The organism is Corynebacterium ciconiae DSM 44920 (assembly GCF_030440575.1).
Lineage (GTDB): Bacteria > Actinomycetota > Actinomycetes > Mycobacteriales > Mycobacteriaceae > Corynebacterium > Corynebacterium ciconiae.
Window position 1 is genome coordinate 2416730 of the sequence record NZ_CP047189.1, and the last position, 56413, is coordinate 2473142.

The 56413-nt window shown below is 62.4% G+C and carries 56 protein-coding genes, 2 tRNA genes and 1 other RNA gene (1 of these 59 only partly in view); 24 read left to right on the plus strand and 35 right to left on the minus strand.

Annotated features, from left to right (window positions below; all coding sequences use genetic code 11):
* Positions 1-392: 392 nt before the first annotated feature.
* The 7 genes from CCICO_RS10595 to CCICO_RS10625 all read left to right on the plus strand — a co-directional run bounded on the left by CCICO_RS10595 (position 393) and on the right by CCICO_RS10625 (position 10082).
* Positions 393-1418, plus strand: a complete 1026-nt coding sequence (locus tag CCICO_RS10595) for a P-loop NTPase family protein (RefSeq protein WP_018019541.1) — start codon at positions 393-395, stop codon at positions 1416-1418.
* Positions 1419-3482: a YhgE/Pip domain-containing protein gene (locus CCICO_RS10600; RefSeq protein WP_018019542.1), complete on the plus strand. Its 2064-nt coding sequence runs from the start codon at positions 1419-1421 to the stop codon at positions 3480-3482. It abuts the gene before it with no gap.
* A gap of 189 nt (positions 3483-3671) precedes the next feature.
* Positions 3672-5822: a prolyl oligopeptidase family serine peptidase gene (locus CCICO_RS10605; RefSeq protein ID WP_018019543.1), complete on the plus strand. Its 2151-nt coding sequence runs from the start codon at positions 3672-3674 to the stop codon at positions 5820-5822.
* 41 nt (positions 5823-5863) lie between these two features.
* Positions 5864-7237 (plus strand): M1 family metallopeptidase, encoded by a 1374-nt coding sequence (locus CCICO_RS10610; protein WP_018019544.1) that lies wholly within the window; start codon positions 5864-5866, stop codon positions 7235-7237.
* Positions 7238-7247: 10 nt separating this feature from the next.
* The gene (locus CCICO_RS10615; protein ID WP_018019545.1) at positions 7248-8480 is read left to right on the plus strand and encodes a hypothetical protein; all 1233 of its coding nucleotides are present in this window, start codon (positions 7248-7250) and stop codon (positions 8478-8480) included.
* 70 nt (positions 8481-8550) lie between these two features.
* Complete coding sequence (locus tag CCICO_RS10620; protein WP_018019546.1) at positions 8551-9138, plus strand: DoxX family protein; 588 nt, start codon at positions 8551-8553, stop codon at positions 9136-9138.
* 179 nt (positions 9139-9317) lie between these two features.
* Positions 9318-10082 carry an IclR family transcriptional regulator gene (locus tag CCICO_RS10625; RefSeq protein ID WP_018019547.1) on the plus strand — a complete coding sequence of 255 codons (765 nt, stop codon included), beginning with the start codon at positions 9318-9320 and terminating at the stop codon, positions 10080-10082.
* A gap of 13 nt (positions 10083-10095) precedes the next feature.
* Here the strand turns inward: CCICO_RS10625 and CCICO_RS10630 are convergent, their stop codons facing one another.
* Positions 10096-11145, minus strand: coding sequence for an NAD(P)-dependent alcohol dehydrogenase (locus CCICO_RS10630; protein ID WP_026161414.1), 1050 nt, complete (start codon positions 11143-11145; stop codon positions 10096-10098).
* A 124-nt stretch (positions 11146-11269) separates the two neighbouring features.
* On the opposite strand from CCICO_RS10630, the gene CCICO_RS10635 reads away from it, so the two are divergent.
* The 6 genes from CCICO_RS10635 (at position 11270) to CCICO_RS10660 (ending at position 16588) form a co-directional block, all read left to right on the plus strand.
* A complete protein-coding gene (locus CCICO_RS10635; RefSeq protein WP_018019549.1) occupies positions 11270-12463 on the plus strand; it encodes a CbrC family protein in 1194 nt (397 codons plus the stop codon).
* Between the two features lie 65 nt (positions 12464-12528).
* Positions 12529-13368 (plus strand): glycosyltransferase, encoded by an 840-nt coding sequence (locus CCICO_RS10640; protein ID WP_018019550.1) that lies wholly within the window; start codon positions 12529-12531, stop codon positions 13366-13368.
* Between the two features lie 116 nt (positions 13369-13484).
* Positions 13485-14228: a polyprenyl-phospho-N-acetylgalactosaminyl synthase PpgS gene (gene ppgS / locus CCICO_RS10645; protein ID WP_018019551.1), complete on the plus strand. Its 744-nt coding sequence runs from the start codon at positions 13485-13487 to the stop codon at positions 14226-14228.
* Entirely contained in the window at positions 14225-14629 is a 405-nt protein-coding gene (locus CCICO_RS10650; protein ID WP_018019552.1) for a DUF2304 domain-containing protein, read from the plus strand. Before ppgS ends, CCICO_RS10650 begins: the two co-directional genes overlap by 4 nt.
* A 229-nt stretch (positions 14630-14858) precedes the next feature.
* Positions 14859-15755: a DsbA family protein gene (locus CCICO_RS10655; protein WP_026161417.1), complete on the plus strand. Its 897-nt coding sequence runs from the start codon at positions 14859-14861 to the stop codon at positions 15753-15755.
* A complete protein-coding gene (locus CCICO_RS10660; protein WP_018019554.1) occupies positions 15752-16588 on the plus strand; it encodes a cytochrome c biogenesis CcdA family protein in 837 nt (278 codons plus the stop codon). Before CCICO_RS10655 ends, CCICO_RS10660 begins: the two co-directional genes overlap by 4 nt.
* Positions 16589-16671: 83 nt before the next feature.
* On the opposite strand, the gene CCICO_RS10665 is transcribed toward CCICO_RS10660, so the two are convergent.
* Positions 16672-17607, minus strand: a complete 936-nt coding sequence (locus CCICO_RS10665) for a GDP-mannose 4,6-dehydratase (RefSeq protein ID WP_018019555.1) — start codon at positions 17605-17607, stop codon at positions 16672-16674.
* Between the two features lie 196 nt (positions 17608-17803).
* Here CCICO_RS10665 and CCICO_RS10670 point away from each other — a divergent pair, with 196 nt between their 5' ends.
* The gene (locus tag CCICO_RS10670; RefSeq protein ID WP_244263991.1) at positions 17804-18442 is read left to right on the plus strand and encodes a DedA family protein; all 639 of its coding nucleotides are present in this window, start codon (positions 17804-17806) and stop codon (positions 18440-18442) included.
* On the opposite strand, the gene gluQRS is transcribed toward CCICO_RS10670, so the two are convergent.
* From gluQRS to CCICO_RS10690, 4 genes are all read right to left on the minus strand, one after another.
* Positions 18426-19361 carry a tRNA glutamyl-Q(34) synthetase GluQRS gene (gluQRS, locus tag CCICO_RS10675; protein WP_018019557.1) on the minus strand — a complete coding sequence of 312 codons (936 nt, stop codon included), beginning with the start codon at positions 19359-19361 and terminating at the stop codon, positions 18426-18428. The two genes, CCICO_RS10670 and gluQRS, sit on opposite strands and share 17 nt — an antisense overlap.
* Positions 19339-19929, minus strand: a complete 591-nt coding sequence (locus tag CCICO_RS10680; protein WP_018019558.1) for a suppressor of fused domain protein — start codon at positions 19927-19929, stop codon at positions 19339-19341. Before CCICO_RS10680 ends, gluQRS begins: the two co-directional genes overlap by 23 nt.
* A 126-nt stretch (positions 19930-20055) precedes the next feature.
* On the minus strand, positions 20056-21327 hold the full coding sequence (locus CCICO_RS10685) for an aspartate aminotransferase type Ic (protein WP_018019559.1): 1272 nt from the start codon (positions 21325-21327) through the stop codon (positions 20056-20058).
* 393 nt (positions 21328-21720) lie between these two features.
* Positions 21721-21809 (minus strand) — tRNA-Ser (locus CCICO_RS10690).
* A 191-nt stretch (positions 21810-22000) separates the two neighbouring features.
* Here CCICO_RS10690 and ffs point away from each other — a divergent pair.
* Positions 22001-22095: signal recognition particle sRNA small type (gene ffs, locus CCICO_RS10695), an RNA gene on the plus strand.
* Positions 22096-22145: 50 nt separating this feature from the next.
* Here the strand turns inward: ffs and CCICO_RS10700 are convergent.
* The 6 genes from CCICO_RS10700 to CCICO_RS10725 all read right to left on the minus strand — a co-directional run bounded on the left by CCICO_RS10700 (position 22146) and on the right by CCICO_RS10725 (position 28052).
* On the minus strand, positions 22146-24056 hold the full coding sequence (locus CCICO_RS10700; protein WP_018019560.1) for an acyltransferase family protein: 1911 nt from the start codon (positions 24054-24056) through the stop codon (positions 22146-22148).
* A 51-nt stretch (positions 24057-24107) separates the two neighbouring features.
* On the minus strand, positions 24108-24947 hold the full coding sequence (locus tag CCICO_RS10705; RefSeq protein WP_018019561.1) for a uracil-DNA glycosylase: 840 nt from the start codon (positions 24945-24947) through the stop codon (positions 24108-24110).
* 7 nt (positions 24948-24954) lie between these two features.
* Positions 24955-26175, minus strand: a complete 1221-nt coding sequence (locus tag CCICO_RS10710) for an FAD-dependent oxidoreductase (RefSeq protein WP_018019562.1) — start codon at positions 26173-26175, stop codon at positions 24955-24957.
* 47 nt (positions 26176-26222) lie between these two features.
* Entirely contained in the window at positions 26223-26738 is a 516-nt protein-coding gene (locus CCICO_RS10715) for a pyridoxamine 5'-phosphate oxidase family protein (RefSeq protein WP_018019563.1), read from the minus strand.
* 282 nt (positions 26739-27020) lie between these two features.
* On the minus strand, positions 27021-27722 hold the full coding sequence (locus tag CCICO_RS10720; RefSeq protein WP_018019565.1) for a DUF5808 domain-containing protein: 702 nt from the start codon (positions 27720-27722) through the stop codon (positions 27021-27023).
* 9 nt (positions 27723-27731) lie between these two features.
* The gene (locus CCICO_RS10725; protein WP_018019566.1) at positions 27732-28052 is read right to left on the minus strand and encodes a PadR family transcriptional regulator; all 321 of its coding nucleotides are present in this window, start codon (positions 28050-28052) and stop codon (positions 27732-27734) included.
* 303 nt (positions 28053-28355) lie between these two features.
* On the opposite strand from CCICO_RS10725, the gene CCICO_RS10730 reads away from it, so the two are divergent.
* Positions 28356-30026, plus strand: coding sequence for an ATP-binding cassette domain-containing protein (locus CCICO_RS10730; protein WP_018019567.1), 1671 nt, complete (start codon positions 28356-28358; stop codon positions 30024-30026).
* 527 nt (positions 30027-30553) lie between these two features.
* Here the strand turns inward: CCICO_RS10730 and CCICO_RS10735 are convergent.
* Both CCICO_RS10735 and CCICO_RS10740 read right to left on the minus strand, forming a co-directional pair.
* A tRNA-Thr gene (locus CCICO_RS10735) sits at positions 30554-30629 on the minus strand.
* Between the two features lie 83 nt (positions 30630-30712).
* Positions 30713-31897: a DNA polymerase III subunit delta' gene (locus CCICO_RS10740; protein WP_018019568.1), complete on the minus strand. Its 1185-nt coding sequence runs from the start codon at positions 31895-31897 to the stop codon at positions 30713-30715.
* 53 nt (positions 31898-31950) lie between these two features.
* Here CCICO_RS10740 and CCICO_RS10745 point away from each other — a divergent pair, with 53 nt between their 5' ends.
* A complete protein-coding gene (locus CCICO_RS10745; RefSeq protein WP_018019569.1) occupies positions 31951-33477 on the plus strand; it encodes an adenylate/guanylate cyclase domain-containing protein in 1527 nt (508 codons plus the stop codon).
* On the opposite strand, the gene CCICO_RS10750 is transcribed toward CCICO_RS10745, so the two are convergent.
* The 3 genes from CCICO_RS10750 to CCICO_RS10760 form a co-directional block, all read right to left on the minus strand.
* The gene (locus tag CCICO_RS10750; RefSeq protein ID WP_018019570.1) at positions 33474-33896 is read right to left on the minus strand and encodes an NUDIX hydrolase; all 423 of its coding nucleotides are present in this window, start codon (positions 33894-33896) and stop codon (positions 33474-33476) included. The two genes, CCICO_RS10745 and CCICO_RS10750, sit on opposite strands and share 4 nt — an antisense overlap.
* Positions 33896-36871, minus strand: coding sequence for a type I DNA topoisomerase (gene topA / locus CCICO_RS10755; protein ID WP_026161421.1), 2976 nt, complete (start codon positions 36869-36871; stop codon positions 33896-33898). The genes CCICO_RS10750 and topA overlap by 1 nt, the downstream gene beginning before the upstream one ends.
* A 583-nt stretch (positions 36872-37454) precedes the next feature.
* On the minus strand, positions 37455-37658 hold the full coding sequence (locus tag CCICO_RS10760; RefSeq protein ID WP_018019572.1) for a cold-shock protein: 204 nt from the start codon (positions 37656-37658) through the stop codon (positions 37455-37457).
* Positions 37659-37996: 338 nt separating this feature from the next.
* Here CCICO_RS10760 and CCICO_RS10765 point away from each other — a divergent pair, with 338 nt between their 5' ends.
* Positions 37997-40330, plus strand: a complete 2334-nt coding sequence (locus CCICO_RS10765) for a DEAD/DEAH box helicase (RefSeq protein ID WP_018019573.1) — start codon at positions 37997-37999, stop codon at positions 40328-40330.
* 77 nt (positions 40331-40407) lie between these two features.
* Here the strand turns inward: CCICO_RS10765 and CCICO_RS10770 are convergent, their stop codons facing one another.
* From CCICO_RS10770 to CCICO_RS10810, 9 genes are all read right to left on the minus strand, one after another.
* On the minus strand, positions 40408-40722 hold the full coding sequence (locus tag CCICO_RS10770) for an Rv3654c family TadE-like protein (RefSeq protein ID WP_018019574.1): 315 nt from the start codon (positions 40720-40722) through the stop codon (positions 40408-40410).
* Positions 40722-41072, minus strand: a complete 351-nt coding sequence (locus CCICO_RS10775; RefSeq protein WP_018019575.1) for a hypothetical protein — start codon at positions 41070-41072, stop codon at positions 40722-40724. Before CCICO_RS10775 ends, CCICO_RS10770 begins: the two co-directional genes overlap by 1 nt.
* On the minus strand, positions 41047-41250 hold the full coding sequence (locus tag CCICO_RS10780) for a DUF4244 domain-containing protein (protein ID WP_018019576.1): 204 nt from the start codon (positions 41248-41250) through the stop codon (positions 41047-41049). Before CCICO_RS10780 ends, CCICO_RS10775 begins: the two co-directional genes overlap by 26 nt.
* A gap of 30 nt (positions 41251-41280) precedes the next feature.
* Positions 41281-41829 carry a type II secretion system F family protein gene (locus CCICO_RS10785; RefSeq protein ID WP_018019577.1) on the minus strand — a complete coding sequence of 183 codons (549 nt, stop codon included), beginning with the start codon at positions 41827-41829 and terminating at the stop codon, positions 41281-41283.
* Entirely contained in the window at positions 41826-42623 is a 798-nt protein-coding gene (locus CCICO_RS10790; protein ID WP_018019578.1) for a type II secretion system F family protein, read from the minus strand. The genes CCICO_RS10785 and CCICO_RS10790 overlap by 4 nt, the downstream gene beginning before the upstream one ends.
* The gene (locus CCICO_RS10795; RefSeq protein ID WP_018019579.1) at positions 42620-43756 is read right to left on the minus strand and encodes a TadA family conjugal transfer-associated ATPase; all 1137 of its coding nucleotides are present in this window, start codon (positions 43754-43756) and stop codon (positions 42620-42622) included. Before CCICO_RS10795 ends, CCICO_RS10790 begins: the two co-directional genes overlap by 4 nt.
* A gap of 7 nt (positions 43757-43763) precedes the next feature.
* A complete protein-coding gene (gene ssd / locus CCICO_RS10800) occupies positions 43764-44837 on the minus strand; it encodes a septum site-determining protein Ssd (RefSeq protein ID WP_018019580.1) in 1074 nt (357 codons plus the stop codon).
* Positions 44838-44994: 157 nt separating this feature from the next.
* Positions 44995-45351, minus strand: a complete 357-nt coding sequence (locus tag CCICO_RS10805) for a DoxX family protein (protein WP_018019581.1) — start codon at positions 45349-45351, stop codon at positions 44995-44997.
* Positions 45352-45362: 11 nt separating this feature from the next.
* Positions 45363-45941 carry a TetR/AcrR family transcriptional regulator gene (locus CCICO_RS10810; RefSeq protein ID WP_018019582.1) on the minus strand — a complete coding sequence of 193 codons (579 nt, stop codon included), beginning with the start codon at positions 45939-45941 and terminating at the stop codon, positions 45363-45365.
* Between the two features lie 341 nt (positions 45942-46282).
* On the opposite strand from CCICO_RS10810, the gene CCICO_RS10815 reads away from it, so the two are divergent.
* A complete protein-coding gene (locus CCICO_RS10815; RefSeq protein WP_018019583.1) occupies positions 46283-47095 on the plus strand; it encodes an HAD family hydrolase in 813 nt (270 codons plus the stop codon).
* A gap of 49 nt (positions 47096-47144) precedes the next feature.
* On the opposite strand, the gene CCICO_RS10820 is transcribed toward CCICO_RS10815, so the two are convergent.
* Positions 47145-47762: a hypothetical protein gene (locus CCICO_RS10820; RefSeq protein ID WP_018019584.1), complete on the minus strand. Its 618-nt coding sequence runs from the start codon at positions 47760-47762 to the stop codon at positions 47145-47147.
* A gap of 129 nt (positions 47763-47891) precedes the next feature.
* On the opposite strand from CCICO_RS10820, the gene CCICO_RS10825 reads away from it, so the two are divergent.
* Together CCICO_RS10825 and CCICO_RS10830 are read left to right on the plus strand one after the other, a co-directional pair.
* Positions 47892-48383 carry a phage holin family protein gene (locus CCICO_RS10825; protein ID WP_018019585.1) on the plus strand — a complete coding sequence of 164 codons (492 nt, stop codon included), beginning with the start codon at positions 47892-47894 and terminating at the stop codon, positions 48381-48383.
* Between the two features lie 111 nt (positions 48384-48494).
* Positions 48495-49469 (plus strand): alpha/beta fold hydrolase, encoded by a 975-nt coding sequence (locus CCICO_RS10830; protein WP_018019586.1) that lies wholly within the window; start codon positions 48495-48497, stop codon positions 49467-49469.
* A 42-nt stretch (positions 49470-49511) separates the two neighbouring features.
* Here CCICO_RS10830 and CCICO_RS10835 read toward each other — a convergent pair whose 3' ends face one another.
* The 4 genes from CCICO_RS10835 to nth are packed head-to-tail and all read right to left on the minus strand — an operon-like array spanning position 49512 to position 52800.
* Positions 49512-50702, minus strand: a complete 1191-nt coding sequence (locus tag CCICO_RS10835; RefSeq protein ID WP_018019587.1) for a MarP family serine protease — start codon at positions 50700-50702, stop codon at positions 49512-49514.
* A 47-nt stretch (positions 50703-50749) separates the two neighbouring features.
* The gene (locus tag CCICO_RS10840) at positions 50750-51475 is read right to left on the minus strand and encodes an NUDIX hydrolase (protein ID WP_018019588.1); all 726 of its coding nucleotides are present in this window, start codon (positions 51473-51475) and stop codon (positions 50750-50752) included.
* The gene (locus CCICO_RS10845) at positions 51475-52044 is read right to left on the minus strand and encodes a TlpA family protein disulfide reductase (protein ID WP_018019589.1); all 570 of its coding nucleotides are present in this window, start codon (positions 52042-52044) and stop codon (positions 51475-51477) included. Before CCICO_RS10845 ends, CCICO_RS10840 begins: the two co-directional genes overlap by 1 nt.
* Positions 52045-52800, minus strand: a complete 756-nt coding sequence (nth, locus tag CCICO_RS10850; protein ID WP_018019590.1) for an endonuclease III — start codon at positions 52798-52800, stop codon at positions 52045-52047.
* A 61-nt stretch (positions 52801-52861) separates the two neighbouring features.
* Between nth and CCICO_RS10855 the strand changes: the two genes are divergently transcribed.
* Together CCICO_RS10855 and glxR are read left to right on the plus strand one after the other, a co-directional pair.
* Positions 52862-53053 (plus strand): hypothetical protein, encoded by a 192-nt coding sequence (locus tag CCICO_RS10855; protein ID WP_018019591.1) that lies wholly within the window; start codon positions 52862-52864, stop codon positions 53051-53053.
* Between the two features lie 392 nt (positions 53054-53445).
* The gene (gene glxR, locus CCICO_RS10860) at positions 53446-54129 is read left to right on the plus strand and encodes a CRP-like cAMP-activated global transcriptional regulator GlxR (RefSeq protein WP_018019592.1); all 684 of its coding nucleotides are present in this window, start codon (positions 53446-53448) and stop codon (positions 54127-54129) included.
* Between the two features lie 157 nt (positions 54130-54286).
* Here the strand turns inward: glxR and CCICO_RS10865 are convergent, their stop codons facing one another.
* The 4 genes from CCICO_RS10865 to CCICO_RS10880 form a co-directional block, all read right to left on the minus strand.
* Entirely contained in the window at positions 54287-55108 is an 822-nt protein-coding gene (locus tag CCICO_RS10865) for an MBL fold metallo-hydrolase (RefSeq protein WP_026161425.1), read from the minus strand.
* A gap of 41 nt (positions 55109-55149) precedes the next feature.
* A complete protein-coding gene (locus CCICO_RS10870; protein ID WP_018019594.1) occupies positions 55150-55611 on the minus strand; it encodes a RidA family protein in 462 nt (153 codons plus the stop codon).
* Entirely contained in the window at positions 55604-55762 is a 159-nt protein-coding gene (gene sp36, locus CCICO_RS10875; RefSeq protein WP_018019595.1) for a Sp36 family protein, read from the minus strand. Before sp36 ends, CCICO_RS10870 begins: the two co-directional genes overlap by 8 nt.
* Before the next feature lie 154 nt (positions 55763-55916).
* Positions 55917-56216 carry a WhiB family transcriptional regulator gene (locus CCICO_RS10880; protein ID WP_018019596.1) on the minus strand — a complete coding sequence of 100 codons (300 nt, stop codon included), beginning with the start codon at positions 56214-56216 and terminating at the stop codon, positions 55917-55919.
* 183 nt (positions 56217-56399) lie between these two features.
* Between CCICO_RS10880 and CCICO_RS10885 the strand changes: the two genes are divergently transcribed.
* Positions 56400-56413: the beginning of a transglycosylase domain-containing protein gene (locus CCICO_RS10885; protein ID WP_018019597.1), read on the plus strand. The gene runs 2359 nt beyond the window's last position; the window shows 14 of its 2373 coding nt (coding positions 1-14); it begins with the start codon at positions 56400-56402; its stop codon lies off the right edge, out of view.

Genomic DNA, 56413 nt, shown 5'->3' on the forward strand with positions numbered 1-56413 from the left:
GGCTAGAATCAAAGACTCGTTAAGGAACTAGAGCTACACCCGTTGCGTTCAACATTATGGATGCTGCGGTGCGAACACCCGCCATGGACGCACCGAGACGAATGGAGTGCCCATCCGATCTCGGCGGGGCCTGGAAGACCCCATGCGGCACATCGTGACGGCTCGCACCGTCGCAACCCTGTACATACCTAGTGTGTACAGGCAGAATTGAAGATAACCACCACGACGAGGCAGATCCTCCTCCGAGGGCACTGCAGCCGAGGCCATGCGCCTGAGTGCCACCGCCAGAGAATGTCGAGCCTCGCCGTGAATGATTTCTCACCCACCCCAGTGCCGGACGCGGGGACGATGGCGACATGGCCAGTCGGGGATAACAGTGCTGAGGAGAGAGCATGTCAGACAGGGACACCACGAACCGAAGCGAGGAGGCCACAGAGGCCACCCGCGAATTCAGTGCTGCACCTACGGGCGCTGCTGAAGAATCTGCCGCTGAGGACACTGCCTTTGCCGCAGACTCAGCAGCTAAGCAGCAGTCCTCGGAATTCAGCACCCCCAGCGAGGAGCAAAGCGCAGCCACCGACTCGGGAGACTATGTGCTCGTCGCCGATGGGCTTTCCGTTGTCGGCGAGGAAGGGCCGGTGTTCGGCCCGATCGATCTGCGCGTGCCAGATAAGACCCTTGTGTTCCTCTCCGGACGTGGCGGCTCCGGCCGCACCGCCTTGGCCCTCACCCTGGCGGGACGGATGAAGCCCACCGATGGCACCCTTACCGTCTTCGGCTACGACAAGCTCAAGGACATTCGCGACACCGTGGCCATCGCCGGGGTGGACGCCATCGATGCCCTCGACCGCGACGTCAAGGTGCGCGATGTGCTCACCGATCACCGTGCTTGGTGCTACGGCTGGTTCGGGTGGGTTTCCAAGGCCAACGAGGACTATCGCGACGAGATTCTGGCGAAGGTCTACGGCACCCGCTCGCTTCCGGATCTCAACCAATACGTGAGCCAAATTCCGGCGCTGGACCGCATCCTCATCCGCATCGGTATGGCGCTGCACCCCGCTCATCAGGAAAGGATCCGCCTGTTGATCCTGGACGATCTCGAGCAGGTGCGTGAGCTGAGCGACCGAGCCATTTTGCTCAGCGTGCTCAACCGCCTCTCTGAGGAGATGACGGTGCTCGTGAACTCGGTGAACCCGCCGAGCTCGGAGATGCTGCCGGGCTCGAAGGTGATTGAGCTCTTCACGGACCGCGGTCACGTCGCCCCCGAACGCGCTGGGGTGACAGAGAAACACCTCGAGGATCTCCTCGTGCGCTGGACCACGATGCGCCGTGGCAATGAGTCACAGCCACGCCACGCCAAGATCGACCCCGAGCCCACCACAGCCACCCACTCCACCACTACGAAGGAGGAGCAGTAAATGCTTGCCACACTGCATATCGGCAGCGAACTTCGCCGCTTCGGACGCGCCAAGCTGGGCAAGATCGCCATCGTGGCCATCTGTCTGCTTCCCCTGCTCTACTCCACCCTGTATCTCTGGAGCTTCTGGGATCCCTTCGGCCGCCTCGACCGCATGCCCGTGGCCCTCGTTAACGAGGACAAGGGCGCCGAGGTGGATGGGCAGCAGCTCAACGCCGGTGAACAGATTGAGCAGGGCCTCCTTGAAGATCAGTCCTTGGACTGGATCACCGTCACGGAGCAAGACGCCCTCGAGGGCGTGAAAACCGGCGAATACTATTTTGCGGTGACTCTGCCGGAGAACTTCTCTCAAGCGGTGGCATCGCCGACCTCCGAAAACCCGGAGAAGGCCCGCATTGTGGCCCACTACAATGACGCCAACGGCTGGCTCTCCTCGCTCATCGGCCAAAACGCTATGCGCCAAGTACTGGGCGTGGTCTCCGACAAGATCGGCGCCCAGGCCGTGGACAAGCTGCTGGTGGGAGTGGTCAACGCCGGCGAGGGCATTCAGCGGGCCGCCGACGGCGCAGCCCAATTGGATGAAGGCGCCACCACCCTCGACTCCGGCTTGGGCGAGATCCAAAAGGGCGCCGGCGACCTTGTTAATGGTCTCGAGCGCAATAAGGAAGGCACCACCCAGCTGGTGGACGGCACCGGGCGGCTCCGCGATGGTGTGTCCCAGCTGCAGACCGGCTCTGGGGATCTAGCCAACGGCACCGAGCAGCTGGTCGATGGCACCGACCGCCTCAGCAGCGGCCTCGATCAAGCCATCGCTAAGCTGCAGAGCCTCACCGGAGAGGTCCACCACTACCACGCCACCGCCTCGGAGGCCTCCCAGGTCCAGGGCAACGTGGCTAATGATCTGCGCGATATCGCCAACGCCATCCGCATGATCCCCGACCCGTTGGCGCAGCACGCCGCGGGCCAGGTGGATCACATCGCCCACCGGGTAGACACCGAGGGCGTGGGCCCGCACTCGCCGCTGAAGCAGGATCTTGACCGCATCAACGGCATCGCCGCGGACATTGATAATGGAAACCTCCCCGGCAAGCTCGGCGAACTCGTCGGCGGCGTGAACCAGCTCAACGACGGCGCCCATCGCCTCAACGACGGCGCTCACCGCCTCAATGAGGGCATTGGTGAGCTGGGCAATGGTGTCACCCAGCTGGATGATGGCGCCAACCAGCTCAACGATGGTGCCACGCAGCTGCTCGAGGGCGGCCACAAACTCGATGGCGCGCTCAGCAAGGCCAAGGATGGCTCCAGCAAGCTTTCCGAGGGCAGCACCGAGCTAGCCACCAAGCTCGGCCAGGCGGCCGAGGAGGCACCCGAGTGGTCGCCGGATCACCGCAAGACCATGGCAGAGACCATTGGTGGTCCGGTGGAGATCAACCAATCCAACTCTGGCGGCGATAACACCTTCGGCGCTGGCCTTGCCCCCTTCTTCTTCTCGCTATCGCTGTATATCGGTAGCCTCGTGAGCTTCCTGCTGCTGCGCCCGCTGCAGGCCCGCGCCGTGGCAGCCGGCATCTCTCCGATGCGGGCCGCCATCGACGGCCTCGCCCCGGCCGGATTGATCGCCATGATCCAAGCGATCGTGGTCTCCAGCGCTACTGTGCTGGCCGTGCCGCTGGACCCGGCCACCTTCTTTGGGCTAACCGTGTTCATGATGCTCACCGCGCTTGTCTTCGCCGCGATGAACCAGGTGCTGATTGTCTTACTTGGCTCAGGCCCTGGCCGCGTGGCCAGTATGGCGCTCCTGATGGTGCAGCTTTTGGGCTCGGGTGGTCTCTACCCCGTGGAGACGGAACCGGATTTCTGGAGTTGGATCCACCCCTTCCTGCCCATGACCTACACCGTCAACGGCTTCCGCCAGACGCTCTACGGAGATTTCGATGGCCGTATGTTGCAGGCCGTGATTGCGCTCTTCGTCTTCCTCGCGCTCTTCCTGGTGGGCACCGCCCTCGGTGCCCGGCGCGACAGAACATGGACCATGAAGAAGCTCCACCCACCCATCGATTTCTAGCCGCCAGTCTCTCCCACCGCCGCTGCAGCCCCGCTGTGGCGGCGGTGGTGTGTGCAGGGAGATGGCGTCGATAAGCGTGAGGCGTGGCGTGGGGAAGAACTTTATTGCCTGCCACCAGCGAGCACGACCTGGGTGAGCTGCACTAACACTGGTGGGGTGTGGGGTGGATTACGTATAATCGGCGGAATTATGAGCATCACTGCACCAGCTTCTACGCCGTCGGCGAGCGAGCTCGCCATCATTGAGTCCCCTACGGCCCTCGCGTGGGCGCAGGAATGGACCACCTCCACTATCGAGCAGATCGACAGCCGAGCGGGCGGCCGCAGCGCACTACAACGCAAGCTGCGCGCCGCTCTCGATACCGATGCCCGCGTGCCGTATGTGACTCGGCGCGGGGAGTACCTCTACAACTTTTGGCGCGATAGCGATCATCCGCGCGGGCTGTGGCGGCGCACCAGCTATGAGTCCTATCTCAGTGAGGCACCGGAGTGGGAGATTCTGCTCGATGTGGATGCCCTCGCCGCCGAGGATGGGCACAGCTGGGTGTGGAAGGGTGCCCATGTGCGGGAACCGGAATGCGACCGAGCCCTCGTGCGGCTATCGCGCGGCGGCGGGGACGCCACCGTGATCCGCGAGTTCGATATCACCACCGCCAGCTTCGTTGAGGACCGCCCCTTCGAGTTGCCAGAGGATAAGTCTGATGTGTCGTGGGAGAGCCTAGACACCGTGATCCTGGGAACCAATGTGGGCGAGGGTTCGCTCACCGAGTCCGGCTATCCGGCGCGGGTGTATCGCTGGCACCGCGGCACCGATCCGCGTGAGGCCGAGCTGCTCTTTAGTGGCGAGCGCAGCGATATCGCCTCTGGCGGCTGGGCGGATCGCACCCCTGGTTTCGAACGCGTGCTCATCGAGCGCCGGTTGGATATGTTCACCGCGGAGAATTACCTGCTGCGCGAGTCGACGCCGGTACGCATCGACGTGCCCATCGATTGCGAGATCATCGTGCACCGCTCCCAGATCTTCCTGCTGCCGCGCACCGAGTTTCACGGCGTACCTGCCGGCGGAGTGGGAGTGGCTGATTTCGACAGCTATATGCAGGATCCCGCAGCCGCCCACGTGCAGGTGATCTTTAGCCCCACCGAGCACCAGTCGCTGGAAACAGTGCACTTTACCCGCAGCTATGGGCTGATTCAGGTATTGGACAATGTCAGCACCACTCTCTACCGCGTGCGGCTCGACGCGCCCGAGGACTGTGTGCGGTTAAAGATTCCGGAGCTGGCCAGCACGAGCGTGGTGGCCACCTCCCCGATGTCAGAGGATCCGGACATCGGCGAGGAGGTGTGGCTGTACTCCTCCAGCTTCACCACTCCTGATTCGCTGCTGCGGGCCGACGCCCGCTACCCCGACACCTTCTCCACCGTGGTCAAACGCGCCCCCGAGCAGTTCGACACTTCCGAGATGAGCACCCGGCAATACTGGGCCACCTCGGCCGATGGCACCCGCATCCCCTACTTTGTTACCGGCCGCCTCGACGAGGAAGCAGACCCCAGTCCCAAGCCCTGCATGGTCCACGCTTATGGCGGTTTCGAGGTGGCACTGGTGCCTTCCTATTCGGCAGTCACCGGCATCGCTTGGCTGGCCAAGGGGCATCTATTTGTGCAAGCGAACCTCCGCGGCGGCAGCGAGTTCGGGCCGCAGTGGCACTCCCAAGCCACGAAGCTGCAGCGCCGTAAGGTCTTCGAGGATCACCAGGCCGTGCTCCGCGACCTCGTGGATCGCGGCCTGACCACCCGCGAGCAGCTGGCAGTGCGCGGCGGATCCAATGGCGGGCTCCTCACCGCAGTAGCCCTCACCAGCTATCCCGAGCTCGTGGGCGCCGTGGTGAGCGAGGTGCCCTTGATCGACATGCTGCGCTATCACACCCTGCTGGCAGGAGCCTCCTGGGTGGCGGAATACGGCCACCCTGATATCCCCGAGGAGCGCGCCGTGATCGAAAGTTACTCGCCGCTGCAGCGAGTCGTGCCGAACGATGAGACGGCCTATCCCCCGGCGCTGGTTACCACCTCCACCCGCGATGATCGAGTGCATCCCGCGCACGCCCGCTGGTTTGCTGCTGCGCTCGCCGCCGCCGGCCAGCCGGTGGACTATGTGGAAAACTCTGAGGGCGGCCACGCCGGAGCAGCGGATAATGATCAGATCGCGTGGAAGCAGGCCATCGTCTATTCCTGGTTGGAGCAGCAGCTGGGCTGTGCGGAAGCGGCTGGCACCGCAGACACCGATGCGGCTGGCGCCTCCAACGCTGCCCGTCACGCTGCCCGCGACGCCGCCACGGACAGCTAGCTGCGCCGATACCGCCGGTGCGCGGACTAGACTGAGCCGCGATGAGTTCCTTCACACGCCTGCGCACCACCGACATCCCCGGCACAAGGGATCGCTACACGGGTGTGGACTTCAACCTTGGATTCCACATCCGTCACTACGGCCTCGACCTCACCTACCGGGTCATGCCCAATCACCTCTCCGGCACGGCCACGTTGGATGTGCTCAGCTATCTTCCATTGACGCAGCTCACCGTGGACTGTGCCCGCACCTTGAATGTGCGGCGGGTGAGCGCCCAGGCCGCCGGCGGGGCGCAGGTGAAGGTAAGGAAGTTCCGCCACCGCGGAGATAACAAGCTGGTAATCATCTTCGATCGTGAGGTGCCTGAAGACACCGAATTCAGCCTCGTCATCAGCTACTCCGGCAATCCCCAACCCATCCGTTCCCGCTGGGGCGAAATCGGGTGGGAGGAAACCGAAGCTGGGGCATTAGTGGCCAGCCAACCGCACGGCGCCCCCAGCTGGTTTCCCTGCGATGACACCCCAGATGAAAAGGCCCTCTACGACATCCGCGTAAGCGCCGATAACCCCTTCAGCGTGATCTGCACCGGCCAGCTGGTGGAGACCGTGCGCAAAAACTCCACCACAACCTGGCATTACCGCGTTGCCGAACCGATGGCCACCTATCTCGCCTCGGTACAGATTGGCGAGTTCAGCACCATCGAGCTGGGCCGCGCGGGCACCGTGCCCGTACGCGCCTATGCCCCGGCGTCGCTGCGCGAACGGGTACTGCACGACTTCGCCGATCAGGCCCGCATGGTGCAGCTGTACACCGAGCTCTTCGGCCCCTACCCCTTCCCCGACTACCGGGTAGTCATCACCGCCGACCAGCTGGAAATCCCCCTAGAGGCGCACGGGCTATCAATCTTCGGCGCCAACCACGCCGACGGGGCCCGCACCTGGGAGCGGCTCATCGCCCACGAGCTCTCCCACCAATGGTTCGGCAACTCCCTCGGGGTGGCGCAGTGGGACGATATCTGGCTCAACGAAGGCTTTGCCTGCTACTGCGAATGGCTCTGGTTCGAGCACTCCACCGGCACCCCCGCCGAACACTACGCCCGCGAGCACTACCAAAGACTCCAGGAAAAGCCACAGGATCTGCTCCTCGCCGATCCTGGGCCGGCCGATATGTTCGATGATCGCCTCTACAAACGCGGCGCGCTGTTCGTGCACGCCCTGCGGCTGCTGCTCGGCGACACCGCCTTCTTTACAGCGCTGCGTTCCTACGCCACCCGCGACCGCCACGGCGTGGTGGAGCCGGTGGATCTGTTCCACGCCCTGCGCGCCCACCTCGCCCCCGAGCGCCACCCCGAGCTCGAGCAGCTGCGCTCCGCCTGGCTGCTGTCCCTGCCGCTTCCGCCCTTCCCCACCGCCTAGGATCACTCACATGCGCGCGCTGTCTCTCGCCACCATCTTCGCGGCCCTCTCGGGATTCGTGGTGGTCATCGTGGCCTCTTGGGCCCTGCCCGAGGCCACCAACGCCGACTTCCAAGCATATTGGGGGCTTTTCTTCGCCCTCGCAGGGCTTATCGACGGCATCACGCAGGAAACCACCCGCGCCACCTCCGCGGTGCGCGCTGGGGCACATCCCCGCTCGGCACGCCCCGTCCGGCTCGCCGGAGTGGTGGCCATCATCGCCGGTATCACGATCCTCGCCACCGGCGGGGTGTGGATGGGATTTTTGCTACACCACGCCCACCCGGCCGCGATCGCCCTCTTCGCTATTGGCCTGTCCTCCTATGTGTTCCAAGCATTGCTCTCCGGTGTGCTCTCCGGGCTCAAGCAGTGGGGGGCATACGCCTGGTTGGTGACTATCGACTCGGGTGTGCGCATGCTGGCCGCCGGTGTGGCGTGGTGGCGCGGCTGGGGAATCGGCGCCTTCTTACTCATCACCGTCCTAGGCGCCACCACTTGGCTGCTCATCATTGCGCTCGCGCCGCAGGCCCGCGCCGCATTAGCCGCACCGGTGGATGTCACCTCGGCTGCGTATCGGCGGGGCGTCTTCTCCGCCATGGCGGCCACTGGGGCCTCCGCCGCCCTGATTACCGGCTTCCCGCCACTGGTGCGCATCACCCACGGCACCGGCGATACCACCGCGGACGGGGTGAGCGTGGCGGCCATCATCATGGCGGTGCTGCTCACCCGCGCTCCCATCCTCGTTCCCACCCAGCGCTTCCAATCCGCCCTAGTGGTGTACTTCGTGGATCGCCGGGAGCGGCTGCTGCCTGCCTTGGTGACACCACTGGCTGCCGTGGCGGGGATCGGGCTTCTCGGCGCGGCTCTGGCCTGGCTGCTCGGGCCGTGGATACTGGGCTTGTTCCTCCCGGCCAGCTATGTGCTGCCCGGCTGGCTCCTAGCCGTGCTCACCTTTGCCTCCGCCTGCACCGGCTCGCTCATGATCACCGGCTGCGCCGCGTTGAGCCACGAACGCCACAGTGTCTATGTGCTCGGCTGGATTGTCGCCACCGCGAGTGCCTTCGCGGTACTTGCGCTGCCGCTACCCCTGAGCACCGCAGTGTGCGCGGCGTTGATCCTCGGCCCTCTCATCGGGGTGGCGGTGCACATCATCTCTTTGTTGGGCGGCCACGTCCGGCGGGTAGGGAAGAATGCACGGGTCTGAGTAAGCCCCAAGAAAATGGTGTTCACTTCCATGTTTTGCTTAAGGGAACCTTTATGTAGGCTGTGTAGTCGTGACTGTTTTTAAGGATATTTTCCAGCTCATCGCCCGTATTATTCTTGGCACCGTGCTTATTGCGCACGGTTGGCAGAAGATCAATGATTGGACTGTCTCTGGGGTAACCGAGAAGTTCACCGACATGGGTGTGCCCAATCCCGAGCTCGCCGCACAATTCGCCTCCTACTTCGAGTTTGCCGGCGGCATCGCCATTGTTCTGGGCCTTTTGGTTCGCTTCGTGGGGCCTGTGCTCTTCGTGCTCATGGCTGGCGCCGCGTGGTTCGCGCACCGCGACGCGGGCATTTTCGTCTCCGATGGCGGCTGGGAGCTCGTGGGCGTAATCGGCGCCGCTGGGCTGCTGCTCGCCGCTGCTGGGGCCGGCCGCGTGTCCTTGGATCACCTCTTGGTGCGCCCCTTCCGTAACGGCAAGGATAAGGACACCGAGTTCGACTCCACCGCTGGCTACACCCCGGCCGCAAGTACTACCGCGGCTACCACCCCTGCCACCGCACCGGCCACTAACGAGACCACCAGCTTCGATACCGAGACCACGGCATTCGATAGCTCGGATATCAACACCACCGGCTGGGATGAGAAGCGCTAAAGCCTAGACTCACCGCCACTTTTCACCGCCTCGCAGCCCTCAGCGCTCGAGGCGGTGTGTGCTATCTGGCGGCCGCGCGCTAAGCTACCGAACCGTTAGTTCCTCGGTATAGTGAGAGGCGTCCGCAAGCGCGCGGCCGACGAGTGCTACACCCTGAGCAGAAGGAGGACGTGAGAGAAGTGAGCGAGCACACCCGACGACACTCATCGCGGGTCCCAGCAGCCACCAACGTCCTTCGCATCCTAACGCTGCTGACCAGTATCGATGTCCCCGTCTCCGCCGCCCGCATCTACACCGAACTAGAGCTGCCGCGCTCCACGGTGTACCACCTGCTCACAGTCATGGAAGACGCCGGCTATGTGGTGCGCCTGCCCGAGGAAAAAACCTATGGTTTGGGCGTGGCGGCCTACGCGATGGCCTCGGCCTACACTACGCAGCAGCCGCTGGTGCGCGTGGGCGCCCGTCATGCGAAGTTCCTCGCCGAGCTCATCGGCGGCAGCGCCCACATTTCCAAGCTCTCAGGCAGCGATGTCCTCTATATCTTGGAGGAGCGCAGCAAAAATGCCGCTAGCTTGCTTTTCGACGCTGGGGTGCGCATCCCGGCGTTCATCACCGCATCCGGCATGGCTATGCTGTCGCTGCGCTCGGAGCAGCAAGTAAAAGCCACCTATTCCACCTCGCCAGTGCCGAACCAGATGAGCTTCCGCGACATCATGGAACAGCTGGCGATCATCCGCGAGCGCGGCTGGGCAGAGGAGAACGAACGCATCGACCGCGCTCACCGCTCCTTTTCTGCCCCTATCTTGGATCACCTAGGCCAGCCGGCCGCCGCGCTCGCGGTGTCCTTCCACATTGATTGCCCCGTCGATCCACGAGAGATCCTCGGCGAGGTTCGCACCCGCGCCGAGCTCATCTCCCACACCGTGTTCGGCCACGAGCACTAGCCGATCCGGCAGGCTAGTTCTCGAAGCTGGCGGTGTCGATAACGCACCTAAACTGCACCTCGCCTGCAACAACACGCTCGTAGGCGGCGTCCACCTCATGCACGGATACCTTCTCTATACGAGCCCCGATGCCATGGGCGGCACAAAAGTCCAGCATCTCTTGGGTCTGCTGGATGCCACCGATATTGGAGCCGGCGAGCACCTTAGCCCCACCCACCACGGAGCCGAAATGGAGCGGCTGCTGGCTCGGCGGCAGGCCCACCACCACCATCACGCCGTGCGGCTTGAGCAGCCCTAAGTAGGCATCCACATCGATGTCGGCGCTGATGGTGTTGAGAATAAAGTCGAACTCGCCGCGGTGCTGCTCAAAGAATCCCTCCTCGGTGGTAGCGAGGGTGCGCTCCGCCCCGAGCTCACGAGCCTGTTCCTCCTTGCGGAGACTCCGCGAAAGCACCGTTACTTTGGCACCTTTGGCAGCGGCGATCTGGACAGCCATGTGCCCCAGCCCGCCGAGGCCCAGCACAGCCACGGTATCGCCTTCTCCCACGCCCCAGCGATCGATGGGCGCGTAGGTGGTGATCCCGGCACACAGCAGCGGCGCAGCCTGGTCTAGCTCGATACCCTCCGGGATGCGGCAGACGAAGTTCTTATTCACCACCACTTTTTGGGAGTAGCCGCCCTGGGTGATGCTGCCGTCGACGTCCGTGGAGTTATAGGTGCCCACTGCCCCGTTGAGGCAGTCCTGCTCTTGGTTGTTGCGGCATTGCTCACACTCACCGCAGGAGTTGACCATGCAGCCCACACCCACGCGTTCGCCGATGGCAAAGTCCGTGGCTTCGGAACCAACCTCGGTGACAACCCCAGCGATCTCGTGGCCCACGGTGAGCGGGAAGTGCGCCTCGCCCCACTCGTTGCGGATGGTGTGGATATCGCTGTGGCAAATACCCGCCGCCTTGATCTCGATCACCACATCGTCGGGCCGCGGATCACGGCGGGTGATCTCGGCGATCTCAAAGGGGGAGTCGGGGGACGTCTTCTGCACAGCTTTTACGCGAAATGTCATGCCGCCCACGCTACAAAATAACAGCTAGCGGTGCTGTTTTTCATTATCGCCAGCTAGTGATAACGCCTCCGCGGGGGCACAGAAGCCACTGCACACGCCTGCGATTTTTCTTAAGATAGTCCTTATGTTTGATTCCTCAGTCACCCTAGAAGGCAGCGTCATCAGCCTGACGCCGCTGAGCACCGACCACGCAGAGATCCTCGGCAGCGCCGCAGTGGATCTGCACAAACAATACTGGTCGGGGGTGCCTAAGCCGGAGGATATGCCCAGCTATTTGGAGCGGCTCTGCGCCACCGCCAATAGTGGCCGTTCCCTGCCCCTCTTGGTGCGCTTGAACACCGACACCCGTGCCGTGGGTGTGACTGGGCTACAGGTAGACAACCCAGATGTTCCCACTGTCACGCTGAGCCACACGTGGGTCACCCGTGGCGCCCAGTCCACCCGCGTCTTCCCTGAGATTTTGGCGCTACTGATCAAGTACAGCTTCGACAGCCTCGGCGCCCAGCGTTTTTCCATGGTGGTACCCCGCACCAATATCCAGGCCCGCCGCGCCGCTGAGAAGGCGGATCTGCGCTACGAGGGCACCTTGCGCAGCGCCTCTCGTTTGGGTGACGGCAATGTGGACGATGCGCTGGTGTACTCGGTGCTACCGCACGAGTTCCCCTCTCTCATGGCGGGGCTGCAGTACCGCATTGATCGCCCCATCCTTCCCGACGTGGCCACCGTGAGCACCCCGATCACCGAGGCTGCCGCGCGCCCCGCAAAGGCGGAGCCCGCCCACGATGAGCTCCCCAGCTTCCGCTATCACCCGGATCCGGTGATCACCGGCGCGATCGTGCGTAACGAGGACGCCGAATGCCCCTGTTGTGGCCGCAAGACGGGGTGGGCCTATATGTATCGGCCCTATGCGCTCGAGCGGGTAGAGAATCTCTGCCCGTGGTGCATCGCTTCTGGTGCTGCCGCAGAGAAGTACGACGCCACCTTCGTTCCCACCGCCCCCGAGGGGATGTTGCCGGAGCGCGCCGAGGAATTGATGAAGCGCACTCCTTCTTTTGCTTCTTTCCAGGAGGAACAGTGGCAGTTCGCCGATGGTGATGCCTGCCAGTTCCTCGGTGTGGCCACCGCCGCTCAGCTGGAAAGCCTCAGCCCCGAGGAACGGGAGGAATCCGGCTTGGATGCGTCCTTCTTTAAGGAGGACTATCTCACTTGGCTGCGCGCCCAGCCGCGCGAGGAACTGCGGGCTCACGCCGATCCGTGTGTGTTCGCTTTCTCCTCCCTCAGCTCGGACAAGCTGAAGTTCTGGATGGATTTCAGCTAGCTCTCAGCCGGGCCTACTAGGCTGTGAGGCCGTGAGATGTCCGCTAGGTGAAAGGTGTATTCACGGTGACTGATCCAAGCCTGACGGTGTTGATGACGGTGTACCACGGGACGACCGCCCCGCACGTACGCCAGGCGTTGGACAGTCTCTACGCCCAAACCCGCCCCGCCGAGGAGATCCTGCTGGTGCAGGACGGCCCCGTAGGCGAGGATGTGGCTGAGATCCTCGCTGAGGCCGAGGCCACCCGGGACGAGGTACGGGTGCTACGGCGCGAAAACAACGAGGGTAATGCGGTGGCTTCGGCGGCTGCAATGGCCACGCTCCGCACGGAGTTCTACGCCCGCCAAGACAGCGACGATATCTCCTATCCCGAGCGCTTCGAGCGCCAGCTTGCTTTCCTCGCCGAGCACCCTGGGGTGGATCTGGTGGGCAGCGCCATGACAGAGTTTGTGGACTTCCCCGAGCAACCCACCGGGGTGCGGGCTCTGCCGGAAAGCCCCGCAGAGATCAACCGGTATCTCACCATCAATAACCCCATCAACCATCCCACGGTCATGGCCCGCGTTGAGGCCATTCGCGCCGTGGGCGGGTATCAGCCGGTGCATTTGATGGAAGACTATGACCTCATGGCGCGGCTGGTGGCCGACGGCAAGGTGCTGGCGAACATGACGGAAGAACTGGTGTATTTCCGAGTGGGCGATGCGCAACTTTCGCGCCGCACCGGCCTCGACATGATCCACGCCGAGCTCACCATGCAGCGCCACCTTGTGGATTATGGCCTTGTTACCGCATTCCGCGCGGTGGGTAATTTCCTCCTGCGGTCGACCTATCGCCTTCTGCCTAAGCAGCTGCTCACGCGGGTCTATCGGGTGCTCTTTCACCGCCGAATCCACGCCGAGAGGTGATGGGGATGAGGGCGGCGTCGACACGCATCCCCTGTGAGCTGGCGCGGAGATTCATTCACACCGCAGCGCGCGTGGCTGCCCCCAAACGCGGCTAGGAAATCACTAGCATGGCATGCATGTCCGTTGTTGATTCTTCCCGCAGCGCCGATGACGCCCGCCGTCAGCCCGGCGACTATGCGGATACATGGTTGGTGATCCCCTGTTTTAATGAGGGGCCTGTGATCGGCGATGTGATCCGGCACGCCCGCCAGACCTTCCCCAATATCGTGGCGGTCAACGACGGCTCCAAGGATGACTCGGCCGCGGCCATCCACGCCGCGGGTGCGCATCTGGTGAACCATCCTGTGAACCTCGGCCAGGGAGCCGCTATTCAAACCGGCGTGGAATACGCCCGCGCCCAGCCCGGCGCGCAGAACTTTGTCACCTTCGACGCCGATGGCCAACACCAGGTCAAAGACGTGGTGGCCATGATCAATCGGCTGCGCACGGAGGATGTGGACATTATCGTCGGCACCCGTTTTGGTCGGCCGCGCGCCGCTGATGACCAAGTGCCGCTGATTAAGCGCATCGTGTTAAAGACCGTGGTGCTGCTCTCGCGCCGCACCCGCAAGTTGGGTTTGACTGACGCCCACAATGGTCTGCGTGTGTTCAACCGCACCGTGGCCGAGCAGCTCAACCTGCGCATGAACGGCATGAGTCACGCCAGCGAGTTTGTCACCCTCATGGACACCAACAAGTGGCGGGTGAGCGAACAGCCCGTGGATATTCTCTACACCGAGTATTCAATGAGCAAGGGCCAATCGCTGTTCAACGGAGTCAACATTTTGGCCGACGGATTTATCGCAAGGAACCTGTCATGAGTTCGGGACAAATCATTATGCAAATTGTTCTGCTGCTTGCCACGATCGGCCTAGCAGTCTTTTTTGTGAGCCAGCGCAAAAAGGCCCGCGCTAAGGCCGGGGTGAAGCTCGGCTTTCTGGTGTTCTTGATCTCATGCATCTGGGCGATCGTGCGCCCCGATGACCTCACCGTGGTGGCTAATTGGCTCGGTGTTTCCCGAGGTACAGACCTTTTGCTCTACCTGCTGGTGGTGGCGTTCATGTTCACCACGATCTCTAGCTACATTCGTTTTCGCGAACAGGAACTGCGCTACGCTAGGCTAGCTCGCGCCGTCGCCCTGCAGACGGCGGTGCGCCCCGAAGCACACGATCCATCCCTCGATGGCACCGACCCCAAGGCCACCGGCCTTGAAGAAAAGTGAGACGACACCTTTTATGCCTAAGGCCCCGAACAACGGACCGGACCACACCCCTACCCCTGAGGACGCCGAGGACCTCACACCCAATAAGGATGCAGAGGCCGGCACCGAGCCCAACGCCACCACCTCTCCCGCCGAGGAAACCGGCACCGCCGACACGGGCGCGACCGGCGAGAGCGACGAAACGGGCGCAGCCACTGAGGCCGCTACCGAAAACGCCCCCGCCTCCCCTATCTCCCAGGTACCCGCCGTCGTGTGGGCCCTTTTCGGCGTGCTGCTGTTGATCGCTGGGCTCGGCGGCTATGTGGTGGGGACGAAAGCCACGGAAGACACCGCTGCTCAGGCCGCGCCGTCTGCCGCGCAGCAGGACTCTGACGCTGCCGCCCCGCCGGAGGATTCCGAGGTGGAGAAGATGAGCAAGGAGGAGATCGCCGAGCTGGTCTCCCAAGTCGAGCCCGGCTCGGGCTCACTTGAGCCCGAGGCCAAGGATGGCGCATTTGATGCCACAATCTATGGGCCCAGCGGCGAGATTCAGTCCATGGCGGACATCCTCAAGGTTGCTCGCCGCGACGCGAGCGATCCCTTCGCCTACGGCGCGGTGGATGCGCCGGTGGTGATTTCGGAATTCTCTGATTTCGAGTGCCCCTACTGCTCTCGCTATGCCAACACCACCGAGCCGGAGCTCATTGACCAGTACGTGAAAGATGGTCTGGTGCGTATCGAGTGGAATGATTACGCCATTAACGGCCCCCATGCTGTTTCTGCCGCGCAGGCAGGCCGCGCCGCTGCTGCCCAAGGCAAGTTCTTCGCCTTCAAGCACGAGCTCTACACCGCCTCTAAGGACGTCAACGGCCACCCCGAGTTCGGCCGCGAGGACTTCATCCGCTTCGCCAAGGCCGCCGGGGTGGAAGACATTGATGCCTTCACCAAGGACCTGGACGATGAAACCTACGCCCAGCCGGTAGAGGAGGCTCAGGCCTACGCCAATGGCTTGGGTATTCAGGGCACCCCCAGCTTCGTGGTGGGCACCCGCTATGTTTCGGGCGCCCAGCCCACCGAGACCTTCGTTGAGGTTATTGATGTGGAGCTGGCGAAGGTCGCCGCAGGCGAGGTGAGTGTTCCACGATGACGTCGATCGGATTGTTCGGCGCGATAATCGCCGGCGTGCTCTCTATTCTCAGCCCCTGCTCGGCGCTGCTCTTGCCGGCGTTTTTCGCCTATGCATTCAGCTCCCGCACGGAGCTGATCACCCGCACCGCCGTGTTCTTCCTCGGCCTCGTCGTGGTTCTCGCCCCCATTGGGGCGGGCGCGGGCGCGCTGGGGCAGTGGCTCAGCTCCGAACGTGACACACTGATCACCGTCGGCGGAATCATCATGATTCTGCTGGGTGTGTTCATCTTCTTCGGCGGCGGCTTCCAGATTCCCGGAATGTCCTCGCTCGCCGGCAAAGTGGGCATGAATGCGGCAGGGTGGATCCCCACCTTCCTGCTCGGCGCGGTCTATGGCTTTGCTGGTTTTTGCGCCGGCCCGATGTTGGGCGCGGTGCTCACCACCGCCTTTGTGGCCTCCAACGTGGTCTACGGGATGGCCATCATGGCGGCCTATGCCTTGGGCATGACCCTGCCGCTCTTCCTGCTGGCCGCCCTGTGGGAGAAGTTCAACATCGGCGAGGCCGCGTGGCTGCGCGGAAAGAAGGTGCAGCTCGGTCCGCTCACACTGAACTCCACCAGCATGATCGCCGGGGTGTTCTTCATCATCCTGGGCGTGCTCTACATGGCCACCAACGCCACCACCAGTCTCGGCGGGTTGCTCTCTACCGACACCCAGGCCAACATTCAGCTGCGGGTGGCCACCCTGCTGATGAATATCAACGGCGCCATGGTGTTGCTCTTTGTGCTCAGCATCATCGCCCTTGTGCTGGCCTATAAATCCTTCACGGTTCCCGCCAAGGACAAGGACTAGCCTGCTCTAGCGCTTATCGACGCCGCCCTCCCGCCCACATCAGCTCGGGCAGGAGGGCGGCGTCGTCACGCTCAAGCACCCCGCTAGAGGCTACGGAAATATTCCACCGTGCGGGCGATGCCCTCGGCCACATCCACCTGTGGCTGCCAACCAAGCACCTGCTGGGCCCGGCTGGAGTCGAGACAGGAGCGGGGCACATCGCCGAGTCGGGCGGGGGCGAAACGCGGCTCATCAGCCACCCCCACCGCATGGGCGACAATGCTGTGCAGGGCGCGGTCGGTGGTTTCCACCCCGGTGCCGATGTTGAAGCGCATCCCAGAGCCCTGCTGCCCGGCGGCGGCCACAAAGGCCTGCACCAGATCCCCCACGTACACGTAGTCACGGGTGTTAGCGCCCTCGCCGAACACCACGGTGGGCTCACCAGCCAGCAGGTTCTTGCTAAAGATCGCCACCACCCCAGCCTCACCGTGCGGATCTTGGCGCGGGCCGTAGACATTCGCCGGGGCAATGTGTGTGCAGTCGAGCCCGTACAGTCGGCGGTACATGTTCAGATAGGTTTCGCCGGTGACCTTCGATGCCGCGTAGGGAGACATCGGGCGCACCGGCTGCTCCTCGCTCACGGGGAAGGTTTCGGGGCGGCCATAGATGGCCCCGCCGGAGGAGGTAAACACCACCTTGCGCACGCCGGTCTGGCGGGCTGCTTCCGCGATGCGGATTGTGGAGATGGCGTTCATCTCCGCATCAAATACCGGATCCGTCACCGAGGTGCGGACGTCGATCTGCGCCGCCAAGTGGAATACAACCTCAGGGCGATACTCGGACATTATCTGAAGAAAATCGCAGTTCAGCACGTCTTCTTCCAGCAGTGTCACCTGCCCCGTCGCGAGCGCCTCGCGGAGGTTCTCCCGCCGACCGTGGGAGAGATTATCCAGCACCACCACGCTATCTCCGCGGGCCACGAGCGCATCCACCAGATGGGAGCCGATGAAACCGGCGCCACCAGTAACCAGAGTGTTCATACTGAAAAGCGTAGTACCTTTCCGGCGTACAGCGGCACTGGGCGCGGCCAGTGAAGCCCGCCCTCGTGGCAGGAGGCAATCTATTCACGCGCTAAGCTCGCTAAGAGAACGCGGCGCTCACCTATGATCCGCGCCTTTATAGTGCGCGTGGCGCACGACGTCCGAGAAAGGGGGCGAGCAGCTGGCTGTGGAAGAGATGGTGTTCCAGTGGCTCGAGCCACTCATGGCCTCGCCGTGGATCTACCTGCTGCTCGGGGGCGTGACCTTTGGTGATGCGATCATCCCCGTGATCCCGGGCGAGTTGCCGATGAATCTCGCCGGAGCTTATTCCGGTATTTTCGGCTTCCCGCACCTGTTGCTCATCATGCTGTGCTGTGCAGCCGGGGCGATTCTCGGCGATAATATCTGCTTCATCCTAGGCCGGAGCCTCACCCGCGCTATGGGGTATCTGCGCAACCGCAGCCGCCTACAAAAGGCTATGAACTGGGCTAATGACAATCTCCACCGACGCGACGCCTCGGTGATCGTGATTGCCCGGTTCATTCCTGGGGCGCGCTGGGTGATCACTGTCATGCTCGGCTCCACGAACTACTCCCATGCCCGTTTCGCCTTCTTCGACGCCATCGGGGTGCTCATTTGGGCTATTCAAGGCACTCTCTTTGGTTACCTCGGCGGCTGGGTGTTTCGGGAGCAGCCGCTCATCGGCCTTATCTCCGGAATGGTGTTCGGTGTAGCCTCGGGGCTGGTGGTGGAGCGGCTGAGCCGTCGCTTCGCCCACCATATCCCTGAGCACACCACCGCGCGCACCACAGAATCGGCTAGCCGCGGAACGTAACCGCGGTGCGCGGTAGCTGATCCATATCCCAGTGCTCAAGGATCTCCGCGGTGGAGCGCGCCCCCACCACCCCGAGCGATTCACCGAGGGCTTGGATGACATCCGCAGTGGAACTGTGCTGCTCCATCTGGTGGAGCGTCACCGCGCCATCGCGTTTCGCCAGCCGTCGTCCCTGCTCATTGAGCACTAGGGGCACGTGAACATACAGCGGCACTTCGTAGCCGAGCAGTCGGGCAAGATAGGCCTGGCGCGGCGCGGAGGGCAGCAGATCATCGCCCCGCACCACATGCCCCACCTGCTGGTGGTGATCATCCACCACCACCGCGAGGTTATAGGCCCAGTCGGGCGCCTGGCCACCACGGCGAAGCACGAAATCATCCACATCACCGCGATAATTGCCAGCCCAGTAGTCCTGCACGGTGCCGGAGGTGGCGTCGCTACGCAGCCGCAACGCCGGGTGCCGCCCAGTGGCCTCGAGTTCCTCGCGCTTGGCTTGGCGCTGCGCATCACTTAAGTCACGGCAGGTGCCGGGATAGTGCCCTGGGATGGCGTGCGGCGCCGAAGCTGCATGAGCGATGTCTTTGCGCGAGCAATAGCACTCATACACCAGCCCCCGCGCCCGCAGACTCTCCACCACGTGCTCATAGGCGGGAAAACGCTGGTGTTGGTAAAGCACCTCCCCGTCCCAGTCCAAGCCGATCCGCTGCAGATCCTCGAGCTGCTGCGCGGCGGATTCTAGGGAACTGCGCTGGGTATCCACATCCTCCACGCGCATATAAAACGGCAGCGAGTGAGAGCGGGCCACCAACCAAGAAATCAGCGCGGTGCGCAGGTTACCGAAGTGCAGTTCGCCGCTTGGCGACGGCGCGTAGCGGCCAGCACCAGCGATACGGGCATCAGCGGTTCCACTCATGCACATCAATCCCCTGGATCGGCATTTGTTCCTGCAGCTCCTCCACGGAATACGTGATGGCGTACTCCAACTCTTCAGTGGTGAGCAGCAGCAACTGCAGCGGCAAGGTGAGTTGACCATGAGAACGCCTCGTCTGCTCGGGCTCCTCCCACAAGTGGGGCACACCCTGCTCCCATAGTTGCGGGGCAACAAGCAGCCCATGGCGGGTGGACAGCTCCGGTACCAGATCCGCCAGGATCGTCCCCGGCTGGGGCGCTGTCTCCTGCGAGTCATCACTCATGCGGGCCAGCGCCTGCTCAATAACCGTCGGCAACTGCTCGCGATGGGTTGGGGTAGTTTGCGCAATCAGCTCTACCCGAATATCTGCCTCGCTCAACGGATTCGCGGCCTCTGGCGGAGCCATCGCCCGCAGGCCCGTATCGATCGCGGAGGCATCCACAGTGACTGCGGTGGCCAGCTCGCCATACGAGAACAGGGCCATGCGGTGGCCTGACACGCTAAGCTCTTGCCATTCGGGCTGCTCGCCCAGCTGAAAGAGCTGGGCAAACCAGACGCTGATCTCTTCTGTATTCATCCCTCCAGTGTGGCACACCATCCCCAGCAAGGCGGTGAGGCCTCAAGGCCTCGACAGCACAACTCCCCCGCGCCCGCCATAGGGCGAACACGAGGGAGGACAATGTGATTAGCGGCAGCGCTGGGCTTAATTGGCCAGCTTCTCCACGGCAGCAAGCAGCACACAGGTGGCCACGCCATCCATGGCTACTTCCACCTCATTCAGCGGCGGCATCGAGGGCGCCAGACGGAGATTACGATCGTTAGGATCCTGCTTTAGCGGGAAGGTGGACCCAGCCGCGGTGAGCTTGATGCCGGCTTCCTTGGCCAGCTCCACCACGCGGGAGGCGGTGCCATCGACCACATCGAGCGAGATGAAGTAGCCGCCCTTCGGGGAAGTCCACGACGCAATGCCGAGGCCACCAAGGCGAGACTCGAGGATTTCTAGCACGCTGTGGAACTTCGGCGCGAGTGAGCTGGCGTGCTGACGCATTACCTCGCGCACCCCTTCGGCCGAGCCGAAGTAGCGGGCATGGGCCAACTGATTCACCTTGTTCGGCCCAATGCCGCGGATTCCCGCATGGGAGGCATACCACTCAAGGTTCGCGGAAGAGGAGGCGAAAATAGCCACACCAGAGCCGGCGAAGGTCACCTTCGAGGTAGAGGTGAGATACCAGAACCGGTTGGGGTGTCCAGCCTTCTTCGCCATCTCGAGGACGTTGTAATTCTCTGGGAACTCATCAAATACGTGAACCGCGTAGGCGTTATCCCACATGATGCGGAAATCGGGGGCGGCGGTGTCCATCTCCGCGAGCTCGCGGCAGACATCCTCAGAGAAGGTCACACCGGTGGGGTTGGAGAACACCGGCACGGCCCACAGGCCCTTCACGCTCGGATCCTTTACCAGCTCGCGAATAGCGTCCATGTCCGGGCCGTTGTCCAGCATCGGCACCGTAACCATCTCGAATCCGAAGTGCTCGGTGATGGAGAAGTGGCGGTCATAGCCAGGGACGATGCAGATCCAGCGCAGCTTCTCCTCCTGCGACCACGGACGCGGGGAGTCGCAGTTACCGAAGGTGTAGGTCCAGCTCATGATGTCGAAAGCGATATTGAGGCTGGAAGAGTCACCAGCACAGACCTGGGCGAGGTCGAGCCCGAGCAGCTCGGCGTAGATCTCTCGGATATCCACAATGCCGTTCAGGCCGCCATAGTTGCGCACATCCACCCCATCGGCGGTGCGGTACTCGCCCTTACCGGGCAGGGCCAGCAATTCATCCGCGAAGCTCAGCTGCTCAGCGGAGGGCTTACCGCGGGTCAGATCCAGCTGCAGGTCACGCTGGACGAGCTCCTCATAACGATTGCGCGCATCAGCAGCAATCTCCTCGAACTCTTGCTGATTCATATCCTTCAGTTCGGTCATGGTGCGACCCGCCTTTTCGTCACAGTCGTCGATGGTGGTGCCTGTCCCGCCCTCGTGGGCATCCAGGCGCGTTCGATTCCGTACCTACTCTACTGGCCATGCAGCCGTTTTCCTATGGCTCACTCAGATTGGTGAGCAACCGCCCCACATCCGCTGTCGCCCGAGGCCATAGGGACAAGCACCACCAAATGTTAGATTAGACACCCCCCTAAATTAACACGAAAGGGACATATGGCGGCTTCGTGTGAGATTAAAGAAGGCCTAATTTCACACGGATCCCACAGTGAGCGTCAATGGTGTGAGAATAATGCCCCCACGCCCGAGATCTACCAGCCTCCCAACATAGAAAAATCTCCCGCATGCACCGAGAAATGGTACATGCGGGAGATAATGTGGCGGAGGATGTGGGATTTGAACCCACGAGGGGCGTGAACCCCGCACGCGTTCCAGGCGTGTGACATAGGCCGCTAGTCGAATCCTCCATGCCAAACACAAGCGCCATAGCGCCTCTGTTCGCTAGATACACTACACACACTCACTGCTAAAGCCAAAAACAGCCTCTTAGCTGGCAGCTCTGCAGTGCCCACCACCGCGGCCTGCGCCCCGTCGCGCCGCATCCGATCCTCGGCTGCCTACCTTTTGCGCAGGGCCTGTGGCTATTGCTAAGGTGGATCACGGATTCCACGCGGCGTCCATCTTGCGAACTCCCCCAGGGCAGGAATGCAGCAAGGGTCAGCGAGCTCTGACGGGTGCGTGGGATCCCTTTATCGTTTCTGGGCAGTTGTAGGCCCTTTCTCTCGATCTCCCCTAAGGGCAGGCTAGACACCGCACTCGCCGGGAATTGTCTTCTCATCATCGACCCATTGCTGTAAAGCATTCTCAATAGCGGCTATATAGGCGAGCGCACCCTGCGGGACAGGGTGGATGAGATCCTCACGCAGCAGCTCCGGATGATCCCGCACCGCATGGCACCAATCGGCCACGTACACATTCTCATGCGTCGCAGCTGCGTCCAGCACTTCCTGCTCCGCCTCAGCCATGTACCAGCGATCCCCATAGGGCAGCACCAACACAACCACACGATCAGGGCCAATGCTGCGAAGTAGATCCTCCATGAGCCCTTCATAGGCCCCACTCGCCGCACCATTCGTGCCGAAGCTCAGCACGACGAAGGGATCGAGGGTGCCTTCGCCGTCCATCCGTTGCACCACCTCGAGGGCTTCCTTGTAGTGCGAAGACACCGAGGCGCTGACATAAATGCCAGGAAATTCCTCGGCCAGCGCCTCGGAGGAGGCAAGCATCACGGAATCGCCGATGGCACTGATACGATCCCCCGCCGGCATCACTCGGTTCTCGTTGTGGAGCTCATCGGCCTGCTCGGCTTCGCGTTGCTGAGCGGCAAGCACGGCGAGGTCTCGTTCGAGCTGGGTCTGCGAGGGACTGGTGGCTAGGGCAAAAGCGGTGGTGCAGGCGGTGAGCGCCACGACTGCACCTGCCGCTTCCTTGCGCCGCAGACGCTTCTTTTCAATCACCGCGTTGGCGCTACGCGTGTACCAGAGCGCGCCGATAACCGCCCTGTAGCCATGGCGACGAATCGGCGTTTCGATGTAGGCGAACGACCACGCCGACAACGGCAGTGACACCAGCGAGGCGATCAGCCCCACCACAATCGGATGGCGCCCATCTCCCACAGCGCGACCAAGTTGAGTACACAGCACCACCACCGGCCAATGCCACAGATAAAGAGAAAAAGACACCCGGCCGAGCCAGCGCATCGGAGCCCGGTCAAAGATGCGCGGCACCGGCCCAGCACCCACCACCACGGCCCACACCAGCACAGCGCTGCTTATCGACGCCACGAGCAAGCCACCGCGGTAGGTAATCGGCGCAGTATCGGCCATGCTCAGCAGCAGCACCCCCAGCACCGCCAAGGCCACCACAGCGCCACGGCCTAGCCAGCGGCGCATGGTCGGGGTGTAGTGTTCAGTCGGCCACGAGTCGGCCCGACTATCGCCGCGACGGCTTGTGAGCACCACGGCTGCAGCAGCGCCGATGAGAAGACCATACGCATGGGTGTCCGTGCCGTAATACACGCGCGTGGGATCCACCTCGGGATCGTAGGAGTGGACCATCCACGCGAAAGACGCTGCTGCGAGCACCACCAGCACTGCTGCCACACGCCGGACCCGTAGGCGTGTCCGCGTCAGGGCTACAAATAACAGTGGAAACAGCAAATAAAACTGCTCCTCCACCGCCAGCGACCAGTAGTGGGCGAACACCTGCACGCCACTGTCAGCGAAATACGATTGGGCCCCTGCGATCTGCACCCAGTTATTGACGAAGAAGAGCGTGCCAAAGAACTGGGAGCGCAAGCCCACCGAAGGATCTCCCCCGACCACACCAGCTAGGGCTGTCACCACCACCAACACCACGATCGCAGCGGGAAATATCCGGCGGATGCGGCGCAGCCAAAAATCCTTCAGGTCAACGCGCCCAGTTACCGCGCGTTCCCGCACAAGCAAGGAGGTAATGAGAAACCCCGACAGCACAAAGAAGATATCCACTCCAAGATACCCGCCAGGCAGCAGACCTCCGAAGAAGTGGTACAGCACCACGGAACCCACAGCGAGCCCGCGAAGACCATCAATGGCGCCCACCTTGCGTACCGTGAATGCGTGTCGTGACGGCGAGGTAGCGCCGGCCGCGCGCACGGTGGAGGAGGAAGACATGGGCACCTCTCTGGGCTGGAGGAAAAGGTGGGGTGCTCCAGAGTGTAGCGCCTAGGTGCTTTGGGCCACCGCCATGAACGTAGTTACCGCCGCATCGAGCTGCTCTTCGCTGAGCAATCCCGTGGCGGTATTTCTTTGCGAAGGGTGATAACACCCCACCACGCGCACCTCGCCCCACTCGGCACGCACAGTGGCGGTGGTGTTGTGGCCAAAGCGGGGCCGCGGAGACACTCCCTCCCAGCCGAGCCGGCGACCAATCTGAAACACACTATCCCAACCAATGCGGCCCAAAGCGAGGATCGCTACCGGCTGAAGCAACTCCATCTCCCGCACGCTCCACGCGCGGCAGGTGTGCTTCTCTTCGGCATGAGGGGCGTTGCCAGGTGGGGCACAATGCACGGCGGGAATAATGCGCGCACCCGAGAGTTGAAGACCATCTCCTGCGGCCACGCTCTCCGGCTGGTTACACGCCCCTGCCTTAAACAGGGCGCGATACAGCCACTCGCCCGCGGGATCGCCAGCAAAGTTGCGGCCGGTCCGATTGCTGCCATGTGCAGAAGGTGCCAACCCCACGATCACCCGCCGCGCCGTGGTAGATCCGAAGCTGGGCACCGGCCGTGACCAATACGGCTGATCCCGAAAGGCGGCACGCTTCGTGCGTGCCACATGTGCGCGCCACTCCACCAGCCGAGGGCACGCAGCACACACCGACACCACCGCCTGAAGCTGCTGCACCGTCTCTGCCGACGCGGCTAGCTGGGCGCAGTGATTTGCAGAATGGGCCACGGGGGTGGCGGCGGTAGCAGGATCCTCCGGCCACCCGGTGCCCGGCGGCACGGGAGAGCTAAAGCATTGACCGGTGATCGGGTGCGGCGCAGGTGTGTCCGACACAGCCGACCTAGCTTGGCTGCTGCGCTAGGAGCATGTCCCGCACGATCTCCGCAGCGGCCTGCCCAGAGGCTATAGCGCCATCAGTGGAGGCATTGCCAAAGTTGTCGCCGCAGGCGACTACTCGTTCGTGCCGCACCGCCTTCGGGCCACTGGGGTCACCAGGGGCCACGGCCGGCAAGGTATTGGGCACATCATGCGTGGCCAAGCACCGCCACGTCGACGTATCCACCCCATAGATGTCAGCCAGCTGGCGACGGGTCTCCTCCTCGCTGGGCTCCTCGCTATCGCTGAGTGTCAGAGCAGCAACGAGGTGCTGGCCAGCTGGGGCGTACTCGGGGGCGATATGACTGATGACGCAGGTGGTAGTCACCGGCCCGCACTCACCAGAGTCGCCGCGGCCGTCGATGTGCACCGCCGCAGTGTCGCTGGGCGCCTGATCTGCGGCGAACCAGAAGGTGCGCGTGCCATGCATCGCGGGAGCCTCTCCACCCTTAAGCTCCGCGGAAGCCTCAAGGCCGGCGGCAAGAACAATACTGCGGGCACGCAACTCCTTCTCCCCTACCCACACAGAGGCCGTGGCGGCATCGATTCGGCTCACCGGCTGATTCAGCCGCACATCCAATCCCTCGGCCATGATCCGCGGCAGGGTGCGCATGCCGCCAGTGGGCACACCGGGAGTTCCGGCCATAAACATCGATAGCAGCCAAGCGGTGTGACGGAAGGATGTACTGCCGTCGCGTTCTGCTACCACCCCGGCGAGGAAGGGGTCGAGAACGTGGCGTCGTAAAGCGCCAGTAAAACCAGCCTTGTCGCAGGCCTCGGCTCGGCTGGTGTCCGCGCCGGGAAGCTCCTTGAGCAGGCGCAGCGCGGCCACATCCTCTTTAGACACCAGCCCAGAGCGGAGCATGCCGGGCAGTGCTTGTGGCCGGCGCGTGGGATCGACGAGCTCGACTAGGTCGGTATCGGTGCGTACTCGCAGTGCTCGGGGGAAAGAACGCATACCCAGGCGGGTGATATCGATGCTGGAGCGCAGATGCCGATACGCCGGATTAAGGATCTGAAAACCACGATCCAGCACGAATCCGTCCACCTCCTCGCTGGCGATCCTCCCACCCACACGATCACGGGCTTCGAGGACAACGACACTCACACCGTGTTCCTGCAGGGCGCGGGCCGCAGCTAGACCTGCCACACCGGCACCAATAACAATGACATCGGAGGTAGACATAAACGATGTGCTCCTTCGGGATCTGAAGCTTCGAGAAAGGTGACGTGTTAAAGCTCGACGGTGCCGCTATCGCCCGTGGGACGTTGATCAGACACGATGCCCGAGATCATGCGCACCATCAAGGATGGGCGCGAGGGGCTATCCCAGTATTGAGCGGACTCGCCGCGGACGATGAGGAGCACCTTGTTGGTGTTATCAGGAGTTTCATCCTTCTCCGAGAAGGCATCCGTGCCTGGCCCCCACAGCTCAGCAAGCGTGTCTGCGTCCTCGGAGATCTCACCCACGCCCGCAACCGAGACGAACGACATGTCATCGTTAAAAGCTAGATTCACTTGCGCCCCATCAGCCTGCTGGGCGGTATCGCCATCCTTGGGCACGATGAACACAATGTCGCCGTTATCGCGCACCTCCTGAACCGTCATGGGTCGCGAAACCAGAGCACCCGCACTATCGGCGGTGGTGACCATGGCGAAGCGCGCCGAGCGGATCAGATCGCGCACTGTCTGGCGCTGCTCTTCAGCGCGCTCCGAGGACTGGGACTGGGTTTGTTCTGTAGCACTCATAGGGCCATCCTAGGCGGATGCTCGCCCCGCCGGCATCGCCGGAGATGCGCGCATGAGCTCTCATCAACGATTGCTCAACGCGAAGCTTTCAGCAGAGTGGTGCAATCACCTTCAACGAGCAGGGCCTCGCGGTTCGTCAGAGTACGCAGCTGAGCATCCGAGTTGTTATCCACAATATGTTGCGCAGCCTGCGCGAACGGCTCCTCGCCGTCATGCGGAACCACAAGCGCAACGATGAATAAGCTACTGACCCCACGGCTCCGCGAGTGTTCGCATGCCTAGTTATTGGGAGCGGAGCTGAGCATCAAGTGCACCGAGCGCACTGCGCACACACGCAATCTTGAGCCCACCGCTGACCAGCGGCCACAGGAAAGGTGCAGCAGCACCCGCCGGCTGCTTCCGCTGGGGATCTACTGCCGCCCAATATGCGGCGTGCAACGCCATCAGAGCCATCGCCTGCACTCCACATAGCTCCGCACGGGAGGCCACCGACAGTGCTTCCGGAGACTCGCTGCCACGATGCTTGACGGATCCAACACGCCGGGCAAGCTGGGGCAGCATCGCCACCACGCCGGCTATTGCCGCCGGAAGCGCCGCCGCCACAGCACCTGGAGCCCACTTTTTCGGCCGACCAGTCAACGACCAACTGACAGGCGCGGTGTCTTGCCGCGCCACGGCTACTGCCCCAGCTGCCACTGCAGCGCCACCAATCCACGGCCCCAGCTGCAGCACTCGCCGCAAGCTCTGAGGGATATGCGCTGCAAGATCGGGCAGGGAATCATCGGCACGAATCCAGCCCGCTTTCACTGCAACGGCCCCAAGGTTAAGATCCCAACCGAGCCCCAGGGTGCGAGGCACAAACAAACTCGGATTCTCTGGCTCGAAACTATCGAGCACCGCATCCTGGTCACCTTGCCAGAGTGAAGACACCGGCAGACCGAACATATGTCGCTGGCCATTGTCATCATAAGTGCACCACTTCATAAGTTTCTCTCAGTCCTTTCCTGTCACTATCGCCACTGCCTGCGCAAGCAGCTCCCATTCCTCCGAGAGCCCCGTGAGGCGCTTCCGCCCAGCGGTAGTGAGTTTGTATATTTTGCGAGGTGGCCCGACAGGAGATTCCTCCCACGCTGTAGCCACCAACGCAGTTTTGCGGAGACGAGCGAGAAGCGGATAGATCGTGCCGGAAGAGACCTCCAATCCCGCCTCATCACGAAGCCGCTCAAGAACCTCACCGCCATACGATGGCTTCGCCTCAAGAAGACCGAGGACAACCAACTCGATCGCCCCCTTACGCAGCTGTGACTCTGCCACGACCACTCCTTGCTTCACCTAGTATCTTGCTATACATAGTAGCACCGCAGTATATTCATGCAACCAGCACGCAGTAGCCGTCCTGAGACCGCAAGGTATCCACGGCCGAGCCACGTGAATACCTTGCAGCACCAACGCGCTATACCGCCCCGCCGATGGACTTAATTAAGTCTCTAAAAACGGTTGACGGCTCCATTCTCCTTCTGTAGACTCCGCTTCACTTACTTTTACATTCACACCTATTGGGAGCCTGGTCTATTCCGATGAAGCTATGATCTCCACTCGGCATCGCCGAGAAGCCACATGCACATCAGCATTTTGGAGATCGCTATGCCCAATATCGACGTTTCACATCTATCTTTCTCGTTCTCTGCTCGACCTCTTTTGGAGAACGTCCCTTTCACTCTCGAAGACAATCATCGTGCCGCTTTAGTGGGGCCCAATGGATCTGGGAAAACCACTCTCTTGCGCCTACTACGTGGAGAATTAACTCCCGATTCCGGCGCCGTTACCGTAGGTGGCATCCAGACAGACAGCCCCCTGTGTGTCCCAGAAGCCTCGCGCACTCAAGGCACTGCTCAGGACTATCTGGACTTAGTCTTGGCGAAACCGCGCGCGATGCTCGCCCGATTCGATGAGCTCGCAGCAGAACTTGCCGACGCTTCCTCGTCTTCAGACTTTGCCGGAGAGTATGACCAACTCCTCACTGCTTTGACTTCTGCGGATGTGTGGTCACTTGAGAGCCGCATTGAGAAGACTCTCGAAGGTTTAGGGTTGAAACAGCTTGTCGAGAACAATCTACAAAGTCCGCTGAGCACCCTATCTCCTGGACAGGTGGGACGGCTTGAGCTGGCTGGACTCATCCTTGTTCAGCCTCCCGTTCTTATTTTGGACGAACCTACTAACCACCTCGACGCGTCAGCCATTGACTTCTTGACGGGCCAAGTAAATAGTTGGCTGGGGCCTGTACTCATAGCAAGCCACGATCGTGCTTTCATCGAGGACACGGCCACCGTTATCTACGACCTCGATATTGCCCATTGGCAAGCATTGGTTACGGCGGAAGGTGGCAACCCTCTGCCGGGAATGTATCGCTTTGCTGGGAAATATAGTGAGTCCCTCAAAGAGAAGCGTGACGCACAGGAAAAACATCAAGCGCTTCACTCAGCCCAGCAGCACGACAAGCGAGCTATTCGTTTGCATCGTCGCGGCAGCGAGGATATCGCTCGCGGCGGAGCAAAGTTAGAAAGTGCTGAAGGATCCGCGCGTAAATTCTTTTCGGACCGCGCATCCAAGACCGCCTTAAGGCGAACCCGAAACGATGACCAGCGCCTTAAAGAGTTGAGCATGCACGAGGTGCGCAAACCTCGGGACTACCAGCTAAAGCTCAACCTGCCTCCGATCGTCCCTGGCGGTGGTTTGGCGGTGAGTACACGTGAGGCAGCGCTGACCGGAAGGCTTCAGCCCACTACGTTTGATCTTGGTTGTGGCGAACACCTTTTGCTCACTGGAACCAACGGAGCTGGAAAAACAACCCTCTTACGCTGGATCGCCAGTGGATGCCCACCAAGTTCCGCTCCACACGAGGCGAGCGGCACGATAAGCGTCTCCGGTCGACTCGCCATCGTGCCTCAACGCCTGCCACAGCTAGGCGATCCCTACTTTACCGAGGAGCACTGGGCACATGGCATTGGCGAACTCGGTTCCGGAGTTATGCACCCCTCATTGTGGTCCACTCCGATCCAAGACCTCTCAGCCGGTAACCAACGGCGTAGCCAGATCGCGGCTGCAACCGCACAACAACCCGAAATATTAGTCATCGACGAACCAACCAACTATCTTGACGTGGCCGCCATCGAGGCATTACAAGCAGCTTTGGATGCATGGAACGGCACCCTCATCATCGCCAGCCATGACCGCTGGCTTATCGAGCATTGGCAGGGCACGAGGCTACACCTGCACTCAGCGCAGTAATTGTTGGCGGTACCGATTGGATGTGGCTCGGTAAGCTCTACCTACTTGGAAAGAACTCGGAGGCAGGTCCTTGGTAGAGCTTGCACTCGATGACGTCAGTAGGCAGGCCCCAGCGCCAACACTCGTGGAGCTGCTCAACGAGGTCCACGTACCGGGCGTACTCGGAAGTCCGTCATCCAGAGGTTTTCCTCCACCCGAGACCAGCCGCCACTCTCCTGTCCACGATGAGGGGCCGGCGAGTATCAACTGGAGTAGGGCGACCGGCAGCTTAGTAGAGCAACTAGGTAAAACGCCGATCCAAGGCATGTGATCCTTGCATGGCTCTGTTCTGTAGCCTGCCCCTGCAATTGCTCGAGGAAACGATAGCCGATGGCTGGCGCCCCTAACCTCCCAGTTGTCCTGTGCAGAACCCCCGTCCGACGAGGGCACATTCTGATCATCAACCCGACCGGCGGTTAACCCCTGTATCCACCAAAGAAGCAGCCCCACCTTCCGAGAGCGAAGGTGGGGCTGACCTGTTTTTTCTGTGGAGCCGCCTGCGAGAATCGAACTCGCGACCTTCTCATTACGAGTGAGATGCTCTACCGACTGAGCTAAGGCGGCCAGCGTAGCGGCGCATCATGCACCGCCATTACCGACTGGAAGTTTAGCGCACCACAGCGCACATTCCTAAATCCGCCCGTCGGCTACTGCTCCACCCCGTATGCCAATCGGAATTTCCCGATCATGGCATCCAACGCCACCGTGGGGCGGACGTTGAAAGTGAGCATCTCACGACACTCCGCGATTGCATCAATGCAGCGCAGCAACCCCGGCACGCCCACCTGCTGGGCAAGATCGCGCGAGAGTCCATCGAAATCTGGGTGCGTCAAGCTTGTCGACGCCGCGCTCGCCACGATAATCGCATCCCTATACAGTCCCGCTAGGTCGGTGAGCGCCAAATCGAGCGCATCGTGGGTGGAACGGGTCCGGCGGCGCTTGTGCTGTTTTTCGAGTTCTTTCAGCTCGCCCCTGCTGCCCCGCAGTGCCGCAGCGGTGCCTTTACCCCTCGACCCCATGCCCAGAGATTGTTTGAGCTCATCTACTTCCCGCTCATTGTGGGCGGCTAGGGTGCTGTCGGTTTCGTCTTCGATCACTTTCACCAGAGCTGCTACGTCTTGAAAGGCGCTGGAACCATGGTTGACGAGCTCAGCGAGCTGCAGCACTCTCGCGCGTCGCTTCTGCGCTTGGGTATCGGTGGCGAGGTGGCGGGCTCGTCCGATGTGCCCGCTGGAGGCTGCTGCCGCCAAGTGCGCGGCACGTTTGTTCGTCACTCCTTCGCGGATCAGGAGCTCAGCCACAGCTTCTGGGCTGGGCATCGGGATGTACAGGTGGCGGCAGCGTGAACGCAGCGTGACCGAGAAGTCCTCGGGGTCGGTCGAGGGGGCGCAGAAGATCATGACCGTCCGCTCTGGCGGCTCTTCCACGGTCTTCAACAAAGCATTGGAGGATTCGGAGCCCAGACGATCGGCGTCCTCGATGATGATGACGCGCCACCGCCCATGGGTGGGGGCGGTGTTGGCGAGCGGAATGATGCGGTCGCGTACCTGTGCCACTGGGATCACCACCCCATCGGGCACCAAGCGATACACGTCAGGATGGGTGCCCGCGAACACCATCCGGCAGCCCTCGCATCGCCCGCAGCCGTAGCCGCCGGGGGTTTCACACACGAGCGCGGCAGCGAATGCTTGTGCGGCCACGGATCGACCAGAGCCGGGCGGGCCCGTGAGGAGCCACGCGTGGGTCATGTGCTCGGGGTGGGAGGCGGCGTCGATAAGCACCTGCGCCACACTCGTCGCCCCAGCGAGGCGGTTGAATACTTCGGAGCTCACGACAAACTAGCGTAGCTCACCTAAACGAAGGCCAACTGATTAAAGTAATTGCTATGACTCGATTGGCACGGGCACTGAAATGGCTCTGGGGAACCGCGTGGCCGCTCTATGGCGCCACCGTCCTTGTGTCTAACCTGCTGGGTGCCGTGGCCATCATGGCGTTCATCCACTACCTCATTCCGCTGCCCGAGGGCACGAACTTTGGGCAGTCGCGTTTCGATGTCCCCTCCATCGGCATCTTCTACGTCGTCTTCGCTGTGATTGTTGGCGCTATCGCCACCTACTACCTGTTCAAACCGGTACTGATGTGGCAGCGCCACCCAGACGAGCATGACCGCAACATGGTGCGCAACCTCGTGATGCGCATTCCCGTGTACCAAGCGATCATCGCTGGGGTGGTGTGGCTGATTGGGATTGCGATTCTCACCATCGTGGCCAGCAGTGTCTCTGGGCGCTTCGCCGCAGTGATCTTCTTCGCCACGCTTCTCGGCGGCTGCGCCGTGGTGCTTCTCACCTACTTTGAGGCGCAGCGTCTCGTGCGCCCTGTAGCCACCCAGGCGCTTGCTCGGCGCTTCGAGGACTCCACTCTCGAGCCACCCGTCTCACACCGCATGCGGCTGACATGGCTGTCCACCACCGCCATGCCGATCATCGGCATCATGCTGCTACTCATGGGGCAATCGGTGGGCTACTTCACCGATGAGCCGGCTGACATTCTCCCCGCCATTCTGGCGCTGTGCGTACTCGCGCTCATCACGGGGCTCCTCGCCACCACCTTGCTGATTATGAGCGTGGTGGATCCGATTATGGAGCTTCAAGACGCCATCAATCGCGTGCGTCGGGGCGAAAACGGCGTAGCCGTGGACATCTACGATGGCTCCGAGGTGGGTGTGCTGCAGGCAGGCTTCAACGAGATGATGCGCGGATTGCGCGAACGCCAACGAGTGCGCGACATCTTCGGTCGCTATGTGGGCACAGAGGTCGCCAGCCGCGCCCTCGAAGAGCGCCCCACCCTCGGCGGCGAAGACCGCAAGGTGGCGGTGCTTTTCGTGGACGTCATCGGCTCCACCACCTTCGCCGTGCACCACACCCCCGAGGAAGTAGTTACCGTGCTCAACGAGTTCTTCGAGCACGTGGTGGAATCCGTGCATGAGCACCGCGGCATCATCAACAAGTTCCAAGGCGATGCCGCCCTTGCAGTCTTCGGGGCGCCGGTTTCGCTTTCCGACGCCACCGGCGCCGCCCTAGCCACCGCGCGTGATCTGCAGCGCCGGCTCAAAGACAGCCAGCTGGAATGCGGGATTGGCGTCGCCACCGGCAACGTGGTGGCCGGCCACATCGGCGGGCACGACCGCTTCGAGTACACCGTGATCGGCGATGCGGTCAATCAGGCCGCCCGTCTCACCGAGCTCGCCAAGGACACCCCGGGCAAGACTCTCACCTCGGCATCGACGCTGCGCGACGCCAACGAGGCCGAGCAAGCCCGGTGGACCGTGCTGAAATCCGTGGAACTGCGCGGGCGCCAGGAAATGACCCAGCTCGCCCGCCCGATCCGCCCCACCTTGGCGGACCGCTCCTAGGCCGTCAGCCGCGGGAAAATCTCCGTGACCATGAGCGGGGCGCAGTCCACCCCGTAGTCGGAGACGCGCTGCGGATCCATCCACAGCACTTCCTCGATCTCTGCGGCGGGTGTAATCTCCGCGGCCTGCTCGGCGCTGAGCGTGCGCGTGCACACAAACACATCGGCCGAGACCACCCAGCCCGCCTCATTGGCGGCGGGGGCCTCTAGTCGGCCCAGCGGCGTGAGCTCTTCAGGAGCAAGAACCAGCCCGATCTCTTCCTCGAGCTCGCGGATTCCCGTCTCTACTGGGTCCTCACCCAGCTCGGGCTTTCCGCCGGGCTGCATGAACCGAGAGGTTCCGCGCTTCCGCACGGTCAGCACACGGCCCTGCTCATCCCGAATCACTACTGCGCTTACCCGCACCACATCTGCAGCCATTACTGTGCCGAACGCCTCCTCGACCCCGCCTTCACCACGTTCTTCGTGGTGCGCTTCACCGACTTCTTGCTGGACTTCTTGCTAGCTTTTTTGCTGGCCTTTTTGCTCGCCTTTTTACGCGATTTCTTCGCCGACTTCGAGGCCGAGGGATTCTCCGCCTCCTTTGCGCGTCGTTCAGACAGCAGCTCGCAGGCCCGGGCATCCGTCATCGTCTCGGGAGTGTCCCCCTTACGCAGCGAGGCATTGGTGGTGCCATCGGTGACGTAGGGGCCAAAGCGGCCATCCTTCACCGACATCGGCTTACCCGAGACGTCATTATCACCCAGTTGCTTCAACGGCGGCTTGGCGGCGGCCCGCCCCCGGCGCTTCGGCTCGGCATAGATGCGTCGAGCCTGCTCAAGGGTGACGGTGAAGATCTGCTCCTCATCACCCAAAGAACGGGAATCATTGCCCTTCTTCAGATACGGGCCATAGCGGCCATTCTGGGCGGTAATCAGCTCCCCATCCGCTGGGTCCACGCCCACCTCGCGAGGCAGCGACAGCAGCTTCAAGGCCTCCTCGAGGGTGACCGTTGCCGGTTCCATCGAGCTAAACAGCGAGGCAGTGCCGGGCTTGAGCCGCTCATCGATAATCTCGCGGATACGCTTTTCCTTCTGCTTCGCCGCAGTCTTGGTCTCCCAATTCTTGGCGCGCTTACCCTCCTTGGCACGCTCAGCGTCCTCGGCTGCGCGTTCCTCGGCGATGATCGTTTCCGCGACATCGAGGATGTGGCTCTCCTCGTCCTCAGTCACCAGCTCCGTCACATAGGGGCCATAACGGCCCTCCTTGGCCACCACCATGCGGCCATTCTCTGGGTTACGGCCCAGCTCTCGGCCGCCCTGCGGGGTGGCAAAAAGCTTCTCCGCAGCATCGAGCGTGATCTCGTCTGGGGTGGTGGAATCCGGCAGGTTGGCCCGCTGATACTCGGGGCTGCCATCGGATTGGGTGCCCACCACGCGCTCCAAGTAAGGGCCGTAGCGGCCCACGCGCACCACAATGGCGCGTCCCTGCTCGTCGTCGAAGAGCTTCAGGGAATTGACGGACCGAGCATCAATGCTTTCGAGGTTGTCGTCGATAAGCGATTTCAGCCCACCGGACCGAGCGATCGACTCAGCCGTGTTCTTCGAAGCGGCCTTGTTTCCAAAATAGAAATCGCTGAGCCAATGGTGGCCATCTTCATTGCCCACCGCAATATCGTCTAGCTCGTCTTCCATCGACGAGGTGAAGTCATAATCCACCAATGCCGAGAAGTTCGACTCCATCAAACCCACCACGGCAAACGCCACCCACGAGGGAACCAGGGCATTGCCGCGAGGGAACACATAACCGCGATCCTGAATGGTCTTGATAATCGAGGCGTACGTGGACGGACGGCCGATACCGAGATCCTCCATCTTCTTCACCAAGCTTGCCTCGGTGTAGCGTGCCGGAGGATTCGTAGCATGGCTTTCCGCATGCACATCCTTCGTCAGCAAGTCATCGCCCGCGCTCAAGCGCGGCAAACGCTTCTCGGCGTTATCAGCCACGTTGCGACCATCAGCCAAGCGGGAGGTTTCCACATACGCCTTCAAGAAACCGGGGAACGTAATCGAACGCCCCGTGGCGGAGAACTCCACCTCCTGCTCACCGGAGGACAACTGGGCAGTACCGGCGATACTCACCTTCATCGAGGTCCCCTTGGCATCCGCCATCTGGGAGGCCACGGTGCGCTGCCAAATCAGCTCATAGAGCTTGAACTCCTCGGCATCCAACTGGCCAGATAGCGACGTAGGCGTAGCGAAAGACTCACCCGCCGGCCGAATCGCCTCGTGCGCCTCCTGGGAGTTTTTCACCTTTCGCGAATACTGCCGCGGGCTAGAGGGCACGTAGCTCTCGCCGTACAGCTCACGCGCCTGCACCCGCGCCGCCTCCTGGCCCGCACGGGAGAGCGTGGTGGAGTCGGTACGCATATAAGTGATGTGACCGTTTTCGTAGAGGCGCTGCGCGATGCGCATCGTCCGCTCCGAGGTGTAATGCAGCTTGCGGCCGGCCTCCTGCTGCAGCGTGGAGGTCATAAACGGCGGATAGGGCTTACGAGTATAGGGCTTTTCCTCCACCGCGCTCACCCGCAGAGGCTGACCCTTCAGGCCCTCTTCGAGTGCCTCAGCGGCGGATTTATCAATCACCACCACATCATCCGGCTTACGCAGCACGCCATCATCATTGAAGTCACGGCCCTGGGCGATGCGCTTACCGTCCACGCCGGTGAGCTTCGCCTGAAAATCTCGGGGCTCATCAGCCTTGGCGTTCTGCGCGGCCACCTCGGCCACCAAGTCCCAGTACTCGGCGGAAACGAAGGACATGCGCTCCCGCTCGCGTTCCACGATCACGCGAGTGGCCACGGACTGGACGCGCCCTGCGGATAGCCGCGGCATTACTTTCTTCCACAGCACTGGGGAGATCTCATAGCCGTAGAGCCGATCCAAGATGCGGCGCGTCTCCTGAGCATCCACCAAGTTCATATCCAGCTCACGGGTGTTTTCCGCGGCCGCCACAATGGCGGGCTTGGTGATCTCGTTGAACACCATGCGCCGCACCGGAATCTTCGGTTTAAGCACCTCGAGCAGGTGCCACGCGATGGCCTCGCCCTCACGGTCGGGGTCTGTAGCCAGGTAGAGCTCGTCTACTTGCTTCAGCTTCTTCTTGAGATCCGCGACCTTTTTCTTCTTATCGGGGCTCACCAAGTAGAGCGGCGCGAACTCATTGTTCACGTCCACGCCCAGCCGGGCCCACGACTCCTTCTTGTATTTCGCGGGAATGTCCGCAGCACCGCGCGGGAGGTCACGAATGTGCCCCACCGATGCTTCGACGATGTAGTCATCGCCCAAATACGGCTGGATCTTCCTCGCCTTGGTCGCCGACTCGACAATCACTAGGCGCTTCGTTCCTTCAGCCACGGTTACCTTTCCTCGCGTGGGGGCAGCCTGGGCGCCGCCTGACGGCACTCGTGGCTGCTGCTCACGTGTGTTGGAGCTATCTAAAGATGGTTAATGAGGTTGGCGGTGGTGAGCTCGCGGCGGACACAGCCACATGTCGTGCCCGCGTACAGCACGCCCGCGCTGCCGCACGATCCGACCACTACGGCTACCGGTGCGCTGCCCGCGCGACTGCGCAGACACATCTGCACCAGTACCCATCTTCTTTATCTGTGGTCATTTAGCGTACACAGTAATATATGGGTCTTCCACGGTGCTATCTGGGGTACCAGCAACGGGGGACACCGCCCCTGTGGGCTTCGACCCCACTACCCACAGTGGAAGCACTACCGCAGCGGCATGAATATCAACTTCGGCATGCGCCACGCTCGCGCCGCTTGCGCCGCACGCTCGCGCGGTGCGGTGCATGCTCGCGCCGTGCGACAAGCGGCCGCTCACACCGCTCGATGCGACGCACCCTGACCGCGGCATGCACCACAAAAGCCCAGCGCATTACACGCTGGGCTTGAGCTACGATCGGCACATAGTCCGATACGCGGGGGGGTTAGAGAGCAGTCACAGCCTGTGCCTGCGGACCCTTGGCGCCCTCGCCGATCTCGAACTCAACCTTTTGGTTCTCCTCGAGGGTGCGGAAGCCGCCGCCCTGAATCTCGGAGTAGTGGACGAAGACGTCTTCGGAGCCGTCCTCAGGAGCGATGAAACCAAAGCCCTTTTCCGCGTTGAACCATTTCACAGTTCCCTGTGCCATAAAAACTAACTCAAATCTTTTTCTTGAAGTGCGATACAGCCTGGCTCCTACTGCACGAGCCATGCCGGGAAGGCGTCTCATTCACCGGATTGTTCACAACGTGGTGTGGCGCTCTTACGTGGCGCTAACAAACTCTTCGATTCCTCTGTGTGCCCACCATGTGGGCTGGTCACATCTGATGCTTCATAAGCTGTCAGAAAACGTCCGACCGAGCTCCAGTGTGTCACGTTTTAGACCCAAGGGATAGTCTATATTTGAAAAATATCGCTTTTCCGCAGCTCACACCCCACATACTATTTTTTCTCTAGCCGCTAAAAGCAACAGAAAGTAGCGCAATCATGTCTCGTTTCGGTGCGGAACTCACCAACGTCATCAGCACTGCGCTGCCCACCGCCACGCCGACATTCATTGGCACCCGACCGAGCCGTCTCGCCACCCACCGCGACTGGCCCGACTGGGTCCTCCCCGAGCTGCGCACCTACCTAGAAGCCGAAGGCATCACCCGCCCCTACGCTCACCAGGTGGAGTGCGCCGAATCGGTATATTCCGGCCGCGACACGATCATCTCCACCGGCACATCCTCCGGAAAATCCCTCGGCTATCTGCTGCCCATTCTCACCACCCTCGCCGCCGATGATCGCACCTGCGCGCTGTATATCACCCCCACCAAGGCCCTGGGCAATGACCAGCTCCACACCGTGTCCCAACTGTGTTCCACCTTGTCTGCGCTTGACGACGTCGCCCCGCACCCCTACGACGGCGACACCCCCATCGACGCCCGCCGGCCAATCCGCGACGCCTCTCGCTTCGTGTTCACCACCCCGGACATGCTGCACGCCTCCATCTTGGCCGCCCACGGTTCCTGGACTCGACTGTTGCGCAATCTCCGCTATGTGGTGATCGACGAAGCTCATGTCTACCGCGGGCTGTTTGGCGCCCATGTAGCTCTCGTGCTGCGGCGTCTGCGTCGGCTGTGTGCCCACTACGGCGGGCACCCCACCTTTGTGCTTGCCTCGGCTACCTCCCGTGACCCCGCGGCGCACGCCAGCAGGCTCATCGATGTGCCCGACTTCGATATCACCAGCGTGGATCACGACACGGCCCCAGCGGGTGAGCAAACCATCATGCTGCTCGAGCCCTCTCTCATTGACAGCGAGGAGGACCAACCGCCCCAGCGGCGCGCCGCCAGCACCGAGGCGGCCGATGTGATGGCCCTGCTGCTCGCAGAAGGGGCGCGCACGTTGACATTTGTGCGTTCTCGCCACAGCGCTGAAACTGTGGCGCTGCGCTGTGCCGAACAACTCATTCACGCCGGACACCGCGACTATGCACGGCGCATCGCCAGCTACCGAGCCGGCTACACCCGCGAAGATCGCCGCGCCCTCGAACGGGCTCTAGACGAGGACGACCTGCTCGGGGTAGCCACCACCAATGCCCTCGAGCTGGGTATCGATATCGGTGGTATTGATGCCGTGGTTTCTGCTGGTTTCCCAGGAACAGTGGCCTCCATGTGGCAGCAAGCTGGCCGAGCCGGCCGTCGCGGCCAAGGCTCACTGTATGTGTTGGTGGCCCGCAGCGACCCGATGGACACCTATCTCATTCGCCACCCCGAGGCGCTTCTCGAACGCCCCCTCGAAGAGCATGTGTTCGATCCCACGAACCCGTATGTGGTGAGCGAACACGTACTCTGCGCCGCCGCAGAAAAGCCCTTGAGCATCGCCGATGTGGATTCCCTCGGTGCCACCGCCGTGGTGGACGAGCTCGTGGCCACTCGGCTTCTGCGGCACCGAAACGGGCACTACTATCCCGCCGATCTCCGGCACGCGGACACCATCCACAGCCAGGTGGCACTGCGCGGCACCGAAGGCGGAGAGGTTCTGATCGTGGATGCCACCGATGGCCGTCTGCTGGGCACCGTGGACCCGGCGCGCGCCCAAGCCCAGGTGTTTCCCGGCGCGGTGTATCTGCATCAGGGTGCCAGCTTTGTGGTGGATGAGTTGGATGTGGAGGAGAATCTCGCCCTCGTCCACCCCGAGCAGCCGCCCTATTCCACCTTTTCGCGCACGTCCACCACGCTGCGGATCCTGTCTGCCCCCGAGGAGGACGCATTGGTGAATTACTCGCCTGGATTGTGGGTGGCGAATGTGGAGGTGGAGGTGACCAAACAGGTCACCGGCTACGTCAAGCGCTACACCAATGGCCAGCCGCTGGAGGAGATCCCGCTGGAGATGCCGCCGCAGGTGTTACGCACCCGTGCGGTGTCTTATACCCTTGATCCCGCGATCCTCGATCAACTGCGCGTTTCTGCCGCTGAGGCGCCCGGCGCATTGCACGCGGCAGAGCATGCCGCGATCGGCATCCTGCCCCTGTTTGCCACCTGCGATCGCTGGGATATCGGCGGGGTGTCCACGGTGGAGCATCCGGACACAGGGTTGCCGACGGTGTTTGTCTACGACGGCCACGAGGGCGGGGCAGGTTTCGCTGACACTGGCTTCCGCCGTTTCCCCGAGTGGATCAACGCCACTTTTGAGGCTGTGCGTTCCTGCCCCTGCGCCGAGGGGTGCCCTTCGTGTGTGCAGTCACCCAAGTGCGGCAACGGCAACCACCCTTTGGATAAGGATGCAGCCATCGCCGTACTGGGGGCATTGGCGAGCATGACTGGGGCCGCCTAGCTGAGCCCCGTGGACTCTGCATCGATTACACACAGCCTCCGCGACACCAACACCCCTAGGCGGTGTGCGGCACAGCGCTAGAGCGGCCCAGCACGCGCCGTCGCTTCCTTCCCGCGCACAGTGGTTTCCACCACGATGTCGGCATCGTGAAGAGTGCAGGAGCTGAGCTCGGCAGCATTGTCTTGCGCTACCTTAGCGGCCACCCCGCAGCCATCGTGGCCTTCGCTGTGACCATAGGCCCCTGCAACCGCTGCCATATCGGCGGCGAGCTGGGCGTGATGCCGGGCGATGATCCCGCTACCGAGGGTGGCCATGCCCGCCAAGATGCTGCACAGCAGAGCGATCATAGCCACGAGCAGGATGGTGGCGTGGCCCCGATCATCTCGCCACATCAGTGTTCACCACGCTCGGCGTCGGCAGTGTATTCCACCGGAAAGCGAGCAGTGGCATGCACGCTACCGAAAGGCGAAGGCATCGCCGCCGTGGCTTCCATCACCCCATTGCTGGAGGTGATGTCTACCTTTCCCCGCGCCGGCTCGTAGCGCTCACCTATCGCGGCGGCCCGGGCTGCTGCGCCTGCGGTATCGACCGCCGAAAGATAGCTGGCTAAGGCCACCATGCCGCTGATCGTGAGGGCGAACACCAGTACCAGCGAGGCCAATCCTAGGGCGGCCTCGATGGTGACGGAGCCGTCGGTGTCCGCAGCGAAACCTCGGCTAGCTCGGCGAGTTGGATAGCGCATCGGTGATGATGGATTCGATGGCATCTGACACCGCTCCGGAATTGATGACGAGAAAGAGAACCCCGGCGAGCGCGGCGGCAGCAAGACTGCCCATAGCGTATTCGATGGTGCTCATCCCCTCCTCTTCACGGTGCAGCTGGGCGAGACGAGCCTGGATGAGGTGATAGATGGTGTTCATAATGTTTGTGTCCTTTTCTGTTTAGTGGATCTAGAAAATAGTGCTGGCAATATCAACGATGATGGGAACGAGTCCCAAGATGAGAAACGCCGGTAGGAAGCACACAGCCAGCGGGATGGCGATGATCACCCCGGCGCGCTCAGCGGTGGCACGCTGTGAGGTTTCTGCTGTGTGCCGCACCGAGGCGGCAATCCTGTCGAGCCCACTGGCAATGGAGGTGCCGCCGCGGCTGCTCATCACCGCCAGTTCGGCGACGGGAGCGAGCACGCTGTGGCCTAGCAGTGGCTGCCAAGACTTCTCGGCACTGCAGCCCAGTCGAAGCAGGGCTGCCACGGTGTCCCAGAGCTGCCGATCGGCCGCTACGGCCACGCTGGCCACGGCGCTCACGGCGGCGGCATGGGACATCCCGCCGCTGATGCATGCCGCGAGTAATTCAATGTCTGCGGCGCGTTCATGCGGACTGGCCACTGGATCATCGCGGGGCCGGCGGGTTTGGACGTTGGACGCCGTGGCCAGCCGGGCGCGGGCCGTGGGCTGGGGATAGGCCAGAAGGGCAAGGGCAAGGAGAAGGAAGGTCATGATGAGGGGCACCCCCGTGCTTTGTTGATGATCGAGTACGTCCACAGAACGCCGCCGCAGATGAGAGCGGTTCCCACGAGCAGCAACACCCCGCCGAGGGAGGTGCCACTGAGAAAGGCCAGTGGCGCGGCTCCCATGAGGCTGCCGAGTCCCACCCCGAGCGCCGGCAGCAAGCTGAGGATCACGGCGGTGGCCATGGGTCCCTGCAGTGCCGCCTGCACGGAGCTGTCATGGCGCTGTGCCTGGTCGAGTTGCTGCTGAGTGCGCTCTAAAAGGCTCGCCAGCCCGATACCGTGGTGTTCGCTGAGCTGCCACAGCGCTCCGATCCGCGTGAGTTCTGGCGCCTCGGTGGCACCTATCAACGCTGGGGCTGGGCTGCGGCCGCTGCGGATGCGGTTGACGGCCGCTGCGAGTGGATGCGTGATTGGAGTTGAGGACACAGCGTCGGCAGCGGTGGCGAGGGCGTGTTGCAGGCTCGCTCCGGCACGGATGCTTGCTGCACACACTCCAGCGCACTGTCCAGCTGCGGCGGCTGCGCGCTGTCGGCGGCGTCGACGATGCATATCCCGCAGCACATAGCCGATGGTTGCCGCGGCCATAAGCGCGGCGATGCTGAGTGTGACTGCCCGGAGCAGGACGATGGCGGTGGCCGCAAGCATCACACCGATGACCCACGGGGTACCGCCGCGTCGTGCCGTAGCGCGATGGTAGATGCGTCTGGCTGGGCGTGCACCGGTGGCACACAGCACCGCCCCGGCGAGAGCGAGCAGGGTTAATGGCGGCGCGGTGATCATCGCTGCCACCTCTCGGCGATGGCCAAGCCCTGTGAGCCGGAGGTGCGCGCATCCCAGATCACTTCGATCGTCACTGGGTCAGAGCGCACCAGCCCGATCTGGCTCACGATGCGCCCGGTGGCGGTGCGCCGCATCCCGATGATCACCTCCACCGCAGCGGTGAGCTGGGTGTGCAATGCCTCTCGTGACATTCCACCGAGGGTGGCGAGCGCCTCCATGCGGGCGGGAACCTCACTGAGCGAGTTAGCGTGAATGGTGCCCGCCCCACCTTCGTGCCCGGTGTTGAGCGCGGCGAGAAGATCCACAATCTCGGCGCCGCGAATCTCGCCCACCACGATGCGATCGGGCCGCATCCTTAAGGCTTGTCGCAGCAGATGAGCAAGGGTGATCTCTCCTCGCCCTTCGGCATTGGCCCCCACACTCACGAGGTTCACCACGTGCGGGTGAGCCGGCGATAGCTCTGCTGTGTCTTCGATGCAGATGATGCGTTCGCGGGGATCGGCCTTAGCAAGTAGCGCCGAGAGCATGGTGGTTTTGCCCGATCCGGTCCCGCCGACCACCACAAAGGATTTCCGTGCCGCCACCATCGCGGAAAGAAATACGGAGACTTCCTCTGGCATAGTGCCGCGTTGTGTCAACTGTTCAAGGTTGGTGGCTGCAGAGCGCAACATTCTTAAGCTCAATAGCGGGCCACTATCGCTCGGCGGATCGAGCAGCGCATGCACCCTGATGGAGCTGCCGTCGGGGCGGCGCAGTTTTCCATCGGCGAAGGGTTGGGCATCGTCGAGGCGCCGACCGCAGGCCACCGCTAGCCGCGTCGCCAGCGCCCGGATGTGTTCTTCGGAGTCGAAGCTCAGCTGTGCTTTCTCCATTCCCTGGCCTCGATCGAAGTAGATCTGATCCACCCCGTTGACCACCACATCTGTGATCCCCTCGAGGCTGCACAGCCCTTCGAGGATGCCAACTCCAGTGGAGTCGTGGCGCAACTTCTGCAGCAGGGCAAACACGTCTCGATCGGAGATCACTCCCGCTTCGTGGCGGATGAGATCGGCGATCATAGCGGCGTCTGGGTTGGGGTGATCAGATTCGGCCAGCTTGGCGTGGACGGCGTCCAGAATGTGCTCGGTATTCATGGCCGCCTCACCACTGCTGTCCCATAGGATGGGCCTGCTCGAGATCGGTGCAGATATCCGCTACGGCCCGCCCCAGCACGCGCGGGCATCGGCCGCGCAGCCCGCCCTGCTCGAGTTGTTTAGCCACTGCAGTGGTGAAGCGAAATTCCGCGCTGATGGTGATCCCAGCAACGGTCTCCACCTCTGCAGCACTTAAGGAGGCCCAGGTGCGGGCGACGGTGACAAAGCTCAACGGCACGTGACTGCGACGCAATTCAGACAGTTGGGCACTGATCGCACACACCGCACGCACTTCTCGGGGCACGATCACCACGAGATGGTCAAGATAGGCCACAATGTCTGGATCGAGGGCATCAGCCCGGGGCAAATCCACCACCGTGTAGCCCTCTTCTCGTAGGCTGCGCAGCGCACCCAAAATGGTCTCGGTAGTAAGCGGGGCGGCATCAAAACGATCCCTGCTGCTGCTCACACAGCTCGCTGCGGCGGTAGGCAGCACCTCACGCACATCGGCGGCGCCGAGGCTGCCCTGGCTAAAATCCAGTTCATCCCATCGTGGCCCTGGCTCGTCCTCCACCCCGAGTAGCAGGTCCATTCCCCCGCTGGGGTCTGTACCCACCACCGTGGTGGGGGCGAGTTCTGACAGCTGCACGCCCAGCGCCGCGGCAAAGGTACTCACCCCGCAGCCGCCGGTGCAGCCAGTAACTCCCACCACCAGCCCTTCTTCGGTGCGCACGGCCCGCCCGAGATCAGTGAGTAGGCCTGCTGCCTCGGCCGGCAAAGCATAGGCCTGCTCGGCGTGGATCTTCATGGCCAGCTCAAAGTTCACCGGCGTCTGATCTGCGGCGATGAGAAAGACTTTTTCTCGGCGCGGCTGTGGCCGCTCCAGCAAGAACTGCGCGCCTTCCTCGTCCACCACGATGGCAAAAGCGGAATGATGGTGGCGCGCCAGTTCCTCGGCGGTAGAAACCTCCACCACCTGACGCGCAGTGGCGGCGGCGATGTGAATCGCCTCTGGGTGGACGAGAGGGTCGAAGACTGCGATAACAACGGGGGCGTGGGCCTGATCACGGGTGCTGCTCATGGCTGCAGAGTGTGCTGCACTCCGCCATCCACGGCATCTCAGTAACGAGCAAGGCTGTGCATAACCTCTCTGTCGGAGGAGTTATGCACAACCGCCCCTGCTGGGCGCTGCGGCATCGAGCAAACTGGCTCTAGGATGAGACGGTTGGGCGCGCTCTTTAGACCAGCACACACACCATGGTCACGCAGGAGAGCACCCACATGCCTAAGCAATTCACCCTGAACGCCATGCCGGTGGCCCCGGCGCGGATATGCGCCCAGATGGCGCAACTGAAATAGGCGATCACTCCAGCGGTGGCAGCAGCCGCGAGACCGGGAATCCAGATACCTGCGATCAATCCGACCGCCGCGAGGAGCTTCACCACGATGAGCACCCACCACCAGTCCTCGGGGAAATGCACACTCCGAAGGCACTCCGCGATGAATGCGGGTGGCCGGAGCGAAAGGATGGCGTCGACAAGCAACACGGCTGCGAGAAACGCTGGTGCGATCCACCAAGTGGGGACGAGAATCATTGTGGGGCTCCTCAGGGGCAGATGATGCCCGCAAAAACGGGTCGGATCTGGGCAGTCAGTGATGGGGGCGGATCATCAGGTGCAGCGGACCACATGAACACCATGCCCACATAAGCGGCATGTAAGGCGACCGCACGGTGGTGGGCGGTGATGGCATCTAGCTCGGTGTACTCGCGCAACTGTGCCTCGAAGACAGCCACGAGGCGGGTGGCGAGATCGGTGAACACGGCAGAGCTGTGCCGGCCGCTGACGAGGATGGAGGCATACGCTTGGCCGAGCTCGCGGTGGCTGTGGAAAAGATCCACGAAGGGCTGCACTGCGGCGCAGGCGGCATCAAGACAGGATGTACCGACTACTGGGGAATCGGCCTCGAGGGCACGCTGATGCTCGTCGATGAGCTCGTCGAATACCTCAACGAGTAGTGCTTCCTTATCACCGGCGGCCATCACCGAGCCCACGCTCACCCCCGCGTGTTGGGCAATATCGCGAACGGTGGTGCGCTGAAATCCGCGCTGGTGAAACAGATGCCGGGCGGCGTTACGGACACAGAGCCGAGTGGCCTGTTTGGCTTCGCGGCGTGGGGTAGCCATCACTCCTCCTGAACATATTCACTGAACACGTTCATTATAGGACGCATGTACCCATATGCGCACAACGGTCTCGGCAGAAGAGAATGACTCGGAGATAAGGAGACGGCCCGCGCGGGATGGGGGGGTGGTAAGCGCGGGCCGTCTGCGGTAACCCGGCCATTCGGGGGGGACGGGCCGGGGCAGACCACACTGTATATCGGGGTCGTGCGGTTCCGAGTATGTCATAGCTTCAATAGCACGTCAATAGCCCCGTAGAGGCATAAAGATGCAGGCCCAGCCGCTTCCAAGTAGCATCACACGTACCACTTTATTCACATCTGTATCGCATAAGGGGGTGAGCCATGACCTCACCACAGCACCAGGAAGCACCGATCGCTGCCTTTTTTGATCTCGACAAAACAATCATCGCCACCTCCTCGGCCTTCGCCTTCGGCCGCACGCTCGTCTCTCACGGAATGCTGAGCACCAAAGACGCCCTCGCGCTCGTGCTCGCCGAAACGGGCTACATGATTTCCGGCCACTCCCAAGCGCAGATGGATGACACCAAAGACCAGCTCACACAGATGGTCGCGGGACTAAAGATCGAGGATCTGCAGCACACCATCGATCACACTCTGCTCCACCGCGTGGTGCCCACAATTTTCGCCGAGGCCCGCGAACTCATCGACACCCACCATGCCCGCGGCCACGACGTGATCATCATTTCCGCCTCGGTGAAGGAACTGGTCGATCCCATCGCTCGCGAACTCGGGGCAGATCGCACCATCACCACCCAGCTCGAGGTGGTCGACGGCACCTACACCGGCGAGCTCGAGCTGTACTGCCGCGGCGAAACCAAAGCCGCCGAAATCACAGACCTCGCCCGCAGCCTGGGCTATGACCTCTCCCAGTGCTACGGCTACTCCGACTCCGCCACGGACATCCCCATGCTCGAGGCAGTGGGGCATCCCTATGCCGTCAACCCCGACCGCGCATTAAAAAAGCACGCCCTGCGCTCTAACTGGCCGGTACTCAACTTCAAAAACCCAGTTCCACTACTATCCAGCCCTTCTAAAAAAGACCTTGGCATCGGCGGCGCTGTGGCCGCGGCCCTCGCCCTCGGGGTGGGAAGCTGGTGGCTCAGCACCCACTGGGGCGAGTTACGCTCCAGCTAGCCGCCCCGCACCAAGCAACCACCCCGCACAGCCCCGCACAGCCCCGCGCCTAAAACCGCTCCGCCACCCGCGCCGCTTCTTCCCCGCCGCGCACCCACGCCTGAAAGTGCGCTGCGGCCAGCGCGTCCACCTCGCCGCGGCAGTAGCCCTCAATCAGGGCGGTGTGCGCGGCCGGATCGCGCAACAGATAGGGCTCGGGCATGGCCACGCCCTTCGGGTCCAGCCCGGAGGCCATGGCATTGAGCCGCACTGTGGCAAATCCCACGACCATAGAGCGTTCCCCGAAAATGTGGTGGCCGAGGATCTCTCCGTGGAGCAGGGCGCAGGTCTCTACCTGCCCCACCAGTGGCGCTAGCGCGGTGAGTCGTGACGCGTGCCGCTCGGGTAGCCCCTCACCGCCGGCAAGCCGGTCCACTTTGGCCATGACCTGCAGCGGAGCGCGCTGGAAGGTGTCCGCGAGCGCGGGGGTGAGGACCCCATATACCTCTAGGGCATTCACCTCAGAGCCACCTGCGATTTTGCTGAGAGACTGCGCTCCCACGAGGGCGGAGTGGGCGCTGGTAGCCGCGGCATCGCGCAAATTGGCGCGCTTGCGGTGAGCGGTAGCAATACTCGCGTATGCGTCATTGATATGCTGGTGAATGGCTGGATTGCGGAATACATCCATGGCGGCCGAGGTCGAAGCCTTTCCGTGTCGAGTTCACACCCGCGCCGTATTCGTGGCACGATGGTGCACAACTGAAGTCTAAGAAAATACCACTAACGGAGGATCAAGACGGTGAGCAGTTCAAAGGGAATGTACAGCGAAGGGGCACATGCTTTTTCGCCGAAGGTTAACTCGATTCCCCTCAGCGACGCCGACACCCGCGGCCCCGGCGAGGGCTCCATCGGTAACCTCGTGAGCGACGCCACTGCGCAGATGTCCAATCTTTTCCGCGCCGAGGTCGAGCTGGCAAAGGCCGAGGTTGCTCAGGAAGCCAAGAAGGGAGCCATCGGTGGTGGCCTCTTCGGCGTGGCCGGCACGGTCGCCCTCTACTCGTCCTTCTTCTTTTTCTTCTTCCTCGCCGAGCTGCTGTCCACCTGGCTGTCGCGCTGGGCGGCCTTCCTCATCGTCTTCATCATCATGGTGGTTCTGGCCGCTGCCCTGGCCCTCTTTGGCTGGCGCAAGGTGAAGACCATCGGCAAGCCCGAGAAGACGGTGCAGTCGGTTAATGATCTCAAGACCCTTGTCCCGGGCAAGGCCACCAAGAACCTCGAGAAGCGCGAACAGGACGGGATGTACACCTAAGCCGTCGGTGCGCGTGCCCTAATCCCCTCTTCCCTCACGTATTCTTGCTAGGGAACAGGGGATTTCCTTATCTTTGCTTCCACCCCTCGAGTTTGTGAAGGAGTCTCTGCTGTGTCTCGTCGTCCGCTGCTTCAGCGACTGATCCCACCGCGCTGGCGGCGCGAGCACGCCGAGGATGAGGCTGCCTCCTCCCCCACGATCCCCAGTGCAGTGGCCCTCGAAGGCGACTATGAGCACGAGTGGATCCACACCCGTGGCATTCGTCTTCATGCCGCCACCGCCGGCGATCCCCATGATCCGCTCATCGTGTTTGTGCACGGCGCGCTCGGCGGCTGGTTCGATTACCGCCACATCCTTCCCACCGTCGCGGCCGCCGGCTTTCATTGTGTCGCTATCGATATGCGCGGTTTCGGCATGTCAGACAAGCCGCCCAGCGATTATGATCTGCGCACGCTCGCCGGCGATGTCTATGGTGTCATCCACGCAACGGGCCATCAGGACGCGCTCGTGGTGGGCCATGCCGCCGGCGGCGCGGTGGGCTGGGCCCTCGCTATTCACCACCCAGAGGCCATGCGGGGTTTGGTCTCGATCGCCGCTTCCCATCCCACGGATCTGCGGCGCGCCACCTTCAGTTATCCGTGGCTGTTTGGCACTCCCATCATCCGCCACGCCGGCGCGTTGATGCCCTCCCGTGTGCATGGGCTTGTAACCACCCCGCAATCCACGGCGCGGGTCAACTTGGTTGCCAACACCGCCGAGGGCTTTCACGCCACCTCAGCGGGAAGGACGGAGCTGCAGCTGCGCACGGTGGCCTATAGCATCGCTAATACTTCCCAGGCGCGGGCCAAGGTGGCGCGGATCGAGCTTGCCCCGGTGCCGCTGCGGTGGATGACAGCCCCGGTGAATCTTCCCGTACTGCTCATCCAGGATTCCTCTACTCCCTGGGAGAAGCTGGCCGAGCGAGCCGCCAAGCGCGTCACCTCCACAACCAAGGTGGTGCACATTCCGCACACCAAGAACATTCCGCACCTTGAGGCCCCTGCGAGCGTCAGTTCCGTGCTCGTCTCTTTCGCCCGTTCGCTCTAAGGCGCTTATCGACGCCACCTCGCCGCAAGCGCCCCCGCATGCCTAGCCGAGAACGCAGGCTCCGGTGTCTACTGGCCCGTCGAGCGCTTCCGCATCGGCCACGTGCTTGTCCACTTCGGCGCGAGTGAGGGCATAGCCGGTGTCGGTGTCATCGGCAGCCGCGCCAAAGACCACTCCCATCACGTGGCCGTCATCGCTCAGCAGCGGACCGCCGGAGTTGCCCTCCCGGATGGTTCCGCGCACGGTGTAGACCTCGCGATCTACGCGCTGGTCGGCATAGATGGTGGGGCTGTTAATGAGCAAAGAGTCGATGATACGGGCCGGAGCGGCTTCGAAGGGGCCGGACTCGGGAAAGCCCATCACCACGGCATCATCGCCGCTCTGGGCGGGCGCCTCTGTCCAAGGCAGCGGATCCAGCCCTAAACCATCGGTGGCGAGAATCGCTATGTCGATCACGGGGTTGTAGTACACGACTCGCGCGGTGTGATAGCCCACGACGGTATCCAGATCCACTTCGTTAGTTCCGGCCACCACGTGGGCATTCGTCATAATTCGATCTGGGGCCACCACGAAACCAGAGCCCATGAGCCGCCGCTGGCATTGAGGGGCTTCGCCGATGATGTGCACCACCGAGGGGCGTACCCGTTCCACCATTTCCACATCGGCAACCTCGATGCGAGGCGCCTGCACCTGCTCTGGGCGGGGGTTTTGGAAGGGCGAGGTGATCATGGGCATGCCCGAATCATTCAGCAGCACCCGCAGCTTGTCGGTGAGCGCCGCCAATGCGCGCGGGGAGTGGGTATCCACTTGTTGCAGCACCGTGGAGTTACGCACCCCCTTCGCCAGCCGCGAGTTGCCCTCTGCCAGCGGGATCGCCAGCAGCCATGCCACGATGAGCACCACCAGCACCTGGAAGACAGCGCCGGCGAAGGAATCTACCCGGCGCGCCTGCGGGTGGGTCACCTTCTCCCGCAACGAGGCCCCTGCGGTACCACCGATGAAGTAGCCGATACAGGCGGCGATCACCAGCACCGTCACCGCGATCACCACACGCAGCTGGTTGCTTGCGGTTTGCTGCATGGCCAGCGGGGCGAGGGCGAAGCCGATGACGAGCCCGGCGGCCACACCAATGAAGGAAAACATCGAGCCCACGATGCCGTGGCGCCACCCGTCGACAAGCGCAAAGAGCAAGAGGAACACCACGATGGCGTCCACTATCACGCTGGGATCCATTTAGAGCGCCTCTCTTCTCTGCGGCAGGGACATAGTGATTCTAGGGGCTAGAAGTGGCGTTCATTGTTACGCGACGCGGCCAAGGTGGCGCGCAAATCGTACACGCGATCCTGCGCCCACGGCCGAGCCCAACCGGCCTGGGCTAAAGCTGCACTCAGGATACCGCCCGTGAAGCCCCACACAATGTAGCCACGACACCTAAATGCTGGGCCGCGCCAGGAACCATGACCCACCATGAGCCGATTATCCGGCTCAACGAGCTCTGCGATGGGGGCGCGGAAGACATCGTCGGTCTCCTCAAGACTCACCGCTGAGACCTCGGCGGGGGCGTGCTGATAGGCGATCACCGGATATACCGGATAGCCAGTGCGGCGCACATGCACTTCCTCCATTTGGGCCAAGGGGGTCACCGCTGCCCGGTTTAAGCCCGTCTCCTCGTGAGCTTCGCGCAGCGCACAGTCCACCGCGTTGACATCGCTGGGATCCACGCGGCCGCCGGGGAAGGCAATCTGGCCGGAGTGGTTGCGCATCCGCGGCGAGCGGTGTGTAAGCAGCACGCTAGCGCTCGGCGGAAGCTGAGGGGGCTGGGAGGGGCCGTCGATAAGCATGAGCACCGCGGCCTGTCGATCCCGTTGGGGGCCGGCATACCGGGCTCGATCGGACAACGCCCGATGCACATGCCCGCCATCCACCGCGCGAACCAGCGGCTGCAGCCACACCGGCGCCGCCTCAGGACGCAGGCGGGTATTCGCCCCAGGGGAATCAGAGAACATCACACTGCCTCCTCCAATTCCTCCACCGAGGAGAAGGGCTGCGGCAAAATCCGGTCCACCTCACCATCGCGCAGCACCACCGTCACCGGCACCACCGGCGGCAGCGACCATGCTTCGGCGGCAGCGCCGTCCGCATCCTGGAAACTGGGCAGATCGATCCCGAGATCATCAAGCAGGGCGGCTCCGCGGCCTGCGTCGCGATCAGCGTGCACTCCCACCACGGTCACCTCTGGGTGTCGCGCCGCGTACTGCTCGATCACCGGCAGCTCCTCGCGGCAGGGGCCACACCACCACGCCCACACATTCACCAGCACCAGCGGCGAGGCCTCGCCGGTGGTTCGAGCACCCAGGCAGGGCAACTCCACGCCGAGCTGTGCCTCGGGGCAGTCTGGGCGAGTCCCTGCAGCCGGGGAAGGGGCGGGTGTATCGGCAGTGCTCTGATCGTGATGCTGATCGCTGCCCTGAGGCGGCTGTGTGTCGGAGCTACGGAGCTGCTGTGCCACGATCACCGCAATAAGAATGATGGAGACCACAACGAACCCTGCAAACCAACGCAGATGCGAGCGCATCTATCCCTCCTCAATCCCAGCGAGCTGCAGCAGATGCTCACGCACCGCGCCGTCGGGGGCGCGCAGCAACTTCCGCGCATCAGGCACCTCCGCTGGGCCCACGCGACCGAAGCTCGGGCACTGTTTCCTCAGAAAGCATACCCCGCAGGCTGCGCGGCGCGAGTGGCAGATCTGGCGGCCATGGTAGATGATGCGGTGGGAAAAATCAGTCCACTCGGACTGCGGCAATTGAGTGGCTAGCACCGCCTCCACCTTCACCGGATCCTCGTGCTCGGTGAGCTCCAGCCGCCGCACGCAGCGACCAAAATGAGTATCCACAGTGAGACCTGGAACATCGAAAGCATTACCCAACACCACATTCGCAGTCTTACGCCCCACTCCAGGCAGGGCTGTGAGCTCGGCGAGCGTGCCGGGAACCTCCCCGCCGTGCTGCTCACACAGGGCGAGCGCGATGCCCGCGACCGCTTTAGCTTTGTTGCGATAGAATCCCGTGGGTCTGATCAACTCCTCGAGCTCTTCTGGACTGGCCTCTGCCATCGCCTCCGGCGTGGGGAATCGGCCAAAAAGACGCGGGGTCACCTCATTGACGCGTTTGTCCGTGCACTGCGCGCTGAGTACCGTCGCGATCAGTAGCTCGAAAGCAGTAGAGAAATCGAGAGCGCAGCGCGCATCCGGGTAGCCGGCTTCGAGCAGCCTGCTGATCTTGCGCGCGCGACGCGTGCGGGCGAGCGGTGTGGTGCCAAAGGTTCGTCCCATAGATATAAGACTAAGCCACGCGAGATCGCCCCAGTTTGCCCCACTAGTAGAATGGAGTCCCATGAGTTCACTTTTTGCACTTGCCACCCCAGTAGTACTGGCGGTTTTCGCCATGGGCATGGAGCGCTGCGAGAGCTCCTCCACCACCTCGCGCATCCGGAAGCAGCGGCGCGAACAGCAACAGGCTGTCACCCTCGCCCAAGCGGAGCGCGAAACCACCGCCGAGCACACCTCGGATCAGGCCGCAGCCTAAGACCTCCCACCTTTTTGCTTGTGTGAGTTTCTCAGGCTTCTATGAAGTGATCACATAAATTCGCCTTGGCGCGCTACATCACATGGCGGGGGTGAGTAGCTCACATTCACCCCCAAATTTGCACAGCTGCACAGCGGTAGCCCACTCTGTGGAATCGCCAAAAACCTCCCTACCTGCACCTTTCCTGAGTCGGCATGGCAAGATGTCAAATAGTGACACACTCCATAGTAGGATGAGTGGAGACGAAGACGGCGCGGGTGCGCGCCCCACATGGCCGAAACGTGACCGATAGATGTTTGGATATGTTGGTATACAGACACTCTTTGGTATGTGGGCCCCACCTCACTAGCACCCCTACCGCCATACTCAGCGAAGATACAAGGAGTTACACAGTGGAATCCGTACAGGAAATCTTGTCGCGGGCAGGCATCTTTCAGGGTGTCGACCCAGTGGCGGTAGCCACCCTCATTCAGGATCTGGAGACCGTGCGTTTCCCGCGCGGCACCACCATCTTCGAGGAAGGCGAGCCCGGTGACCGGCTGTACATCATTACCTCCGGCAAGGTGAAGCTGGCCCGCCACTCCGCCGATGGCCGCGAGAACCTGCTCACCGTGATGGGCCCCTCCGACATGTTCGGTGAGCTGTCCATCTTCGACCCCGGCCCGCGCACCAGCGCCGCTGTCTGTGTCACCGAAGTCCAGGCTGCCACCATGAACTCCGAGATGCTGCGGAAGTGGATCGCTGACCACCCCGAAATCTCCGAGCAGCTGCTGCGCGTGCTGGCCCGTCGCCTGCGCCGCACCAACAACTCGCTGGCCGATCTCATCTTCACGGACGTGCCCGGCCGCGTGGCCAAGACCCTGCTGCAGCTGGCCAACCGCTTCGGTACCCAAGAAGGCGGCGCACTGCGCGTGAACCACGACCTCACCCAAGAGGAGATCGCCCAGCTGGTGGGCGCCTCCCGTGAGACCGTGAACAAGGCGCTCGCCACCTTCGCCCACCGCGGCTGGATCCGCCTCGAGGGCAAGTCGGTGCTCATTGTTGCCACCGACCAGCTGGCCCGCCGCGCCCGCTAACACTGCAGTTCATCACCGCCACACCGCCGCACTGCCCCTGCTGATTCGCGAGGGTGCGGCGGTGTTCGCGTATCTCGGTCCCGCCGCTGTGAAGCCGGACAAAAAAAGGGCGGCACCGCCTTGTCGCAGTGCCACCCTTATCGCTGTAGTCGGGCCCCTACTTGGAAGGAACCTCCACGCCGAGATAGCGCAACGTCACCCGAGTGGATTGCTCCGCCGCATGGCGCAATACCGGATCCACATCGGTGTAAATCTCATCAATCAAGCTGCGCACAGTGGCCTTATCACCGAGCTTTTCCAGCGCGTCCTTCACCTGCTGCAGGCGCATCTTGCGCCGCTCAATGTATTTCTTGGCGAAGACGGAAATGTCCTCCGCATCCGGGCCGTGGCCCGGCAGCAGCCGCACCTTCTTGCCCCGCTTCTTCAGCATCTTCAGCGTTCGCAGGTACGCCTCCAGATCTCCATCGGTCTCGGAGATCATGGTGGTGTGCCGGCCGGCGATCGTGTCACCGGTAATAATGCCTTCCAAGGTAGAGCTAGCGGGCTTGCCAGACCACACAAATAGGCACACCGAGTCACTGGTGTGGCCGGGGGTGTGCACCACCTCGATCTGCGGGGTCACACCCTCAACTTTGATGATCTCGCCATCCTCCAGCGGCGCCCCTCCCACGCAGTAGCGTTTATCGAAGGCCCGCACCGGTGCGCCGGTGAGCTGCCGGATCCGCTGTGCAGAGTCCGCATGATCGGCGTGGCGGTGCGTCAACAGCACCTCCGCTACCTCAGAGGCATTCTTATTGAGCACATTCAAGTGCCCCTCATCCTCCGGTCCGGGATCCACCACGATGCTGCGGGGATCTCCCTCGGCGCGAATAACCCACGAGTTGGTGCCCTCGAGTGAGCTGTAGCCGGGGTTGGGGCACAGCACCACTCCCACGGACGGAGATACTGGGCGTAGCTGACTATAAGCGGGATGCTCCATACCCATTAGCTTAACCCCGATACTTGGTTCTCGACCATTAATTAGGCCCGCTTTTCGACGACAAGCTCAACCTCAACCGGCGCCCCCAGCGGCAGTTCAGCCACCCCGACTGCGGAGCGCACATGCTGTCCTGCCTCACCAAAGATCTCGCCGATGAGTTCCGATGCCCCATTGACCACAGCGGGCTGAGCGTGAAAGCCTTCCGCGCTGGCCACAAAGCCCGTAATTTTCAGCACCCGTGCCACATTATCGATGCCCACCACGGAGTCCACGGCGGCGAGAGCATTCAGCACCGCACAGCGGGCACAGTCCTGAGCCTGCTCGGCGGAGACGGTGTCACCCACCTTGCCGGTGATTTTCAGCTCGCCATTAACGAAGGGCAGCTGCCCCGAGGTCCACACCTGGTTTCCCACCTCGGCAGCGGGAATATAAGCGGCCACCGGCGCGGCGACCTCCGGCAGAGTGATACCAAGCTCCTGCAGCCGAGCGCTGATGCTAGTCATTTTTCACCCGCTTCATGTAGGCCACCAGATTCTCCGGGTTCGGGCCCGGGATCACGGTGACGAGCTCCCAGCCGTCTTCCCCCCAGGTATCCAGGATTTGTTTGGTGGCGTGGCTAATCAGCGGCACAGTGGCGTATTCCCATTGAGTCATGAGCCCTACCTTAGTGATCTCCGCGCCCCCGCGCGGCGCCGCCCCCACCCCCAGGGTGAACTAGACACAATTCACAAAAATACGGACCCGAAACTTGCATAACTTACGGATCCGTCATTTTTGCTACAGAAATTGTATCTGCTGTTCAGTGCGGCTAAATTCCCACCAGTTCGCCGCCACGTGCCAGATAGTTGGACCAATCCTCGATGTGGGGATTCTTCCGCAATAGTGCACGGCGCTGGCGCTCCGTCAGCCCGCCCCAGACTCCGAACTCGATCCGGTTATCAAGGGCATCGGCCAAACAATGGGTGCTCACGGGGCATTCTTCACAGATTTGGGCCGCCCGGCGCTGGGCCGCGCCACGGACAAACAAAGCATCCGGATCGCCGCTGCGACAACGCGCCCGAGTGACCCAATCTTCGCGCTCGATGGACTCGGTGGAGGAGGAGTGCATTCCGCTGGGGGCCGCTTCTCGGTTCAAAATGAGTGAAGTAGTCATCTCCAAAACACGCCTCTCATTGATCAGCTATTTGATACGTGTAAGTGTATTCACAGGGACGCGGGGGTGTCGAATACTGAATAAAAAGGGGGTAATTCAGGATTCACAAGCGGCAGACGGTTGCGTACTGTAAGGGAGGTGTCCAGCATTGA

What these genes read in the sequence shown, in the direction of transcription:
- CCICO_RS10785 (WP_018019577.1), bottom strand. Translation starts at nt 41,829, where the DNA reads ATGACCTTCCTTCTCCTTGCCCTTGCCCTTCTGGCCTATCCCCAGCCC.
- CCICO_RS10855 (WP_018019591.1), top strand. Translation starts at nt 52,862, where the DNA reads ATGAGTTCACTTTTTGCACTTGCCACCCCAGTAGTACTGGCGGTTTTC.
- CCICO_RS10845 (WP_018019589.1), bottom strand. Translation starts at nt 52,044, where the DNA reads ATGCGCTCGCATCTGCGTTGGTTTGCAGGGTTCGTTGTGGTCTCCATC.
- CCICO_RS10790 (WP_018019578.1), bottom strand. Translation starts at nt 42,623, where the DNA reads ATGATCACCGCGCCGCCATTAACCCTGCTCGCTCTCGCCGGGGCGGTG.
- CCICO_RS10780 (WP_018019576.1), bottom strand. Translation starts at nt 41,250, where the DNA reads ATGAACACCATCTATCACCTCATCCAGGCTCGTCTCGCCCAGCTGCAC.
- CCICO_RS10605 (WP_018019543.1), top strand. Translation starts at nt 3,672, where the DNA reads ATGAGCATCACTGCACCAGCTTCTACGCCGTCGGCGAGCGAGCTCGCC.
- CCICO_RS10765 (WP_018019573.1), top strand. Translation starts at nt 37,997, where the DNA reads ATGTCTCGTTTCGGTGCGGAACTCACCAACGTCATCAGCACTGCGCTG.
- CCICO_RS10775 (WP_018019575.1), bottom strand. Translation starts at nt 41,072, where the DNA reads ATGCGCTATCCAACTCGCCGAGCTAGCCGAGGTTTCGCTGCGGACACC.
- CCICO_RS10795 (WP_018019579.1), bottom strand. Translation starts at nt 43,756, where the DNA reads ATGAATACCGAGCACATTCTGGACGCCGTCCACGCCAAGCTGGCCGAA.
- CCICO_RS10630 (WP_026161414.1), bottom strand. Translation starts at nt 11,145, where the DNA reads ATGACATTTCGCGTAAAAGCTGTGCAGAAGACGTCCCCCGACTCCCCC.
- gluQRS (WP_018019557.1), bottom strand. Translation starts at nt 19,361, where the DNA reads ATGTGCATGAGTGGAACCGCTGATGCCCGTATCGCTGGTGCTGGCCGC.
- CCICO_RS10820 (WP_018019584.1), bottom strand. Translation starts at nt 47,762, where the DNA reads ATGGATGTATTCCGCAATCCAGCCATTCACCAGCATATCAATGACGCA.
- CCICO_RS10610 (WP_018019544.1), top strand. Translation starts at nt 5,864, where the DNA reads ATGAGTTCCTTCACACGCCTGCGCACCACCGACATCCCCGGCACAAGG.
- CCICO_RS10710 (WP_018019562.1), bottom strand. Translation starts at nt 26,175, where the DNA reads ATGTCTACCTCCGATGTCATTGTTATTGGTGCCGGTGTGGCAGGTCTA.
- CCICO_RS10660 (WP_018019554.1), top strand. Translation starts at nt 15,752, where the DNA reads ATGACGTCGATCGGATTGTTCGGCGCGATAATCGCCGGCGTGCTCTCT.
- CCICO_RS10665 (WP_018019555.1), bottom strand. Translation starts at nt 17,607, where the DNA reads ATGAACACTCTGGTTACTGGTGGCGCCGGTTTCATCGGCTCCCATCTG.
- CCICO_RS10600 (WP_018019542.1), top strand. Translation starts at nt 1,419, where the DNA reads ATGCTTGCCACACTGCATATCGGCAGCGAACTTCGCCGCTTCGGACGC.
- CCICO_RS10685 (WP_018019559.1), bottom strand. Translation starts at nt 21,327, where the DNA reads ATGACCGAACTGAAGGATATGAATCAGCAAGAGTTCGAGGAGATTGCT.
- CCICO_RS10760 (WP_018019572.1), bottom strand. Translation starts at nt 37,658, where the DNA reads ATGGCACAGGGAACTGTGAAATGGTTCAACGCGGAAAAGGGCTTTGGT.
- CCICO_RS10635 (WP_018019549.1), top strand. Translation starts at nt 11,270, where the DNA reads ATGTTTGATTCCTCAGTCACCCTAGAAGGCAGCGTCATCAGCCTGACG.
- CCICO_RS10650 (WP_018019552.1), top strand. Translation starts at nt 14,225, where the DNA reads ATGAGTTCGGGACAAATCATTATGCAAATTGTTCTGCTGCTTGCCACG.
- CCICO_RS10745 (WP_018019569.1), top strand. Translation starts at nt 31,951, where the DNA reads ATGACTCGATTGGCACGGGCACTGAAATGGCTCTGGGGAACCGCGTGG.
- CCICO_RS10595 (WP_018019541.1), top strand. Translation starts at nt 393, where the DNA reads ATGTCAGACAGGGACACCACGAACCGAAGCGAGGAGGCCACAGAGGCC.
- nth (WP_018019590.1), bottom strand. Translation starts at nt 52,800, where the DNA reads ATGGGACGAACCTTTGGCACCACACCGCTCGCCCGCACGCGTCGCGCG.
- CCICO_RS10680 (WP_018019558.1), bottom strand. Translation starts at nt 19,929, where the DNA reads ATGAATACAGAAGAGATCAGCGTCTGGTTTGCCCAGCTCTTTCAGCTG.
- CCICO_RS10840 (WP_018019588.1), bottom strand. Translation starts at nt 51,475, where the DNA reads ATGTTCTCTGATTCCCCTGGGGCGAATACCCGCCTGCGTCCTGAGGCG.
- CCICO_RS10615 (WP_018019545.1), top strand. Translation starts at nt 7,248, where the DNA reads ATGCGCGCGCTGTCTCTCGCCACCATCTTCGCGGCCCTCTCGGGATTC.
- ssd (WP_018019580.1), bottom strand. Translation starts at nt 44,837, where the DNA reads ATGAGCAGCACCCGTGATCAGGCCCACGCCCCCGTTGTTATCGCAGTC.
- CCICO_RS10730 (WP_018019567.1), top strand. Translation starts at nt 28,356, where the DNA reads ATGCACATCAGCATTTTGGAGATCGCTATGCCCAATATCGACGTTTCA.
- CCICO_RS10670 (WP_244263991.1), top strand. Translation starts at nt 17,804, where the DNA reads ATGGTGTTCCAGTGGCTCGAGCCACTCATGGCCTCGCCGTGGATCTAC.
- CCICO_RS10715 (WP_018019563.1), bottom strand. Translation starts at nt 26,738, where the DNA reads ATGAGTGCTACAGAACAAACCCAGTCCCAGTCCTCGGAGCGCGCTGAA.
- CCICO_RS10880 (WP_018019596.1), bottom strand. Translation starts at nt 56,216, where the DNA reads ATGCACTCCTCCTCCACCGAGTCCATCGAGCGCGAAGATTGGGTCACT.
- CCICO_RS10770 (WP_018019574.1), bottom strand. Translation starts at nt 40,722, where the DNA reads ATGTGGCGAGATGATCGGGGCCACGCCACCATCCTGCTCGTGGCTATG.
- CCICO_RS10810 (WP_018019582.1), bottom strand. Translation starts at nt 45,941, where the DNA reads ATGGCTACCCCACGCCGCGAAGCCAAACAGGCCACTCGGCTCTGTGTC.
- CCICO_RS10700 (WP_018019560.1), bottom strand. Translation starts at nt 24,056, where the DNA reads ATGTCTTCCTCCTCCACCGTGCGCGCGGCCGGCGCTACCTCGCCGTCA.
- CCICO_RS10865 (WP_026161425.1), bottom strand. Translation starts at nt 55,108, where the DNA reads ATGGAGCATCCCGCTTATAGTCAGCTACGCCCAGTATCTCCGTCCGTG.
- CCICO_RS10805 (WP_018019581.1), bottom strand. Translation starts at nt 45,351, where the DNA reads ATGATTCTCGTCCCCACTTGGTGGATCGCACCAGCGTTTCTCGCAGCC.
- ppgS (WP_018019551.1), top strand. Translation starts at nt 13,485, where the DNA reads ATGTCCGTTGTTGATTCTTCCCGCAGCGCCGATGACGCCCGCCGTCAG.
- CCICO_RS10815 (WP_018019583.1), top strand. Translation starts at nt 46,283, where the DNA reads ATGACCTCACCACAGCACCAGGAAGCACCGATCGCTGCCTTTTTTGAT.
- CCICO_RS10720 (WP_018019565.1), bottom strand. Translation starts at nt 27,722, where the DNA reads ATGAAGTGGTGCACTTATGATGACAATGGCCAGCGACATATGTTCGGT.
- CCICO_RS10750 (WP_018019570.1), bottom strand. Translation starts at nt 33,896, where the DNA reads ATGGCTGCAGATGTGGTGCGGGTAAGCGCAGTAGTGATTCGGGATGAG.
- CCICO_RS10835 (WP_018019587.1), bottom strand. Translation starts at nt 50,702, where the DNA reads ATGGATCCCAGCGTGATAGTGGACGCCATCGTGGTGTTCCTCTTGCTC.
- CCICO_RS10825 (WP_018019585.1), top strand. Translation starts at nt 47,892, where the DNA reads ATGTACAGCGAAGGGGCACATGCTTTTTCGCCGAAGGTTAACTCGATT.
- CCICO_RS10870 (WP_018019594.1), bottom strand. Translation starts at nt 55,611, where the DNA reads ATGACTAGCATCAGCGCTCGGCTGCAGGAGCTTGGTATCACTCTGCCG.
- sp36 (WP_018019595.1), bottom strand. Translation starts at nt 55,762, where the DNA reads ATGACTCAATGGGAATACGCCACTGTGCCGCTGATTAGCCACGCCACC.